This window comes from Pseudomonas sp. Z2-11 (genome assembly GCF_054161305.1).
The window spans coordinates 5,488,264-5,545,934 of sequence record NZ_CP096395.1; the positions used below are offsets into that span (position 1 = coordinate 5,488,264).

57 protein-coding genes (2 of these 57 only partly in view) are annotated in these 57,671 nt (G+C 58.8%); 10 read left to right on the forward strand and 47 right to left on the reverse strand.

Features of this window, described 5'->3' with window-relative positions; genetic code table 11:
- Positions 1–350: the 3' portion of an OmpW/AlkL family protein gene (locus tag M1E16_RS24420; protein WP_458128596.1), read on the forward strand. The gene continues 349 nt to the left of window position 1, outside the view; only the last 350 of its 699 coding nucleotides appear in the window; its start codon lies beyond the left edge, outside the window; its stop codon occupies positions 348–350.
- Positions 351–485: 135 nt separating this feature from the next.
- Here M1E16_RS24420 and M1E16_RS24425 read toward each other — a convergent pair whose 3' ends face one another.
- Together M1E16_RS24425 and M1E16_RS24430 are read right to left on the reverse strand one after the other, a co-directional pair.
- Positions 486–1,415 carry an NAD-dependent epimerase/dehydratase family protein gene (locus M1E16_RS24425; RefSeq protein WP_458128597.1) on the reverse strand — a complete coding sequence of 310 codons (930 nt, stop codon included), beginning with the start codon at positions 1,413–1,415 and terminating at the stop codon, positions 486–488.
- Positions 1,408–2,292, reverse strand: a complete 885-nt coding sequence (locus tag M1E16_RS24430; RefSeq protein WP_434571510.1) for a sugar nucleotide-binding protein — start codon at positions 2,290–2,292, stop codon at positions 1,408–1,410. The genes M1E16_RS24425 and M1E16_RS24430 overlap by 8 nt, the downstream gene beginning before the upstream one ends.
- Positions 2,293–2,586: 294 nt before the next feature.
- Between M1E16_RS24430 and M1E16_RS24435 the strand changes: the two genes are divergently transcribed.
- Positions 2,587–6,900, forward strand: a complete 4,314-nt coding sequence (locus M1E16_RS24435) for a DEAD/DEAH box helicase (RefSeq protein WP_458128598.1) — start codon at positions 2,587–2,589, stop codon at positions 6,898–6,900.
- A 130-nt stretch (positions 6,901–7,030) separates the two neighbouring features.
- Here M1E16_RS24435 and M1E16_RS24440 read toward each other — a convergent pair whose 3' ends face one another.
- Positions 7,031–9,142 carry a mechanosensitive ion channel family protein gene (locus tag M1E16_RS24440; protein WP_458128599.1) on the reverse strand — a complete coding sequence of 704 codons (2,112 nt, stop codon included), beginning with the start codon at positions 9,140–9,142 and terminating at the stop codon, positions 7,031–7,033.
- A 287-nt stretch (positions 9,143–9,429) separates the two neighbouring features.
- Between M1E16_RS24440 and M1E16_RS24445 the strand changes: the two genes are divergently transcribed.
- From M1E16_RS24445 to M1E16_RS24460, 4 genes are read left to right on the forward strand one after another with little or no spacing between them, the layout of a single operon-like run.
- Positions 9,430–10,356, forward strand: a complete 927-nt coding sequence (locus M1E16_RS24445; protein ID WP_434627811.1) for a DUF72 domain-containing protein — start codon at positions 9,430–9,432, stop codon at positions 10,354–10,356.
- Entirely contained in the window at positions 10,353–11,165 is an 813-nt protein-coding gene (locus tag M1E16_RS24450) for an endonuclease/exonuclease/phosphatase family protein (protein ID WP_305498461.1), read from the forward strand. Before M1E16_RS24445 ends, M1E16_RS24450 begins: the two co-directional genes overlap by 4 nt.
- On the forward strand, positions 11,162–12,460 hold the full coding sequence (clsB, locus tag M1E16_RS24455; RefSeq protein ID WP_434627806.1) for a cardiolipin synthase ClsB: 1,299 nt from the start codon (positions 11,162–11,164) through the stop codon (positions 12,458–12,460). The genes M1E16_RS24450 and clsB overlap by 4 nt, the downstream gene beginning before the upstream one ends.
- Entirely contained in the window at positions 12,447–13,448 is a 1,002-nt protein-coding gene (locus M1E16_RS24460; RefSeq protein ID WP_434655281.1) for a lysylphosphatidylglycerol synthase domain-containing protein, read from the forward strand. The genes clsB and M1E16_RS24460 overlap by 14 nt, the downstream gene beginning before the upstream one ends.
- A gap of 149 nt (positions 13,449–13,597) precedes the next feature.
- On the opposite strand, the gene M1E16_RS24465 is transcribed toward M1E16_RS24460, so the two are convergent.
- The 3 genes from M1E16_RS24465 to M1E16_RS24475 all read right to left on the reverse strand — a co-directional run bounded on the left by M1E16_RS24465 (position 13,598) and on the right by M1E16_RS24475 (position 16,770).
- Complete coding sequence (locus M1E16_RS24465; RefSeq protein WP_434571500.1) at positions 13,598–14,356, reverse strand: alpha/beta hydrolase family protein; 759 nt, start codon at positions 14,354–14,356, stop codon at positions 13,598–13,600.
- Complete coding sequence (locus M1E16_RS24470; RefSeq protein WP_458128600.1) at positions 14,346–15,455, reverse strand: DUF3182 family protein; 1,110 nt, start codon at positions 15,453–15,455, stop codon at positions 14,346–14,348. The genes M1E16_RS24465 and M1E16_RS24470 overlap by 11 nt, the downstream gene beginning before the upstream one ends.
- Positions 15,456–15,777: 322 nt before the next feature.
- A complete protein-coding gene (locus tag M1E16_RS24475; RefSeq protein ID WP_458128601.1) occupies positions 15,778–16,770 on the reverse strand; it encodes a GlxA family transcriptional regulator in 993 nt (330 codons plus the stop codon).
- Between the two features lie 98 nt (positions 16,771–16,868).
- On the opposite strand from M1E16_RS24475, the gene M1E16_RS24480 reads away from it, so the two are divergent.
- Together M1E16_RS24480 and M1E16_RS24485 are read left to right on the forward strand one after the other, a co-directional pair.
- A complete protein-coding gene (locus M1E16_RS24480; protein ID WP_458128602.1) occupies positions 16,869–17,426 on the forward strand; it encodes a cysteine hydrolase family protein in 558 nt (185 codons plus the stop codon).
- A 213-nt stretch (positions 17,427–17,639) separates the two neighbouring features.
- Entirely contained in the window at positions 17,640–18,134 is a 495-nt protein-coding gene (locus M1E16_RS24485; protein ID WP_458128603.1) for a hypothetical protein, read from the forward strand.
- A 49-nt stretch (positions 18,135–18,183) separates the two neighbouring features.
- On the opposite strand, the gene M1E16_RS24490 is transcribed toward M1E16_RS24485, so the two are convergent.
- Both M1E16_RS24490 and M1E16_RS24495 read right to left on the reverse strand, forming a co-directional pair.
- Entirely contained in the window at positions 18,184–20,571 is a 2,388-nt protein-coding gene (locus M1E16_RS24490) for a glycoside hydrolase family 31 protein (RefSeq protein ID WP_434698987.1), read from the reverse strand.
- Positions 20,568–21,884 (reverse strand): MFS transporter, encoded by a 1,317-nt coding sequence (locus tag M1E16_RS24495; protein ID WP_434601986.1) that lies wholly within the window; start codon positions 21,882–21,884, stop codon positions 20,568–20,570. Before M1E16_RS24495 ends, M1E16_RS24490 begins: the two co-directional genes overlap by 4 nt.
- Before the next feature lie 212 nt (positions 21,885–22,096).
- Between M1E16_RS24495 and M1E16_RS24500 the strand changes: the two genes are divergently transcribed.
- On the forward strand, positions 22,097–23,164 hold the full coding sequence (locus M1E16_RS24500) for a LacI family DNA-binding transcriptional regulator (RefSeq protein WP_434655269.1): 1,068 nt from the start codon (positions 22,097–22,099) through the stop codon (positions 23,162–23,164).
- A gap of 171 nt (positions 23,165–23,335) precedes the next feature.
- On the opposite strand, the gene M1E16_RS24505 is transcribed toward M1E16_RS24500, so the two are convergent.
- Complete coding sequence (locus M1E16_RS24505) at positions 23,336–23,851, reverse strand: single-stranded DNA-binding protein (protein ID WP_024778338.1); 516 nt, start codon at positions 23,849–23,851, stop codon at positions 23,336–23,338.
- A gap of 9 nt (positions 23,852–23,860) precedes the next feature.
- Entirely contained in the window at positions 23,861–25,258 is a 1,398-nt protein-coding gene (locus tag M1E16_RS24510; protein WP_305498449.1) for an MFS transporter, read from the reverse strand.
- Between the two features lie 168 nt (positions 25,259–25,426).
- On the opposite strand from M1E16_RS24510, the gene uvrA reads away from it, so the two are divergent.
- Positions 25,427–28,261, forward strand: coding sequence for an excinuclease ABC subunit UvrA (gene uvrA, locus M1E16_RS24515; RefSeq protein ID WP_458128604.1), 2,835 nt, complete (start codon positions 25,427–25,429; stop codon positions 28,259–28,261).
- Between the two features lie 116 nt (positions 28,262–28,377).
- Here the strand turns inward: uvrA and bfr are convergent, their stop codons facing one another.
- The 37 genes from bfr to rplL all read right to left on the reverse strand — a co-directional run.
- On the reverse strand, positions 28,378–28,842 hold the full coding sequence (gene bfr / locus M1E16_RS24520) for a bacterioferritin (protein WP_024778335.1): 465 nt from the start codon (positions 28,840–28,842) through the stop codon (positions 28,378–28,380).
- Between the two features lie 158 nt (positions 28,843–29,000).
- Complete coding sequence (locus M1E16_RS24525) at positions 29,001–30,449, reverse strand: catalase (RefSeq protein ID WP_458128605.1); 1,449 nt, start codon at positions 30,447–30,449, stop codon at positions 29,001–29,003.
- Between the two features lie 224 nt (positions 30,450–30,673).
- Positions 30,674–31,060 carry a 50S ribosomal protein L17 gene (gene rplQ / locus M1E16_RS24530; protein ID WP_003176402.1) on the reverse strand — a complete coding sequence of 129 codons (387 nt, stop codon included), beginning with the start codon at positions 31,058–31,060 and terminating at the stop codon, positions 30,674–30,676.
- 42 nt (positions 31,061–31,102) lie between these two features.
- Positions 31,103–32,104 carry a DNA-directed RNA polymerase subunit alpha gene (locus M1E16_RS24535; RefSeq protein WP_003176403.1) on the reverse strand — a complete coding sequence of 334 codons (1,002 nt, stop codon included), beginning with the start codon at positions 32,102–32,104 and terminating at the stop codon, positions 31,103–31,105.
- 22 nt (positions 32,105–32,126) lie between these two features.
- A complete protein-coding gene (gene rpsD / locus M1E16_RS24540) occupies positions 32,127–32,747 on the reverse strand; it encodes a 30S ribosomal protein S4 (protein ID WP_003176404.1) in 621 nt (206 codons plus the stop codon).
- An 18-nt stretch (positions 32,748–32,765) separates the two neighbouring features.
- Positions 32,766–33,155, reverse strand: a complete 390-nt coding sequence (gene rpsK / locus M1E16_RS24545) for a 30S ribosomal protein S11 (RefSeq protein ID WP_002555466.1) — start codon at positions 33,153–33,155, stop codon at positions 32,766–32,768.
- A gap of 30 nt (positions 33,156–33,185) precedes the next feature.
- Positions 33,186–33,542 carry a 30S ribosomal protein S13 gene (gene rpsM / locus M1E16_RS24550; protein ID WP_009045849.1) on the reverse strand — a complete coding sequence of 119 codons (357 nt, stop codon included), beginning with the start codon at positions 33,540–33,542 and terminating at the stop codon, positions 33,186–33,188.
- Between the two features lie 130 nt (positions 33,543–33,672).
- Positions 33,673–33,789, reverse strand: a complete 117-nt coding sequence (rpmJ, locus tag M1E16_RS24555) for a 50S ribosomal protein L36 (protein ID WP_002555468.1) — start codon at positions 33,787–33,789, stop codon at positions 33,673–33,675.
- A 30-nt stretch (positions 33,790–33,819) separates the two neighbouring features.
- Positions 33,820–35,148, reverse strand: a complete 1,329-nt coding sequence (gene secY / locus M1E16_RS24560; RefSeq protein WP_018612224.1) for a preprotein translocase subunit SecY — start codon at positions 35,146–35,148, stop codon at positions 33,820–33,822.
- On the reverse strand, positions 35,149–35,586 hold the full coding sequence (rplO, locus tag M1E16_RS24565) for a 50S ribosomal protein L15 (RefSeq protein ID WP_003186032.1): 438 nt from the start codon (positions 35,584–35,586) through the stop codon (positions 35,149–35,151).
- Between the two features lie 3 nt (positions 35,587–35,589).
- Positions 35,590–35,766, reverse strand: coding sequence for a 50S ribosomal protein L30 (gene rpmD / locus M1E16_RS24570; RefSeq protein ID WP_003176408.1), 177 nt, complete (start codon positions 35,764–35,766; stop codon positions 35,590–35,592).
- Between the two features lie 2 nt (positions 35,767–35,768).
- On the reverse strand, positions 35,769–36,269 hold the full coding sequence (rpsE, locus tag M1E16_RS24575) for a 30S ribosomal protein S5 (protein WP_003186035.1): 501 nt from the start codon (positions 36,267–36,269) through the stop codon (positions 35,769–35,771).
- Positions 36,270–36,272: 3 nt separating this feature from the next.
- Positions 36,273–36,623 carry a 50S ribosomal protein L18 gene (gene rplR, locus M1E16_RS24580; RefSeq protein ID WP_003186037.1) on the reverse strand — a complete coding sequence of 117 codons (351 nt, stop codon included), beginning with the start codon at positions 36,621–36,623 and terminating at the stop codon, positions 36,273–36,275.
- Positions 36,624–36,633: 10 nt separating this feature from the next.
- The gene (gene rplF, locus M1E16_RS24585; protein WP_003186039.1) at positions 36,634–37,167 is read right to left on the reverse strand and encodes a 50S ribosomal protein L6; all 534 of its coding nucleotides are present in this window, start codon (positions 37,165–37,167) and stop codon (positions 36,634–36,636) included.
- A gap of 12 nt (positions 37,168–37,179) precedes the next feature.
- Complete coding sequence (gene rpsH / locus M1E16_RS24590) at positions 37,180–37,572, reverse strand: 30S ribosomal protein S8 (RefSeq protein ID WP_003186040.1); 393 nt, start codon at positions 37,570–37,572, stop codon at positions 37,180–37,182.
- Between the two features lie 210 nt (positions 37,573–37,782).
- On the reverse strand, positions 37,783–38,088 hold the full coding sequence (gene rpsN, locus M1E16_RS24595; protein WP_003186042.1) for a 30S ribosomal protein S14: 306 nt from the start codon (positions 38,086–38,088) through the stop codon (positions 37,783–37,785).
- A 13-nt stretch (positions 38,089–38,101) separates the two neighbouring features.
- On the reverse strand, positions 38,102–38,641 hold the full coding sequence (rplE, locus tag M1E16_RS24600) for a 50S ribosomal protein L5 (protein ID WP_030140492.1): 540 nt from the start codon (positions 38,639–38,641) through the stop codon (positions 38,102–38,104).
- A gap of 22 nt (positions 38,642–38,663) precedes the next feature.
- On the reverse strand, positions 38,664–38,978 hold the full coding sequence (rplX, locus tag M1E16_RS24605; protein ID WP_003176416.1) for a 50S ribosomal protein L24: 315 nt from the start codon (positions 38,976–38,978) through the stop codon (positions 38,664–38,666).
- Between the two features lie 11 nt (positions 38,979–38,989).
- Positions 38,990–39,358 (reverse strand): 50S ribosomal protein L14, encoded by a 369-nt coding sequence (rplN, locus tag M1E16_RS24610; RefSeq protein ID WP_002555479.1) that lies wholly within the window; start codon positions 39,356–39,358, stop codon positions 38,990–38,992.
- A gap of 23 nt (positions 39,359–39,381) precedes the next feature.
- The gene (gene rpsQ, locus M1E16_RS24615) at positions 39,382–39,648 is read right to left on the reverse strand and encodes a 30S ribosomal protein S17 (protein WP_003194644.1); all 267 of its coding nucleotides are present in this window, start codon (positions 39,646–39,648) and stop codon (positions 39,382–39,384) included.
- Between the two features lie 2 nt (positions 39,649–39,650).
- Positions 39,651–39,842, reverse strand: a complete 192-nt coding sequence (gene rpmC, locus M1E16_RS24620) for a 50S ribosomal protein L29 (RefSeq protein ID WP_002555481.1) — start codon at positions 39,840–39,842, stop codon at positions 39,651–39,653.
- On the reverse strand, positions 39,842–40,255 hold the full coding sequence (rplP, locus tag M1E16_RS24625) for a 50S ribosomal protein L16 (RefSeq protein ID WP_003186052.1): 414 nt from the start codon (positions 40,253–40,255) through the stop codon (positions 39,842–39,844). Before rplP ends, rpmC begins: the two co-directional genes overlap by 1 nt.
- Before the next feature lie 12 nt (positions 40,256–40,267).
- Positions 40,268–40,954: a 30S ribosomal protein S3 gene (rpsC, locus tag M1E16_RS24630; protein WP_003176422.1), complete on the reverse strand. Its 687-nt coding sequence runs from the start codon at positions 40,952–40,954 to the stop codon at positions 40,268–40,270.
- Between the two features lie 13 nt (positions 40,955–40,967).
- On the reverse strand, positions 40,968–41,300 hold the full coding sequence (gene rplV, locus M1E16_RS24635) for a 50S ribosomal protein L22 (protein ID WP_003103908.1): 333 nt from the start codon (positions 41,298–41,300) through the stop codon (positions 40,968–40,970).
- An 11-nt stretch (positions 41,301–41,311) separates the two neighbouring features.
- The gene (gene rpsS, locus M1E16_RS24640) at positions 41,312–41,587 is read right to left on the reverse strand and encodes a 30S ribosomal protein S19 (RefSeq protein ID WP_002555486.1); all 276 of its coding nucleotides are present in this window, start codon (positions 41,585–41,587) and stop codon (positions 41,312–41,314) included.
- Between the two features lie 16 nt (positions 41,588–41,603).
- The gene (rplB, locus tag M1E16_RS24645; protein WP_003186055.1) at positions 41,604–42,428 is read right to left on the reverse strand and encodes a 50S ribosomal protein L2; all 825 of its coding nucleotides are present in this window, start codon (positions 42,426–42,428) and stop codon (positions 41,604–41,606) included.
- 14 nt (positions 42,429–42,442) lie between these two features.
- Positions 42,443–42,742, reverse strand: coding sequence for a 50S ribosomal protein L23 (gene rplW, locus M1E16_RS24650; RefSeq protein WP_002555488.1), 300 nt, complete (start codon positions 42,740–42,742; stop codon positions 42,443–42,445).
- Positions 42,739–43,341 (reverse strand): 50S ribosomal protein L4, encoded by a 603-nt coding sequence (rplD, locus tag M1E16_RS24655; RefSeq protein ID WP_003186057.1) that lies wholly within the window; start codon positions 43,339–43,341, stop codon positions 42,739–42,741. Before rplD ends, rplW begins: the two co-directional genes overlap by 4 nt.
- A gap of 12 nt (positions 43,342–43,353) precedes the next feature.
- On the reverse strand, positions 43,354–43,989 hold the full coding sequence (gene rplC / locus M1E16_RS24660; protein WP_003186059.1) for a 50S ribosomal protein L3: 636 nt from the start codon (positions 43,987–43,989) through the stop codon (positions 43,354–43,356).
- A gap of 80 nt (positions 43,990–44,069) precedes the next feature.
- Entirely contained in the window at positions 44,070–44,381 is a 312-nt protein-coding gene (rpsJ, locus tag M1E16_RS24665) for a 30S ribosomal protein S10 (protein WP_003186070.1), read from the reverse strand.
- A gap of 157 nt (positions 44,382–44,538) precedes the next feature.
- A complete protein-coding gene (tuf, locus tag M1E16_RS24670) occupies positions 44,539–45,732 on the reverse strand; it encodes an elongation factor Tu (protein ID WP_003186071.1) in 1,194 nt (397 codons plus the stop codon).
- 30 nt (positions 45,733–45,762) lie between these two features.
- On the reverse strand, positions 45,763–47,868 hold the full coding sequence (gene fusA, locus M1E16_RS24675; protein WP_053125865.1) for an elongation factor G: 2,106 nt from the start codon (positions 47,866–47,868) through the stop codon (positions 45,763–45,765).
- A 30-nt stretch (positions 47,869–47,898) separates the two neighbouring features.
- Positions 47,899–48,369 (reverse strand): 30S ribosomal protein S7, encoded by a 471-nt coding sequence (gene rpsG, locus M1E16_RS24680; protein WP_003186074.1) that lies wholly within the window; start codon positions 48,367–48,369, stop codon positions 47,899–47,901.
- 102 nt (positions 48,370–48,471) lie between these two features.
- Positions 48,472–48,843, reverse strand: a complete 372-nt coding sequence (gene rpsL / locus M1E16_RS24685; RefSeq protein ID WP_003186084.1) for a 30S ribosomal protein S12 — start codon at positions 48,841–48,843, stop codon at positions 48,472–48,474.
- A 216-nt stretch (positions 48,844–49,059) separates the two neighbouring features.
- The gene (rpoC, locus tag M1E16_RS24690; protein ID WP_434627776.1) at positions 49,060–53,259 is read right to left on the reverse strand and encodes a DNA-directed RNA polymerase subunit beta'; all 4,200 of its coding nucleotides are present in this window, start codon (positions 53,257–53,259) and stop codon (positions 49,060–49,062) included.
- 64 nt (positions 53,260–53,323) lie between these two features.
- Positions 53,324–57,397, reverse strand: a complete 4,074-nt coding sequence (rpoB, locus tag M1E16_RS24695) for a DNA-directed RNA polymerase subunit beta (protein ID WP_434571472.1) — start codon at positions 57,395–57,397, stop codon at positions 53,324–53,326.
- A gap of 220 nt (positions 57,398–57,617) precedes the next feature.
- Positions 57,618–57,671 carry the final stretch of a 50S ribosomal protein L7/L12 gene (rplL, locus tag M1E16_RS24700; protein WP_053125869.1) on the reverse strand. Its footprint extends 312 nt past the window's final position, so the window shows 54 of its 366 coding nt (coding positions 313–366); the start codon falls outside the window, past its right edge; its stop codon occupies positions 57,618–57,620.

The following is a 57,671-nucleotide window of genomic DNA, read 5'->3' on the forward strand; positions in this document are numbered from 1 at the left end:
CGCCGACCCTGAGCCTGGTCTACTACCCGCTCGACGCCAAGTCGGCCTTCCAGCCTTACGTCGGCGCCGGCATCAACTACACCTGGATCTATGACGAACACGTCGGCAGCGACGCCAGCGCCAACGGTTTCAGCAACTTCCGGGCGAGCAACAGCTGGGGCATGGCGTGGCAAGTCGGCGCCGACTACATGCTGACGGACAACATCATGATCAACGGCCAGGTCCGCTACATCGACATCGACACCACCGCCTATGTCGACAACAACGCGGTGGCCGGCGGAACGCGGGCCAAGGTTGACGTGGACGTGGATCCGTTCGTCTACATGGTGGGGTTGGGTTACAAGTTCTGAGCCGAACCTGAAGGAACGAAAGCCCCTGTGGGAGCGAGCTCGCTCGCGATGACGGTGGATCAGTCGGCAATAATGTTGACTGACCCACCGCTATCGCGAGCAAGCTCGCTCCCACAGTTTTTTGGCTGGTGAAACTCAGCGCCCGAGCAACCGCGCCAGGCCCACGCTCATCGGCGTTTGCGCCGGCAAGTCGAAACGCTCCAACAACCGTCGGTTATCAGCCCGCGAATGGCGAATGTCGCCGGAGCGCGCCGGGCCGTAGCTGATCGCGGGCAAATCCCCGACCACGTCGGCCAGGGCCTGGAGCATCTGCTTGAGCGTGGTGGCCTGGTTCCAGCCGACATTCACCGCGCCCGCTTGCACTTCAGGTTTCTCGATGGCCTGCACCAGCACCTGTACCAGGTCTTCCACGTAGACGAAATCCCGGGTCTGCTCGCCGTCGCCGAACACGCTGATCGGCAAGCCTTTCTGGGCCCGCTCGCTGAAAATGCTGATGACCCCCGAGTATGGCGAGGACGGATCCTGGCGTGGACCGTAGATGTTGAAGAAGCGGAACACCACCGGCTCGAGATCGTGCTGGCGCCGGTAGAAGTCGAGGTAGAACTCGCTCGCCAGCTTGTCCGAAGCGTAGGGCGTAAGCGGAGCCTTGGAGGTGTCTTCGTCGATGGACTGGCCTTCGCCATTGTTGCCATAGACTGCGGCGCTGGAGGCGAACAGCACCCGTTTCACGCCCGCCTGGCGCATGGCCTCGCAGACATTCAGGGTGCCGATGAAATTGCTCTGGTGGGTGCGTACCGGGTCGTCAACCGAGGCTTGCACCGAGGCCACCGCCGCCAGGTGCGCCACCGCGCTGCACCCGGCCATGGCCCGGGCGACCAGCGCCGCATCGGCGACGTCGCCTTCGATCAGTTCGACTGCCGGGTTGTCCAGCGGCAGGTTGCTGCGCTTGCCGGTGGACAAGTCATCAAGAATGCGCACCGAATGGCCGTTGGCGAGCAACGCGTCGGTCAAGTGCGAACCGATGAAACCGGCGCCGCCGGTGATTAAAACAGGGCCTTTAGCCATGGCGATAAAACCTATCCAGTAAGCCCGGGAGTGCGGCGCGCCAGGCGCGTGGCTTGATCCCGAAAGTGTGCAGAATTTTCTTGCAGGCCAGCACCGCGTGCTGCGGTTCTTCGGCGGCGTCCGGCCGCGCGGCGTGGGCCTGGGGCGTGGGTGACTCGATGGCCAGCGGGTGCAGGGCGCGGGCTTCGGTAAGAATTGCCTGGCCCAGCGCCAGCGGCGTCGTCGCCTCGTGTCCGGCGTAATGGTACGTGCCCCACAGCGGCGCCGCGCAATCGAGTTGCTTGAGCACCGAAATGATCACCCGCGCCGCATCGTCAACCGGTGTCGGATTACCCCGGCGGTCGTCGGCCAGCAGCAGCTCTTCGGGCTGCTCGGCCCGGGCCAGGAACCGTCCGAGGATGCCATCGGCGCTGTCGTCCAGCAGCCAGCCAAAACGCAGCAGCACATGCTGCGGACAGGTGGCGCGCACGCTTTGCTCGATGCGCCACAGTGCCTGGCCACGCAAGCCCAGGGGCACCGGCTCGTCTTTTTCGCTGTAGGCGGTGGCGCGCGAGCCGTCGAATACACGGTAACTCGAGGGTTGCACCAGGACGATGTTGTGATGCTGGCACAGTTCGGCCAGGCGCTCGACCGCCCGCTCCTGGCTCGCCAGGCGCTGCTCGCTGACGGTCTCGGCCTGGAACCAGTCGAAGTAGTACGCCAGGTTGATCAAGGCGTCCGGCCGGGTGTCGTCGAGCAACTGCGTCAGGCTCGCGGCATCCCAGCCATCTTCGGGCGGGCGGGGGGCAAGAAAACCGATGTCTTCTTCTGCACCGAGGCGAATCAGCGCCTGCCCAAGGGCATTTCCGCCGCCCAGTAACATAAGGCGCATTCGCATAAAGTCAGCAGGCCCAGTCTGTTGGCACAAGAATTTTGGTCGACAACGCCCGTGGGCGTGGTCGGAATCGTTGCATTTTGCGGGTTTAGTGCGCAACCGTCATCCGTAATGTGCAGATAGTGGGTCTGGTGGACTTCAAGGGCCCTTCGCGAGCAGGCTCGCTCCCACAGGGGATCTCAAGTGCGCACGCAATCCTTGTGGGAGCGAGCCTGCTCGCGAAGGGGCCTGAACAGGCAATAGAGATCCCGGACGGTACTTGCATCCTACCCACCCCACCCGCCTAAACTGCCCCTCATGAATCTGCCCCTTCCAGCCGACCACGCCATGGCAGGCTTTCACCCCGCCGTTCGCGCCTGGTTCAGCCAGACATTCCCGGCGGTCACCGCCGCCCAAGCCCGGGCGTGGCCGTTGATCAGCCAACGGCGTTCGGTGCTGGTCGCGGCGCCCACCGGCTCGGGCAAGACCCTGACGGCGTTTCTCGCGGTGCTCGATGACCTGGTGCATCGCGGCCTGGAGCAAGGCGGTCTACCGGACCAGACCCTGGTGGTCTACGTCTCGCCGCTCAAGGCGTTGAGCAACGATATCCGCATCAATCTGCAAAATCCCCTGGCCGGCATCACCGAGCAGTTGCAACGAATGGGCTTGCCGACGTTGCCCATCACCACGGCGGTGCGCACCGGCGACACACCGCAAAAAGATCGCACGGCGATGCGCAAGACCGCGCCGCACATCCTGGTGACCACGCCCGAATCTCTCTACGTGCTGCTCGGTTCCGATTCCGGCCGGCAGATGCTCGCCAGCACGCGCACGGTGATCATTGATGAAATCCACGCCATCGCCGCGAGCAAACGCGGCAGCCACCTGGCCTTGAGCCTGGAGCGACTGCAAGCGCTGTGCGCCGAACCGCTGGTGCGCATCGGACTGTCCGCCACGCAAAAACCCATCGAAGCGGTGTCGCGCTTTCTCGTCGGCCAGGGACGCACCTGTGAAATCGTCGACATCGGCCACGCCCGCCCACGGGACCTGGACATCGAAGTACCGCCCGTGCCGCTTTCGGCGGTGATGGCCAACGATGTCTGGGAACTGGTCTACAACCGGCTCGCCGAACTGGCCCGGCAACATCGGACCACGCTGGTGTTCGTCAATACCCGGCGCCTGGCCGAGCGCCTGAGCCGGCATTTGAGCGAGCGCCTGGGCAAGGAGGCGGTGGCGGCCCATCACGGCAGCCTGGCCAAGGAGTTTCGCCTCGACGCCGAACAACGCCTCAAGCGCGGCGAACTGCAGGTATTGATCGCCACCGCGTCCCTGGAGCTGGGCATCGATATCGGCGATGTCGATCTGGTCTGCCAGATCGCCTCGCCCCGTTCGATTTCGGCGTTCCTGCAAAGGGTCGGACGCTCCGGCCACCAGGTCGGCGGCACGCCAAAGGGGCGTCTGTTCGCCACCACTCGCGACGACCTGATCGAGTGCGTCGCCCTGCTCGACTGCGTGCGCCGTGGCGAGCTGGACATCCTGCACATCCCCGAGGCGCCGCTGGATGTGCTGGCGCAGCAGATCGTCGCCGAGGTCAGTTGCCAGGAATGGCACGAACAGGCATTGCTGGAGATGTTCCGCCGTGCCTCGCCCTACGCCGAACTCGACGAAGGCCATTACCAGGCGCTGTTGCAGATGCTCGCCGAGGGCGTCAATGGCCGCCAGGGTGTGCGCAGCGCGTACCTGCATCGCGACGCGGTCAGCCGGACCTTGCGCGGGCGCCGAGGCAGCAAGCTCACCGCCGTGACCAGCGGCGGCACGATTCCGGACAATGCCGACTACAGCGTGCTGCTCGAACCCCAGGGCCTGAATATCGGCAGCGTCAACGAAGACTTCGCGGTCGAGAGCATTGCCGGCGACGTGTTCCAGCTGGGCAATACCTCGTACCGGATCATCCGCGTCGAAAGTGGCCGCGTGCGGGTCGAGGACGCCCAGGGCCAACCGCCGACCATCCCGTTCTGGCTCGGCGAAGCCCCGGGGCGCAGCGCCGAGTTGTCCCAGGCCGTGGCCCGCCTGCAAGCCCGCCTGGATGAATTGCTCGGCGCCACACCGGGCAATCTGCAACCGGCCCTCGACTGGCTGACCGGGACCCTGCAACTGAACCTCGCCAGCGCCGAGCAACTGCTCGATTACCTCGCCCCGGCGCGCCTGGCCTTCGGCGCCCTGCCGTCCCAGGACACGCTGCTGATGGAGCGCTTTTTCGACGAATCCGGCGGTACGCAACTGATCATCCACACGCCGTTCGGCAGCCGCATCAACCGCGCCTGGGGCCTGGCCCTGCGCAAGCGTTTCTGCCGCACGTTCAATTTCGAATTGCAGGCCGCCGCCAGCGAAGACGCCATCGTGCTCTCGTTATCCACCAGCCACAGCTTCGAGCTGGACGAGGTCTGGCGTTACCTCAACAGCCACAGCGCCGAACAGATCCTGATCCAGGCGGTGCTGGATGCGCCGTTGTTCGGGGTGCGCTGGCGCTGGAACGCCGGCGTGGCCCTGGCGTTGCCGCGTTACGCCGGTGGGCGCAAGGTCGCGCCGCAGATCCAGCGCATGAAGAGCGAGGACTTGATCGCCAGCGTATTCCCCGATCAGATCGCCTGTCTGGAGAACCTCGCCGGCGAGCGAGAGATTCCCGACCACCCGCTGGTGGAACAGACTCTCGACGATTGCCTGCACGAAGCCATGGACAGCGAAGGCTGGCTGGCCCTGTTGCGACGCATGGAAGCGGGCGAGATCCGCCTGGTCAGCCGCGACCTGCCGGCGCCCTCGCCCCTGGCGGCGGAAATTCTCAGTGCCCGGCCCTACACCTTTCTCGACGACGCGCCCCTGGAAGAACGCCGCACCCAAGCGGTGATCAATCGCCGCTGGAGCGATCCGCAATCCACCGATGACCTCGGCGCGCTGGACGCCGAAGCGATTCAGGCGGTGCGGGAAGAGGCCTGGCCAACGCCGAGCAATATCGATGAAATCCATGAAGCGCTGATGAGCCTGGCGTGCATCGCCGACAGCGAAGCCGACGCCGAGCCGTCGTGGCTGGAGGGCTTGCGGACCCTGGCCGAGCGCGGTCGCGCCAGCCATGTGCGGATCAGCGAGGAGCGTGGTTTGTGGGTACCGCTGGAACGGCTGACGTGCCTGCAAGCAATTTATCCACAGGCCCGATGGCAGCCGCCGCTGACGCCACTTTCGGGGTTTGATGAGCAGTGGGACAGCGACGACGCCGTGGTCGAGGTGCTGCGGGCGCGACTCAGCGCCTTCGGCCCGCAGCCGCTGACGGCGATCGCCTATCCGCTGGGGTTGTCACCCGCGCAAGCGACCCAGGCCCTGGCCCAACTGGAGCAGCAGGGGTATGTGCTGCGCGGTCGGTTTACGCCGGGCACCGGGCAGGAAGAATGGTGCGAGCGGCACCTGCTGGCGCGGATCCACCGCTACACGGTCAAGCGCCTGCGCCGGGAAATCGAGCCGGTGACGCTGCAGGATTTCATGCGATTCCTCTTCGACTGGCAGCACCTGTCGCCGTCCACCCAAGGCCGGGGCAGCGCCGTGCTGCCGTCGATCGTCAGCCAGTTCGAAGGTTACCCGGCCGCCGCCTCGGCCTGGGACAGCGACCTGCTGCCGGCGCGGATCAAGGATTATTCAGCGAGCTGGCTCGACGAACTGTGTCGCAGCGGCAAGTTTGTCTGGACGCGCCTGAGCGCCCGCCAGAAGCTGTCCGCCAGCGCCTTGCGCAGCACGCCGATCGTCTTGCTGCCGCGCCGCCAGGTCGGGCTTTGGAGCAGCCTGGCCGAGCAGACGCCGCTCGACGAGTTGTCGCCGAGGACGCAAAAAGTCCACCAGGCCCTCAGCGAGCACGGCGCATTGTTTTTCGATGAGTTGCTGCACGAAGCCCATCTGCTGCGCAGCGAACTGGAAAGCGCCTTGCAGGAACTGGTGGGCGCCGGGCTGGTGAACGCCGACAGCTTCGCCGGGCTGCGAGCCTTGATCACTCCCGCCAGCAAGCGCCAGGCCCGCAGCAGCCGGCGCGGGCGTGGAGCGTTTGTCGGCGGCATGGACGACGCCGGGCGCTGGGCCTTGTTGCGCCGCAGTTCGCCTGCTGCGCAACCGGGTAAGCGGCCAGCGCCGACTGCACCCGAGACCTTGGAACACATCGCCATGACCCTGCTGCGCCGTTACGGCGTGGTGTTCTGGCGGCTGCTGGAGCGCGAGGCCGATTGGCTGCCGAGCTGGCGCGAGTTGCTGCGCACCTTCCATCGCCTGGAGGCACGCGGCGAGATTCGCGGCGGGCGGTTTGTCAGCGGGCTGGCCGGCGAGCAATTTGCCTTGCCCGAAGCCATTCCCCTGCTGCGCGAAACGCGGCGCCGCCCCAGCGATGGCAGCCTGATCGCGGTGTGTGGGGTGGATCCGCTGAACCTCGCCGGGACCTTGCTGCCGGGGGCGAAAATGCCGGCGCTGGCGAGTAATCGACTGGTGTATCGCGATGGGTTGCCGGTGGCGGCGCTGATTGCCGGCAAGCCGCAGTTCTGGGTGGAGGTGGATGCTCAAGGGATGGCTGAGATTCGCACCCAGTTGATTCAACGCCGTTAGCCAGACACACAAGGCCCGTGGCGAGGGAGCTTGCTCCCGCTGGGCTGTGCAACAGCCCCCGGCTCATCGATCGTCTGAAAAAGCGACGACTGCTGCGCAGCCGAGCGGGAGCAAGCTCCCTCGCCACGGGTTATTGCGCAGGCTGGTCGGACGGCTTCGATGGAGGCTGCGACGATGGCTCTGAATGCTCCGCTGGTGCATCCAACCGCTTCGGCATCACCACCTGCTGTGGATAAGTCTGCGCAAAATGCACCGACGGTTCGTTATCCACAAGCTTCTTGAGCCGCTGGTTGAACGCCCGGCTCACCGCATATTGACCACCCGACACAGTGCGGAACTGGGCAGTGAGCACCAGCCCGTTGAGGTCCATCTTGTCCACGCCGAACACATCTAGCGGCCCTTGCAGGTTGAACTTGAGGAACGGGTCTTCGGAAATCGAATCGCCGGCCTCGCGGATCAGTTCGATGGCACGGTCCACATCGGTGTCGTAGGTAAACTGCACCGAGAAAAACGCAAAGGCGAATTGCCGGGACTGGTTGGTCACGGCCTTGATCTGCCCGAACGGCACCGAATGCACGAACCCCTTGCCGTCGCGCAGGCGCAGGGTGCGGATGGTCAGGCCTTCGACGGTGCCGGCGTGGCCGGAGCTGAGTACCACCCAGTCACCGATGGACAGCGTGTCTTCGATGATGATGAACAACCCGGTGATCACGTCCTGTACCAGTTGCTGCGAACCAAAACCGATCGCCAGCCCCACCACCCCGGCGCCGGCCAGCAACGGTGCGACGTTGATGCCCAGGTTGGCCATGGTGGTGATCGCGCAGATCACCACCAGGATGATCTTGGCGGCGTTGCGCAGCAGCGGCAGGATGGTCTTGACTCGCGTGCTGGGTTGGCGGGCGCCGCGCTTGTTGAGCGGCGGCTTGAGAGCCTCCTGGATCGCCGTGTCGAGCACCACCCAGGTCAGCCAGGTCATCAGGAAGATCAGGCCGATGCGGCTCAAGGAATCACTGATCGCCCGACCCACGGCGTTGCGCGAAGCGAATTCGAACAGGGAAATCCCCCAGATCCGCCCGAGGATTTCAATGAATGCCACCGCCATGACGATGCGCAACAACGCATGCAACAGACTCAACAATCGTCCCTTGTAGGCGCTGTTGCGCTGGATGGCTTCGGCCTTGGGCGACTTGAAGACGTGTTGGAATATGGTGCTGAGGAACACCATCGCGATCAACAGGATGGTGGTGAACAGGGCGCAACGCAGGGCTTTCTGGTTGTCTTCGCCGACGCCGATCAGGCTCACCGCCGACACCAGCACCATCAGCAGGATCGGCCAGTACCAGAGACCGGAAAAAATCCGCAAGGACTCCTGCAACGCCGGCTGTTTCAAGCGCTGGGCCAACGGTCGGTTGCGGATCAGGTGGGCCACCGGCCGGCGCATATGGATCACCAGCCAGCCAAAGATCATCGACGCCGACAGCCCGGTGAACACCGCAACGCTGCTGGTGATATTGCCGCCCAGTTGCCGGGCGATCTGCGGGCTGGTCAGTGCATCGCTGAGGGCGGCCAGGAAGCCGATCAGGAACAACGGCCGCGGGGTGAAACGACGAAGCATCGCCACCGCTCGCCGTTTGTGCCCGGCGTTGAACATCACGATCACGCAAAGCAGCACCGACGTGGAAAAAATACCGCTGCTGGTGGCGTAGGCGAAACACAGCGCCAGGGCGCGACCGACCGAGACTTGCAGGAAGTGGCTGACGTAGAGGGTCAGCGGCAGGCAGGCCACGGCAGGCAAGGTGTAGGGCAGCACATAGCCGAGCACGTCCAGCACCCGCTGGCGGGTGCGTAGCCAGCGACGCCGGCGCAAGCGGCGCACCAGCAATCGCGCACCGGTCCATATCAGCGCAAACGTCCCCAGCCATACGCCCGAGAGCAGCAGGAAATCCCCCGCCACGCGCCATGTGGAACGGGACGTCTGGTCCACCAGGCGATCGACCTCGTCCGCCGCCCGGTCCGCCCGCAGGCGCCAGGCATCCACCAGGCTCTGGTTGAGATCGAGCTTGTCCTGGACGTCGTCGATGCTCGAACTGATCGCGCCCAGCAAACCGCCCTGCACCAGCGGTTCGGGTTCGGCGGGGGCTTCACTGGGATTCGAGACGCCAGGGACAGCAGCGGTCCCGTAGGCGCTGGTGCCGGTCAGCGTCAGCAGGACCAACAGCAATACGGTGCTCAATCGAGACAAAACGCGGGGCTCCTTTGCACGGGACAAGTAAGGAACTGATCAAGAATCAGCCGGCAAGTTCGCCAGAAAGGTCAATGCATGCCCTTGTGGTGAGGGGATTTATCCCCGCTGGGTTGCGCAGCAGTGCCCAAAAAAAACAGGGCCGCTGCGCGCCCCAGCGGGAGCAAGCTCCCTCGCCACGGGTCCACTTCTTCCCCGCCGCCGGGCACTCCACCGAAACTTTCCAGCCCGCGCGGCGGTCATCAAAAGACACAGGCGGTACGAGGTCATTGGCACGGGAGGGATACATGACGGCGATCCACATTGGCATTTCCGGTTGGCGCTACACGCCTTGGCGGGGGGATTTCTACCCCAAGGGGCTGGCTCAGAAGCGGGAACTGCAATTCGCCTCTCGCGCGGTCAACAGCATCGAAATCAATGGATCGTTCTACGCCCTGCAACGTCCCGAACGGTATGCCCAGTGGTACGCCGAGACGCCGGACGACTTTGTCTTCAGCGTCAAGGCGCCAAGGTTCATCACCCACATCAAGCGCCTGCGGGACATCCACAAGCCGCTGGCGAACTTCTTCGCTTCCGGGGTGCTGGAGCTCAAGGAAAAACTCGGGGCCATCCTCTGGCAGTTTCCTCCGAGCTTCAAATTCGACCCCGAGCTGTTCGAAGACTTCCTCAAGCAACTGCCCCACGACACCGAAGCCGCCGCCGCGCTGGCGCGGGAGCACGAACCGCGCCTGGACGGCCACGCCAGCACAACGACCGACAAGAAGCGTGCGCTGCGCCATGCCGTCGAAATCCGTCATGAGAGCTTTATCGATCCACGCTTCGTCGCCCTGCTCAAACGTTACGACGTCGCCCTGGTGGTGGCGGATACCGCTGGAAAATGGCCGTATCGCGAGGACGTCACCAGCGATTTCGTCTATCTGCGCCTGCACGGCGCCGAAGAGTTGTACGCCAGCGGCTATACCGACGAGGCGCTGAAGCGCTGGGGCGACCGGATCGAAGCCTGGAGCCACGGCACTCAGCCGAGTGACGCCCACCTGATCGATCCGAAAAAGAAACCCCGGGCGCGCAAGAGCCGGGAAGTGTTCTGCTATTTCGACAACGACATCAAAGTCCGCGCGCCGTATGACGCGCGCCACCTGCTGGAGCGCTTCGACCTGGACAAGCATCTCGCCACCGCTCCCGGCGTGCGCCCGGCCGAAGGGGTATTGCCATGACTACGCCAGAATCCAGCGAAGCCACCCGTGACCCGACCCAGCAATCGTTGCGGGATTTCGAACGGGTCAGCCGCTTCACCGTCCTGACGGTCAATACACACAAGGGGTTCACCGCCCTGAACCGGCGTTTCATCCTGCCGGAACTGCGCGAAGCCGTGCGCAGCGTTTCCGCCGACGTAGTGTTCCTGCAAGAAGTGCATGGCACCCACGAGCACCACCCCCAGCGCTACAGCAACTGGCCAAGCATCCCGCAATACGAGTTCCTCGCCGATACCCTCTGGCCGCAGTTCGCCTACGGGCGCAACGCGGTGTACCCGGCGGGGGACCATGGCAACGCGTTGCTGTCGAAATTCCAGATCATTCGCCACGAGAACCTCGACGTCTCCATCAGCGGCCATGAAAGCCGCGGCATGCTCCACAGCGTGCTGCGTCTGCCGGGTGGCGAAGGCCAGGACGTGCATGCGATCTGTGTGCACCTGGGGTTGCGCGAAGGTCATCGCGTCGAGCAACTGAAACTGCTTTGCCAGCGCCTGAGCGAGCTGCCGCCTGAAGCGCCCGTGATTGTTGCCGGTGACTTCAACGATTGGCGCGGCAAGGCCAATGACCTGCTCGCCCCCTGCGGCCTGCGGGAGGTATTCGCCGAACAATGGGGCAAGCCGGCCCGCAGCTTTCCGGCACGCCTGCCGATCCTGCGCCTGGACCGCATCTACGTGCGCAACCTCAAGGCCCATCACGCCAAAGTATTGAATGTACGTCCCTGGTCGCACCTTTCCGACCACGCACCGCTGTCGGTGGAGATCGAATTATGAGCGCGACGATGAACAAGGCAACGGTGGAAAAGATCGAGGTCCCGCCGACCGAGAGCAACCCGGCGCTGAACGATATCGAATACGGCTGGCACGGCAACAACCGTGTCACGCTACTGGAAAATGGCGAGGAATATTTCCCACGGGTTTTCGAGGCAATTCGCCGTGCCCAGGAAGAAATTCTCTTGGAGACTTTCATTCTGTTCGAGGACAAGGTCGGCTTTGAACTGCGCGACCTGCTGGTGGATGCGGCCAAGCGTGGAGTGCGTATTACCGTCAATCTCGACGGTTTCGGTTGTGGCGAACTGACCACCGGGTTTCTCGCGTCGTTGAGCGAGGCCGGGGTGCGCCTGCAGATGTTCGACCCGGCTCCGAGGCACCTGGGCATCCGCACCAACTGGTTCCGCCGCCTGCACCGCAAGATCGTGGTGGTGGACGGTGTGATCGCGTTTATAGGCGGGATCAATTTCTCCGCCGACCATCTGGGCGACTTCGGTCCCGAGGCCAAGCAGGATTACTCCGTGGAGATCAAGGGCCCGGCGGTGGTGGATATCCATCATTTTGCGCTGCTCCAGACCGGCCGGCCGGGCCGGGCCAAATACTGGTGGCAACGCCGCCGCAGTCGTCGCACCGAATTGGCGTTCAATGATCATGACGGCCAGGTGCGCCTGGTCTATCGCGACAACCATGAGCACCAGACCGACATCGAGGAGGTCTACCTGCAAGTGCTGCGCAGCGCCCAGCGGCGGGTAGTGATCGCCAATGCCTATTTCTTCCCCGGCTACCGGTTGCTGCGCGAAATCCGCAACGCCGCCCGGCGTGGCGTGGAGGTGCGGCTGATCCTGCAGGGGCAACCGGACATGATGATCGCCAAGCTTGCCGCGCGGATGCTCTACGACTATCTGCTCAAGGCCGGCGTGACGATCTATGAATATTGCGAGCGGCCGCTGCACGGCAAGGTCGCCCTGGTGGATGAGGACTGGAGTACCGTCGGCTCGAGCAACCTCGACCCGTTGAGCCTGTCCCTGAACCTGGAAGCCAACGTGCTGATCCGCGACCGTGCATTCAACCGCGAGCTGTTCGAGCGCCTCGATCACTTGAGCCGCACCCATTGCACCATCATGCCCGAGAACCACGCCCCGCGCGGGCTGCTCTGGCGCATGACCATCGGTTTCATGGTGTTCCACTTCCTGCGTCACTTCCCGGCCTGGGCCGGATGGCTGCCGGCCCATAAACCGCGTCTGAAACCTTTTTCACCGCCGACGGCGGTCCGGAGCGAACCCCATGAACCACTCTGAAGCGCACACCGCGCCGAGAGACGCCCAGGCGCCGGAACAGGCCAAGCCGAAGTCGCGCTGGAGCCGCTGGAAACGCCCGCTGACGCTGGCTTTTTTCCTGCTGCTGATTGTGCTGTTCACCGCGTTGGCGCGCCGCATCGACTGGTCCGAAGTATTCGCCACCCTGGCGGATTTCAAGCTGCGCACGCTGCTGATCGCCGCCGCGCTGACGATCACCAGTTTCATCACCTACGCCTGCTTCGACTTGATCGGTCGCACCTACATCCGGCAGAAGCTCGGCTGGCGGCAGATTCTGCCGGTGGGGGTGATCAGTTATGCCTTCAACCTGAATCTCAGTGCCTGGGTCGGCGGCATCGCCATGCGCTATCGGCTGTATTCGCGGCTCGGCGTCAGCACTGGCAACATCGCCAAGATTCTCGGCCTGAGCCTGGCCACCAACTGGTTCGGCTACATGACCCTGGCCGGCGTAGTGTTCAGCAGCGGCCTGGTGACCATGCCACCGGGCTGGAAGCTGAGCAGTAATGCGCTGCAAGGCGTCGGCGTGCTGCTGTTGCTGGCCAGTGCCGGTTACCTGGCGGCCTGCCGTTTCTCCAGGCGCCGTGCCTGGACGATTCGCGGCATGGAAATCAATCTGCCGTCCCTGCGCATGGCCGTCCTGCAATTGGCACTGGGCGCGCTGAACTGGTCGCTGATGGCGGCGGTGATCTTTACCTTGCTGCCGAGCAAACTGGACTATCCCGTGGTGCTGGGGGTGTTGTTGATCAGCAGCATCGCCGGGGTGATTACCCATATCCCCGCCGGGCTCGGAGTGCTGGAAGCGGTGTTCGTCGCGCTGCTGCAGCATGAAGTGTCGCGAGGCAGCCTGATCGCGGGACTGATTGCCTACCGGGCGATCTACTTCATCCTGCCATTGCTGATTACCGTGGTGATGTATCTGGTGATCGAGGCGAAGGCCAAGGCGTTGCGGGTCAAGCCTGGGCTCAAGTGATGCGGCGCCTGGCATGGCGCCTTCGTCGGAACGCCGCCCGGAGCAGGCTCGCTCCCACAAGAGACCTGTGTGAACCCGGGCTCAGACTTTCTGCGAGTCCTTGTGGGAGCGAGCCTGCTCGCGAAGAGGCCCGCCAGGACACCAGCTGTCTACCGCTCCTGAATGATGCTCAACCGCTCGCCCACCACCATCTCCGTGATCCAGCTCACCAGGATCGAGGTGTAGGCCTGCTGTGACACGGGGTCACTCAGGGAATGGTCGGCGCCATCGATGATCCGATGAGTCAACGAGTGAGTCTGCTGGCAGGCGGCCCGGTAGCTCATGATCGTGGCGTGGGGCACATGATCGTCCGTCTCCGACTCCACCAGCAGCACATCCCCGGTGAATTGCGCGCAGGCGTGCAAGGCCCGGTTGGTATCGGCGTGCACCAGGGTGCTGCGGTAATCGAGCAGGTCAGCCTTGTCGAGGTCGCGCTTGGGCGTGTGCCATTGCTCGTCGCGGTACAGCGCCGGCACCCGCAGGGCCAGCCAGCGCACCGGTCGCAATGAGGTAAGGATCGAGGCCAGGTAACCACCGTAGCTGGTACCGACCACCGCGATCGCCGAGGTGTCCAGGGCCGGATGGGCGAGCAACCGGTCGTAGGCCGCCAGCAAGTCCCGCAGGTTGTCCTCGCGCGTGACCCGCGACAGCGGAATCCCGGCCCCACCGGTGTGGCCGCGCAAGTCAAAGGTCAGGCACACGCAGCCCAGGCCGGCGATGCCTTTGGCCCGCTCTAGATCTCGCTCCTGGCTGCCGCCCCAACCGTGTACGAACAACACACCGGGAACCTTCGACTTGGGGCTGAGGAAGGTTCCATTCATGTGTTCATCATCAATCGCAATCTGGATGGTTTCGCTTCTAGCCGTCATAGGATTGAACCGTTACGTATTTGAGTAGGAAATCACCATTTTCCGCAGCGCCGCGATAAACCTCCGTGGCGCCGGGCGGCAGCGGTTGGTCGGTGTAGGTTTCGACTGAGGACACCCGAACCGCGCGGATCGATGGGTCCTCGATGAACACCTGCAAGGCAGCCAGTTCCGCGCTGCTGGCGCCGCCCATTCGCCAGGATTGCTCCAGCACGCCACCGCGAGGCTGGCCCCCGGTATCCGTCCCTTGGGCAATGTCGTAGTTGCGCCGCGAAGCAAAGAACGTGGGGAAAGCCTGGTTGGCGGCGTCATCGAATACCTGCGCCAGCCGGACCGCTTCGCGCACATCGTCCGGCAATTCCAGGCCGAGAAGCTCGATGTAGCCCCCTTGCGCCACCAGCAGGTCGGAGCCGCCGTAGACCTCTTCCCCTTCGTTGTCGTGGGTCAGGTGCTGCACGCCGCAGTAGCTCAAGACCTTGCCGTTGATGAAGCTTTGGCCGACGCTCTGGGTCTTGACCTCACTGAGATTCTGTTCCAGCACGATTCCCTCGCTGAACAATGCCTGGGCGTCTGGAGCCGCGACGATTTCATCGAATTGCCCGATGCTCCGGATGACTCGCTGGCCACGTCCGGCGCAAGCATGGATTGGCTTGAAGCGAATCGGCCCGGCGTAGAGCAAGTGCTCGGCAGCCTGGCGCGCATCCTTGAGCGAAAACACGCTGATGCCGTCGAGCACAACGCCCCGGGTCAGCTTGGCGAACAGCGGTGACCAGCCCTTCGGCGCGACCGCATCCTTATTCAACAGACCATGGGCAATCGCCTTGGTGCAGATGAAATCGTGGTCGACGTAACCGCCCCAAAGATCGTCCGGTCCCTTGACGCCCAGGCGCAACGCAGCCTCGGGACCGATCAGGGTTTGCGTAGGCAACAGGTACAGATCCCGCCCGGCGTGTTGCTGGCTGTCGTAACTGCCGCCGAACTCCAGGCCAAGGATATTCGCCAGCCAGCGCGCCAGCGCCCGATTGGTCTCGACTTCATGCAGGGGTGCCTGGGGATTGACCGAGTGGGCCACTACACATTTGTCACGATGAATCTGGGTCATGCGTTGTCCTTTCAACTGCGCTAAATAGCCGTAGCTATAAGGATTGCAGAGATCAGGCCAACGGCACGGCGGGGGACGAACGGTCAAGGAATCGGGGGGATGAACGGATAATGTGGCACCGGGCCTGTTTCATTCTGCACGACGGGAAGCGGATGTCCGGCAATTTGCATGACAACTCAAGCCAGCATTTTCCCGTGGCGAGGGAGCTTGCTCCCGCTGGGCTGCGCAGCAGCCCCAACTTTAAACTGACAAACCGCGGTGCACATTATTCGGGGGCTTCACCCCCAGCGGGAGCAAGCTCCCTCGCCACAGAGGCTCCGTGTCAGCCTTTGGCAGCACTCGGGTTCACCCCGAACCTTGCCCGGTAATCACTCGGCGCCAGCCCGGTGATTTTCTTGAACGTCGCTCGAAAGGCGCCCGGATCCTGATAACCGACGGTCCAGGCAATGTGGTCGATGGTACCGTTGGTGTACTCCAGCATTTCCCGGGCCTTGCCGACCCGCAGATGCTGACAGTATTCGGTGGGTTTGAGGCCGGTAGCCGCGCGAAACCGGCGCAGGAACGTGCGTTCCTCCAGCCCGGCCTGTTCGGCCATCGCGCCAAGGGAAACATCCACCGCGCCGCTGCGTTGCAACCAGTGCTGGACCTTCAGGATCGCTGCGTCGCCGTGACCCAGGATCGGCGCGAAATTGCTGCCGCACTGGCTCGCGCTGTCGCTGTGCTCGATCACCAGAAACTGCGCGGTGCGTGTGGCGATGCCGGGGCCGAGCAAGCGGTCCACCAGCCGCAGCCCGAGCTCCGACCAGGCCATGAGCCCGGCGGTGGTGATCAGGTCGCCGTCGTCGACAATGGGTTTATCGGCGTTGAGCTTGATCTTCGGATAACGTGCCGCAAAGGTCTTGGCCGAGGTCCAGTGGGTCGTGGCACTACGCCCATCCAGCAAACCGCTTTCGGCCAGCAGGATCGAGCCGACGCAAACCCCGCCCAGTACCGTGCCGCTAGCGTGTTGCGCCCGGAGCCAATCCATCAGCGTCTGTGTTGCGACAGCTTCATTGAAGCCGGCAATGGACGGTGGGATCAACAAGGCGACCAGTGGCGCGTGCGGACCGGTATCACTGGCAAACACCCGCGACGGCATTTCTCCGCCCGCCGTTTGCCAGTGGCTCACGCGTAGCCGCGGCAGCTGCACACTGGCATGCTCCGCCGCAATGCCATCCGCCACGGCAAACAGATCGGTCAAACCATGCACCGCGGCCATTTGCGCGCCGGGGTAGATCAGCACGCCGAGTTCGACGAATGCCTGTTCCTGCGCCATTGTCAGTTTTCCCTCGCCTATTGTCGTTACGGCCAATTCCCGCATCACCGTTCAGGACCAATACTGACTTTCCCCCTGTTGATAACCGAGGAAGTACCATGTCCAAGCAAGCGCTCATCGTAGTTGATATCCAGAACGACTACTTCCCCGAAGGCAAATGGCCTTTGGTCGGCGCCGAAGCCGCTGCCGACAATGCCGTCAGATTGATCGAGGCGTTTCGCCAGGCCGGAAACCAGGTGGTGCACATCCGTCACGAATTCACCTCCGACGAAGCGCCATTTTTTACGCCCGGCTCTGAAGGTGCGCAGTTGCATCCCAAGGTACTCAACCGCGCCGATGAACCGGTCGTGCTCAAGCACTTCGTCAATTCGTTTCGCGAAACCGAACTGCAAGCGATCCTCGAACAGCACGGCATCGAACGGTTGGTCGTGGTCGGCAGCATGAGCCACATGTGCATCGACGGCATTACCCGCGCTGCCGCTGACATGGGCTATGAGGTCACGGTGGTGCATGATGCCTGTGCCAGCCGCTACCTGGAATTCAACGGCCTCGTCGTCCCTGCGGCCCATGTCCACGCTGCGTTCATGTCGGCGCTGGGGTTTGCCTATGCGAATGTGGTGAGTACCGAGCAATTCCTGAGCGGCGGCCAGGCCTAGGCGTAGCCAAAAACAGCAAGCGGAAATGACTAGGCGTGTGTGGGCGGTTACGACGAGAATGGCCGGATATCTTTCCGAAGAGCCAGCCGCATGAAACGCAGACGCCCGCCGCGCCTGGTCGAATCGCCCTTCCCGACCGCTACATCAGCGCCACGGCACCCGCCCACGTGGGATTGCGCAAGCGACGTATCCAGGCCGGGATTCCTCGGAACCATGATCTACGTCGCGGCAATCTTGCTGGCCCTGCCTGCCTACTGGCTGGCAGTGTTCACCCTGATGTTGTTCAAGGTCGAAGGCCTGTCGCCGATTCACCAGCAGATCATTATGGAACCGCTGATTATCGCGCTCATGTTCATCAGTGCGTTCGCGGCCGTCTGTACGATCAACTGGCTCGTCTCCGGGCCCAAGGTGCTTGGCTTCTGTTTTGACGAACGCCAGCAACGCCTCACCTTCACCCAGCGCCGTCCTGCCCGGGAAACCACCGAGAAATGCGTGCCCTATAGCGACATCCATTACATCAAGCCCTACACCTTGAGCACTTTCGCCAATGTGAACCACTTTGATGTCGGCTACACCGGAGCCGATGGCAAGCCGATTTCGCTTCGGTTTCGGGTGGACATCACGGTGGCGGAAATGGAGTTCCATGCCACATGGTTGACGCAGTCGATTGGGGAGAGGATGCAGGAGTTATTGAATCTGGACTTGTGAGCCGGTGGACTTGCCCTCCTGGACCGGGAGGGCAAGACCTGCCAGCGAATCAATGAAGTTGTCCATGCTCCGGAATATCCGCCAACTTCAAAGCGCACCCACTACGGCCATTGATTCTCAAGGCTCGCGCATCCGTAATCTTCAAGGACACCTCAAGCTGCTCCCACGCCGGACAAAAGTCCCCTGTTTTAGCGATCGTCAAATCAATGAAGTCCAGGCCATATTCAAGGGTCCATTTGATGACAACGCAGTTGCCGTTTTTCCAGTCATGACTGATGCCGTCATCTTCAAACAGCACGCCGCTGGAGGCACCTGAAGGCGCAGGAAAAATCACCAGCTCGCGACGCCGATCAAGAGAGGGATCGTTAAGCTTGTGGCATTCACCGATCGGTATCGCAGCGCCCCCTCGCACCAACAAGGGCAAACGTTCCAAAGGCGCATCCAGAACAACGGATTGACCGCCTTCGTACCAGTCACCGGTATGCCAGTCGCACCATCCCGTCGCATTCAGGGGTAACCACACCTCGCGCTCGCGGGCGCCTTCCTCTACCACGCTGGCGACGAGGACATCTCGGCCAAGAAGGAACTCGTCGTTTTCCTCGAACGTTTCAAGGTCATGCTCGTGGTCAAGAAACGTAGGTCGCAAGATGGGCTCATCTTCGTTACTGGCTTGCCACAGCAAGGTATAGAAGTAAGGCATCAATCTGTATCGGAGCCCGATGGCGTCACGGACCGCATCGGTGACCGTTGGGTGCATCCATGGCTCATTGACGGTGCCATCGTCGTTCCAGGAGTGAATGGTGAAGCGCGGATGCATCACGCCATTCTGGACCCAACGGACAAACAACTCCGGATCCGGCTTGTTACCCGAGAACCCACCTACATCGTGCCCGACGTTGTACAACCCCGACAGGCTCATGCCCAGGCCCATGCGGGTGTTGTAGCGGAGGGTTTTCCAGTTGGTTCGGTTATCACCGCTCCAAGTCTGAACGTAGCGCTGCATGCCGGCGCAACCTGAGCGTGAGATGAGATAGGGCCGTTCCGATGGCGAAAACCGCTGTTGTGCCTCTAAAGACGCTCTCATCATCAGCAATGCCATGACAGGCCGGATATGTTTGATTGCTATTTCGCGCCCGAAGCCGTGGCAGCGTGCCTCACCGTCCCACACCTCGAACTCATTGTTATCGTTCCACGTGCATTCAATACCCAGCTCCAACAGCTGTGTTGTGACATTCGACTGCCACCAGCTGACAGCGTCCGGGTTGGTGAAGTCCAGATGAGAGCCCTCATCGTCCCAGAAGACAGAGCGCTCTGGCATGTCGTGTTCAGAGTCGCCGATGAACATCTTTCGCCTGGCTACCTCGGCGTAGCGCGGATGGTCCTGCAAGAGACAAGGCTTGATGTTGGCAACCAGCCTGACGCCGGCATCACGGTAGGCCTGGGCAAGCGCCTTGGGGTCTGGGACCTTTTCACGGTTCCAGTTGAAAACATAACGTTTTTCGCCAATGGACGTGTACCCGGATGACAGTTGAAAAGAGTCACAAGGGATATCGTGCCGACGGCACAGATCAAGAAAATCCAGCAATTGTTCCTGGGCATTTTCGGCATCGGTGTAGTGCATCGTCGAGCCGCTGTAGCCCAGGCTCCATTTAGGCAGAAACAGAGTGCGTCCGGTCAGACGAACAAAAGCCTTCGTCACATCCAGTATGCGCGGGCCTGCAAGTACCCAGTAATCGAGGTCACCGGCATCCGCTTTGTACCGACGGTAGGGCCGGTGATAATTATCCAGCTCGTTCCCCAGATCAAAGAGGCTGGTGTTCAGGTTGTCATAGAACATCCCGAAGCTGGCGTGCTCCTGGTGCGTGATGACAAAGGGGATATGTTTGTACAGCGGGTCAGTGCTCGCAGCGTCATATCCCATTGCATCCAGGTTACGCATTTCAAAGCGTTTGCCGGCGCGATTCAAATCGCCGGTCTTTTCGCCGAGCCCGTAATAGCGATGTTCCGGCGCGCGAAGCTGGTAATGCTCCAGGCCTTCACCATGAGCATCAAGCGAATAGGCACCGGTGGGCCGATCCGAAACCAACGGCCTCCAGTCCTGGCCATCGTGGTATTCCCATTGCAACCACAGCGGACGATTTACCGTGATGCGGAGTTTTCTGGTCGTGAGTACCAACCGGTCCTGAAATTCTTCGACCCGGTACGCGGGCAAAGAAAAATCCGCCAACGACTCGCGGGCCCGGCCCTCCCAGGCGACATCCTCCCGGGGCGCGATGCTCCAGGTCCGATCCAGTGCCAACGCGCCTGCACGCATGAGCAGGACACGCGCCAAACCGTCTTCGAGGATATGAATCCTGAAGAGATGTCGGCCCTCGACCAGAAGCTCGATGTAGCCTTTTTCCTGGGCCTGTAATTCCCAGACTTTAAGTGACTTCATTGGGCACGCACCGCTTCAGGTTTGGACGCTCTGTCGGCGATAAACAAAATCATGAAAAACGCACCTATAAAATCAAAGAGCCCCATCGCAATGAACAATGGGTTGAATCCTATCTTGTCCACGCTGACACCGATGATCAGCGAAAAAATGAAGCTGGCAATCCAGGCACATGAGCCTCGCATTCCGTTCACAGTCGCCAGCTCATCCCGATCAAACGTTTCGACGACCAGTGCACTTAACATGCAGGAGATAATCTGGTGGCCAAAACCGCCGACTGAAATAAGCGCAATCGCTACATAGGGGTCTTCCACCTGGGTCATCACGGCTAACGAAAACATCAGGAACGCGCCAGTGATTGAACTGGCGACAATCGAGTTCACACGGGTGCATTTGAAAAATCGATGGTAAGCGCGTGACAGGTAACCGCTGGCGACACTGCCCAGATCCGCCGCCAGAAACGGAACCCAGGCAAACAGTACGATTTGCTTGAGGTCCATTCCTCTTTCGTTGGCCAGATACAGCGGCACCCAGAAACTCATGACTGCCCATGCCGGCTCTGCCATGAAGGCGGGAAGCGCGATACCGTAAAATCGCTTGTCCCGACCAATCTTTTTCAACGCTTTGAAAAAAGGCATTTGCTGGCCGATTTTTTCGCCGTCTTGTTGGATATGCTTCAACTCATCGGGCGATAAGCGCGGATGAATAGTGGGAGCGTGGTAGAGCCATCCCCAGACGGCGGCCCATATCAGGCCGATCCCGCCGGAAATCAGGAATGCGCCCTGCCAGCCCAGGCTTACATGAGCCAGATAGATGATGGGAGGGGCGAGCATCGCCCCCAGAGAAAAACCAACCCCCGCCCATCCCGCAGCGATAGGGCGTTCTTTTTTGGGAAACCAGTCCCCTATCGCCTTGGCATTGGCGGGTGTAGCCGCTGCCTCCGAAGCGCCCATGAAAAAACGCAGAATCGCCAGATGTACCCAACTCGCTGCCCCGGCATGAAGAAGGCACATCACTGACCATACGACAGCGCATATGACGAAGCCGAGCTTGAGCCCGATCGCATCGATCAGCCAGCCGCAGACGGGTTGGAAAACTGTGTAGGCAAGTTGAAACGAGGCGACGACCCACGAGTACTGTTCCGTCGACATGCTGAACGTGGTTTTCAGTTCCGGCGCCAAGATACCCAGTGAATTGCGGGTTATATAGTTGACGGTGACGCCGAGCAAAAACAGGGAAAGCATCCACCATCGCAGATGCGGGATGAATTTTAGCTTGGCCGAAAGTCGAGCATTGCGTTCGATATCGATAGTCATCAATTCTTCGCCTGTCGCCGTATTTTCCGGCGTTTTGTTTTTATTTGAGGCTTGAACGCTATGGCAACTGCTCATGATCCGTACAGAAGCAGGCGTGTATAGATTTACATCCACCGCCGACGCAACTCGACAGAAACCCAAGCACGCTAGGATTGATGGCCCTTTTCTGCTATGAAAGCTTTTACATAAATTGTCTCAATGGATAAGCCACGGTGGGAAAGTTACGCATTGCTGAAATTGCGGCACAGACGGGCCTGTCCATCGCGACGGTGTCGCGGGTGCTTGCTGGCAAATCCAACACCCGCCCCGCCACGAGAGAAAAAGTGCTGGCGGCGGCTCGTCAGCAGGGCGTGATGGAAGGCCTCGCCAATGGTCGCTTCCTGCTCAACGGGCTTACCATCTTCGCGCCCTCGCGGGCCTTCAACGTACGCTCGGATATCTTCTACTACAAAGTTATCCAGGGCATCACACAGGCGGTCGCGCAACATGATGTTCGAGTTCGCTACTGCGAGCTTGAAGAGGTTGATAGCGACGCATTGCTGTTTTTACAGAAGATGAATCAGAAGGACACCGGTGCGGCGATCCTGATTGGTATTGATGATCCGCACATACACCAACTCGCGGCGGACCTCAGCAAGCCGACGGTACTGATCAACTGCATTGATCGCAGCATGCGCTTGCCCTCGATATCGCCCGACCACTTCTTGATCGGTCATTATTCGATAAATTATCTGTTTCAGATGGGGCACCGAAATGTACTGACCCTCCAGTGTCTCAGGCGGTACACGATGGATCTGCGGATACGTGGAATTCGTGATGCATGGAAGGAGCAAAATCTCGAATTCATCGAAACAAAACACCTGATGGTTGCCGAGGGTTTCGGCAGTGCTGAATCTGAAGCGCGGGTAGCGGCCTTCCTGGAAAACTGCGCACCCGACGACCGACCGACTGCCATCCTGGCCGGGGGCGACTTCATGGCAGCCGGCGCGGTTAAAGCGCTGCAGAATGCCGGCTTGAGGGTTCCTCAGGATGTTTCAGTGATGAGCATGGACGGGTTCAACCTGGCGGACATCAACGATATACCGCTCACCACGCTTCACGTGCCCCGCGATGAACTGGGCGCGGAAGCGATAAGGGTCTTGAGACAGCAGCTTTTCGAACCGCGATCGCCTTGTGGCAATCTTCTTCTCGGTGGACACCTGATAACCGGCAGTTCGGTGCGGCGCATCAAGCACAGCGCCAAGCAAACGCCGGTCTATCAAAAGATTATTTATGACTGATCCATTCGCGGCATAACCCGTCAATCCGTGCTCATCTCACTTGATTGATCCTTGGGACACCTTGGCTTACGCAAAGCGAAAAAAACCCTCCAGGCTTTGCAGCGAAGAGGGCTTTATCGAGCTTTCAGGTTTCATTCGATGAGGAGACTCATCGAATGAAACCACTGCGGATCAGAACGGAATATCGTCATCAAAGCTGTCGAAATCCGGAGCCGGTTGCGGTGCGGCCTGTTGCGGAGCTGGGCGCTCGCGCTGTGGCTGTGGCGCCGATTGCGGACGAGGGGCTTGCTGGCGTGGAGCCGACTGCTGGTAGTTGTTGCCGCCCTGCTGCTGGTCGCCTTGCGGACGGCCACCGAGCAACTGCATGGTGCCTTGCATGTCGACCACGATTTCGGTGGTGTAACGCTTGATGCCGTCTTTTTCCCACTCGCGGGTCTGCAGCTTGCCTTCGATGTAGACCTGCGAACCCTTGCGCAGGTATTCGCCGGCAATCTCAGCCACTTTGCCGAACATCGACACGCGGTGCCATTCGGTCTTCTCGACCTTCTGGCCGGTCTGCTTGTCGGTCCATTGTTCGCTGGTCGCCAGGCTCAGGTTGGTCACGGCGTTGCCGTTAGGCAGGTAACGAACTTCTGGATCCTGGCCGCAAGTACCGACCAATATGACTTTGTTAACCCCACGGGCCATAACGTTCTCCTAGGCTTCGCACGCTGCCGGGGCCGGGTTGTTCACCAGGCGCTCAAGCGTCGCACGATCCAATAATTCGGTGTCCAGTTTGATATAAACGGCCGCCTCGTCGGCGACCACCACTGCATCGGTTACTCCAACGACGGCCCTGAGGCGCTCGGCCAGGCCTGCTTCGCGGATGGCTTCGGGCGACAACGGCAAGCGCAGGCTCGTCACATACGGAGGTTCGCGCATGGTAACAGCAAAAACCAGCCAAAGTGCAGCCAGCGCGGCACATCCCAGGAACACAACCGACAAACCGCCATGCTGGAACAGCCAGCCGCCGAGGATCCCGCCCAATGCCGAACCGAGGAACTGGCTGGTGGAATAAACCCCCATCGCCGTGCCCTTGCCGCCCGCCGGTGACACCTTGCTGATCAGCGACGGCAACGATGCTTCCAGCAGATTGAACGCGGTGAAGAACACCACCGTGCCAATCACCAGGGCGCGCAGGCTGTCGCCGAACTGCCAGAAGAATAGCTCAGTGAGCATGAGCGTCACGACGGCGCCGAGCAAAACTCGTTTCATTTTGCGTCGCTTCTCGCCATAGATAATGAACGGAATCATGGCGAAGAACGAAATGACCAGTGCCGTCAGATAGACCCACCAGTGCTGCTCCTTGGGCAGGCCGGCCTTTTCCACCAGCGCCAGCGGCAAGGCCACGAAGCTGGACATCAACATGGCATGCAGCACGAAGATGCCCAGGTCCAGGCGCAGCAGGTCAGGATGCTTGAGCGTCGGCACCAGCGCCTGGCGGGCCACCCCGGATTCACGGTGCTGCAACGGCCCGGTGGAGCGCGGCACGATCAACGCGACGATGAGGATGCCCACCAGTGCCATGGCACCGGTCGCCAGGAACAACCCCGACAACCCAAAGGCACGGGTCAACAACGGTCCTACAACCATGGCAACGGCGAACGACAGACCAATCGTCATGCCGATCATCGCCATGGCTTTCGTGCGATGTTGCTCGCGGGTCAGGTCCGACAGCAACGCCATGACGGCAGCGGAAATGGCGCCCGCTCCTTGTAGGATCCGTCCGGCGATCACGCCCCAGATCGAATCGGCATTCGCCGCCAGCACGCTGCCGAGGGCGAACACGATGAGCCCCAGGTAAATCACCGGGCGCCGGCCGATCCGGTCGGAAATGATCCCGAAGGGAATCTGGAAAATCGCCTGGGTCAGGCCGTAGGCGCCGATTGCGAGCCCGATGAGGGCCGGGGTCGCGCCCGCCAGGTCCATGCCATAGGTCGCCAGTACCGGCAACACCATGAACATGCCGAGCATGCGGAAGGCGAACACCAGGGCCAGACCGCCTGCCGCGCGGGTCTCGCCGCTACTCATGCGTTCGCTGTGGGGATCTTGCATGGAAAAACCTCGTGTGAACCGGCGGGGATTCTACCAGTCCCATCGATTGAGGGGGTATATGGCGACCGTTTGCCGCGCAGTCTTCATGTATGGCTTGCAATAGTGTGCATCCATCCAGTATTTGCCCGTATACTCCTACGTTTTCGACGCCCGCCGAGCGAGGCCACTTTGGACAAGATCCTGATTCGTGGGGCCCGTACCCACAACCTGAAGAACATCGACCTGACCCTGCCTCGGGACAAGCTGATCGTCATCACCGGCCTGTCCGGATCCGGCAAATCATCCCTGGCCTTCGACACCTTGTACGCCGAAGGCCAGCGCCGCTATGTCGAATCGCTGTCGGCCTACGCCCGGCAGTTCCTGTCGATGATGGAAAAACCCGACGTCGATACCATCGAAGGCCTGTCGCCAGCGATCTCCATCGAACAGAAGTCGACGTCCCATAACCCGCGGTCGACGGTCGGCACCATTACCGAGATCTACGACTACCTGCGCTTGCTGTATGCGCGAGTCGGTATCCCCCGCTGCCCTGATCACGACACCCCGTTGGAAGCCCAGACCGTCAGCCAGATGGTCGACCTGGTGCTCGCCCAGCCGGAAGGCAGCAAGCTGATGCTGCTCGCACCGGTGATTCGCGAGCGCAAGGGCGAACACTTGATGGTCTTCGAAGAATTGCGCGCCCAGGGCTTCGTACGCGCCCGGGTCAACGGCAAGCTTTGCGAGCTCGACGAGCTGCCGAAGCTGGATAAACAGAAGAAGCACTCGATCGATGTGGTGGTAGACCGCTTCAAGGTCCGCGCCGACCTGCAGCAGCGCCTGGCCGAATCCTTCGAGACCGCGCTGAAGCTGGCCGACGGCATCGCCCTGGTGGCGCCGATGGACAACGAACCCGGTGAAGAGATTATCTTCTCGGCACGCTTCGCCTGCCCGATCTGCGGCCACGCCATCAGCGAACTGGAACCCAAGCTGTTTTCCTTCAACAACCCGGCCGGCGCCTGCCCGACCTGCGACGGCCTGGGGGTCAAGCAGTTCTTCGACACCAAGCGGCTGGTCAACGGCGAGCTGACCCTGGCCGAAGGCGCGATTCGTGGCTGGGACAGGCGCAACGTCTATTACTTCCAGATGCTCGGGTCGCTGGCGGCCCATTACAAGTTCAGCCTGGACAAACCATTCAACGAGCTGCCCGCGGACCAGCAGAAATTCATCCTGCACGGCAGCGGCACGCAGAACGTCGATTTCAAATACCTGAACGACCGTGGTGATATCGTCAAGCGCTCCCACCCGTTCGAAGGCATCGTGCCCAACCTGGAACGGCGCTACCGCGAGACCGAATCGGCCAGCGTGCGCGAAGAACTCGCCAAGTTCCTCAGCACCCAGCCCTGCCCGGACTGCCGCGGCACCCGTTTGCGCCGGGAGGCGCGGCACGTGTGGGTGGGTGAGAAAACCCTGCCGGCGGTGACCAGCCTGCCGATCGGCGATGCCACTGACTATTTCGGCGGCTTGAAGCTCACCGGCCGTCGTGGCGAAATCGCCGACAAGATCCTCAAGGAGATCCGCGAACGCTTGCAGTTCCTAGTGAACGTCGGCCTGGACTACCTGACTCTCGACCGCAGCGCGGATACCCTGTCCGGCGGTGAGGCCCAGCGTATCCGTCTGGCCAGCCAGATCGGTGCCGGGCTCGTGGGTGTCATGTACATCCTCGACGAACCGTCCATTGGCTTGCACCAGCGGGACAACGACCGGTTGCTCGGCACGCTGAAACACCTGCGCGACATCGGCAATACGGTGATCGTGGTCGAACACGATGAAGACGCGATTCGCCTCGCCGATTACGTCGTGGATATCGGCCCGGGCGCGGGGGTGCACGGCGGACACATCGTCGCCCAGGGCACCGCCGCCGAAGTCATGGCGCACCCCGACTCGCTGACCGGCAAATACCTGTCGGGCCGGGTGAAGATCAAGGTGCCGGCCAAGCGTACCCCACGCAATAAAAAGCTGTCGTTGACCCTCAAGGGCGCACGCGGCAACAACCTGCGCAACGTCGATCTGGAAATCCCGATCGGCCTGCTGACCTGCGTTACCGGTGTTTCCGGCTCCGGCAAGTCGACGCTGATCAACAACACGCTGTTTCCCCTCAGTGCCACCGCGCTGAACGGTGCCACCACCCTGGAAGCCGCCGCGCACGACAGCATCAAGGGCCTGGAGCATCTGGATAAAGTTGTCGACATCGACCAGAGCCCGATCGGCCGGACGCCGCGCTCCAACCCGGCGACCTATACCGGGTTGTTCACGCCAATCCGCGAACTGTTCGCCGGCGTACCGGAATCACGCTCGCGGGGCTACGGCCCGGGCCGCTTCTCGTTCAACGTCAAGGGCGGGCGCTGCGAGGCCTGCCAGGGCGATGGTCTGATCAAGGTGGAGATGCATTTCCTGCCCGACATCTATGTGCCGTGCGATGTGTGCAAGAGCAAGCGCTATAACCGTGAAACGCTGGAGATCAAGTACAAGGGCAAGAACATCCACGAAACCCTCGAAATGACAATCGAGGAGGCCCGAGCGTTCTTCGACGCAGTACCGGCATTGGCGCGCAAGCTCCAGACATTGATGGATGTAGGGCTTTCGTACATCAAGCTCGGGCAGTCGGCGACGACCTTGTCCGGCGGCGAGGCGCAGCGGGTCAAGCTGTCCCGTGAATTGTCCAAGCGCGATACCGGCAAGACCCTGTATATCCTCGACGAGCCGACCACAGGCCTGCACTTCGCCGATATCCAGCAATTGCTCGATGTATTGCATCGCCTTCGCGACCACGGCAACACCGTTGTGGTCATCGAGCACAACCTGGATGTGATCAAGACGGCTGACTGGCTGGTAGACCTCGGGCCGGAAGGCGGCTCCAAGGGCGGCCAGATCATCGCCGTAGGTACGCCGGAGCAAGTGGCGGAAATGAAGCAGTCTCACACCGGCTATTACCTCAAGCCGTTGCTGGAGCGTGACCGGGACTGAAACACCGGCCATGAAAAAGCCCCTGTCATCTCCTCGATGCAGGGGCTTTTTTTGATCGTTCCCACGCTCCGCGTGGGAATGCATCTTGGGACGCTCTGCGTTCCATTCCGCAGCAATCAGAACTGCGATTGCAGGTAATTCTCCAGCCCGATCAACTTGATCAGACCCAACTGCTTTTCAAGCCAGTAAGTGTGGTCTTCTTCAGTATCGTTGAGCTGCACCCGCAGGATCTCGCGAGTGACGTAGTCGTTGTGCTGTTCGCACAGCTCGATGCCTTTGCACAGCGCCGCGCGGACTTTGTATTCCAGACGCAGGTCGGCGGCGAGCATGTCAGGTACGGTAGTACCGATGTCAAGGTCGTCCGGGCGCATGCGTGGCGTGCCTTCGAGCATCAGGATGCGGCGCATCAACGCATCGGCGTGCTGCGCTTCTTCTTCCATCTCATGGTTGATACGTTCGTAGAGCTCGGTAAAACCCCAATCCTCGTACATCCGCGAGTGGATGAAATATTGATCACGGGCTGCCAGTTCGCCTGTCAGCAACGTGTTGAGGTAATCGATTACGTCTGGGTGACCTTGCATCGCCCTACATCTCCACAAGCTTTGAAAGGCCCTAGTTTGAACCAAGCTGACTGCAAGGTCACTCGCCTATCGCAATAAAAGTGAAGAAAATCCGAGAAAAGCAGGGTAAATAACGCAAAAACCGCCCAAATGAGGGCGGTTCTGCTTCTCGTTTAGACTTAGTTAAGCTGTACGCCCAAGGCTTTTGCGATACCTTCTCCATAAGCAGCGTCTGCCTTGAAGAAATGCTGCAGCTGGCGATCGACAACATCCGCCGAGACCCCCGCCATCGCACCGGCGATATTGCTGATCAACAGCGCTTTCTGCTCATCGTTCATCAAGCGGAACAGCGCACCGGCATGGCTGTAGTAGTCGGTATCTTCGCGATGATCATACCGATCCGCCGCACCGCTGAGGGCCAGCGCCGGCTCCGCATAACGCGGCGCCTGCTTCGGCGCCTCCACGAAGCTGTTGGGTTCATAGTTCGGAGCTGCGCCGCCATTGCTGCCGAACGCCATGGCGCCGTCGCGCTGGTAGGTATTGACCGGGCTGCGCGGCGCGTTCACCGGCAACTGCTGATGGTTGGTACCTACGCGGTAGCGGTGTGCATCGGCATAGGCAAACACACGACCCTGCAGCATGCGATCAGGCGAGAGACCCACACCCGGCACCATGTTGCTAGGCCCGAATGCCGCTTGCTCCACTTCGGCGAAGTAGTTCAGCGGGTTGCGGTTGAGCTCCAGCTCGCCGACTTCGATCAGCGGAAACTCTTTCTGCGACCAGGTCTTGGTCACATCGAACGGGTTTTCGTAATGGGCCGCGGCCTGTGCCTCGGTCATGATCTGGATGCAGACACTCCATTTCGGGAAGTCACCACGCTCGATCGCGTTGAACAGGTCGCGCTGGGCATAATCCGGATCGGTGCCCGCCAGGCGTGCAGCTTCGGCCGGCGCGAGGTTCTTGATGCCTTGCTTGGTCTTGTAGTGCCATTTCACCCAGTGACGCTCATCCAGGGCATTGATCAGGCTGTAGGTGTGGCTGCCGAAACCGTGCATGTGACGGTAGCCGTCAGGAATACCGCGGTCAGAGAACAGAATGGTGACCTGATGCAACGCTTCGGGCGAGTGCGACCAGAAGTCCCACATCATCTGGGCACTTTTGAGGTTGCTTTGTGGCAGGCGCTTCTGGGTGTGAATGAAGTCTGGAAACTTCAGTGGGTCGCGGATGAAAAACACCGGTGTGTTGTTGCCGACGATGTCCCAGTTACCTTCTTCGGTGTAGAACTTCAGGGCGAAACCGCGTGGATCGCGCTCGGTATCGGCGGAGCCGCGCTCGCCACCCACGGTAGAGAAGCGCAGGAAAGTCGGCGTCTGCTTGCCGACCGACTCGAACAACTTGGCGCTGGTGTATTGAGTGATGTCGCGAGTTACGGTGAAGGTGCCGTAGGCGCCCGAGCCCTTGGCGTGCACACGACGCTCTGGAATGTTTTCGCGATTGAAATGAGCAAGCTTCTCGATCAGGTGGAAATCGTCGAGCAGCAGCGGGCCACGTGGGCCGGCGGAGCGAGAGTTCTGGTTATCGGCGACAGGAGCGCCACTGGCGGTCGTAAGCGTTTTGGTCTGGCTCATGCTCAAATCTTCCTAGGTCGGTTCGGACTGCCGGCTAATCGGCTGGTGAGGAGTATTGATCATGTTAGTGACAGTATCCAAATTCATTAAATCATGGGCTTCGATAGTCATTATCTAATAAGCAAGATTGCCAATAGCCAGGCCAGGCGAAACGGCTAAAGCACTTTTCTATCGAGCACAAAAAACCGGGCACTAGGCCCGGTTCTTCGTTGCAGACTGTCGTCTTACTCGGCGCTTACAGCTTCGCCGGCAGTAGCACGATCAACCAACTCGACGTACGCCATAGGCGCGTTGTCGCCAGCGCGGAAACCGCACTTGAGGATGCGCAGGTAGCCACCCTCACGGGTAGCGTAACGCTTGCCCAGGTCGTTGAAGAGCTTACCAACGATAGCTTTCGAACGAGTACGGTCGAAAGCCAGACGGCGGTTAGCCAGGCTGTCTGTCTTGGCCAGAGTGATCAGCGGCTCGGCAACGCGGCGCAGTTCTTTGGCTTTCGGCAGTGTAGTTTTGATCAGCTCGTGCTCGAACAGCGACACCGCCATGTTTTGGAACATGGCCTTGCGGTGCGAGCTGGTGCGGCTCAGGTGACGACCACTTTTACGATGACGCATGGTTCATTCCTTACCAAACACAACGTTCGGTGATTACGACGATCAGGCAGTCGCCTTGTCGTCCTTCTTAAGACTTGCAGGCGGCCAGTTGTCGAGGCGCATGCCGAGGGACAGACCGCGGGAGGCCAGAACGTCCTTGATTTCAGTCAAGGATTTCTTGCCAAGGTTCGGAGTCTTCAACAGCTCTACTTCGGTACGCTGAATCAGGTCACCGATGTAGTAGATGTTTTCCGCCTTAAGGCAGTTAGCCGAACGTACAGTCAGTTCCAGATCGTCAACCGGGCGAAGCAGGATCGGATCGATCTCGTCTTCCTGCTCGATAACCACTGGCTCACTGTCACCCTTGAGGTCGACGAACGCAGCCAACTGCTGTTGCAGGATGGTTGCAGCGCGGCGGATAGCCTCTTCAGGATCCAGGGTACCGTTGGTTTCCAGATCAATAACCAGCTTGTCCAGGTTGGTACGCTGTTCGACACGGGCGTTTTCCACCACGTATGCGATACGGCGAACCGGGCTGAACGAAGAATCAAGCTGCAAGCGACCGATGCTGCGGCTTTCGTCTTCATCGCTCTGACGCGAGTCTGCCGGTTCATAACCACGACCACGAGCTACGGTGAGCTTCATGTTCAGGGCGCCGTTAGACGCCAGGTTAGCGATTACGTGATCGGGGTTAACGATCTCGACATCATGATCCAGCTGAATATCGGCAGCGGTAACCACCCCCGAACCCTTCTTCGACAAGGTCAGCGTAACTTCGTCACGACCGTGCAGCTTGATAGCCAGACCTTTAAGGTTCAACAGGATTTCAATTACGTCTTCCTGTACACCTTCGATGGCGCTGTACTCGTGGAGCACACCGTCAATCTCGGCCTCGACTACTGCACAGCCGGGCATTGAGGACAACAGGATGCGGCGCAGCGCGTTGCCCAGGGTGTGGCCGAAACCACGCTCGAGAGGCTCGAGTGTGATCTTGGCGCGGGTTGGACTGACAACCTGCACATCAATATGGCGGGGTGTCAGGAACTCATTTACCGAAATCTGCATGGATGCACCTATTTTCTAGCCCTTACTTGGAGTAGAGCTCGACAATCAGGCTTTCGTTGATGTCGGCGGACAGATCACTGCGAGCAGGAACGTTCTTGAAAACGCCCGACTTCTTCTCAGTGTCTACTTCTACCCATTCTACGCGGCCACGTTGGGCACACAGATCGAGAGCTTGGACAATGCGAAGTTGGTTTTTTGCTTTCTCGCGAACAGCAACCACGTCACCAGCACGAACCTGGTAGGACGGAACGTTCACGGTCTGGCCGTTAACGCTGATCGACTTGTGCGATACCAGCTGACGGGATTCGGCACGAGTAGAACCGAAACCCATACGGTATACAACGTTGTCCAGACGGCATTCGAGCAGCTGCAACAGGTTTTCGCCGGTTGCGCCTTTCTTGCCAGCAGCTTCTTTGTAGTAGCCGCTGAATTGACGCTCGAGAACGCCGTAGATACGACGGACCTTCTGCTTTTCACGCAGTTGGGTGCCGTAATCGGACTGGCGACCGCGGCGTTGGCCGTGGATACCAGGTGCTGCTTCAATGTTGCACTTCGATTCGATCGCGCGCACGCCGCTCTTCAGGAAGAGATCGGTGCCTTCGCGACGAGCGAGTTTGCATTTTGGACCAATGTAACGAGCCATTCTTTACAATCTCCTGGATTACACGCGGCGCTTCTTCGGCGGACGGCACCCGTTGTGCGGGATTGGCGTCACGTCGGTGATGCTGGCGATCTTGTAGCCACAGCCGTTCAAAGCGCGGACTGCGGATTCACGACCTGGACCTGGACCTTTGACGTTGACGTCGAGGTTTTTCAGGCCGTATTCCAGCGCAGCTTGACCAGCACGCTCAGCAGCTACTTGAGCAGCGAACGGGGTGGACTTGCGGGAACCGCGGAAACCCGAACCACCGGAGGTAGCCCAGGAAAGAGCGTTACCTTGACGGTCGGTAATGGTCACGATGGTGTTGTTAAAAGATGCATGGATGTGGGCGATGCCATCAACCACTGTCTTTTTAACTTTTTTACGAGGACGAGCAGCAGGTTTTGCCATGATTAAATTCCTGTCGATTCGCTGGGGCGATTACTTGCGGATCGGCTTACGCGGACCTTTACGGGTACGCGCGTTGGTCTTGGTACGCTGACCGCGTACTGGCAGACCACGACGATGACGCAGACCGCGATAGCAACCGAGGTCCATCAAGCGCTTGATTTTCATGTTGATTTCGCGACGCAGGTCACCTTCAGTGGTGAACTTCGCCACTTCGCCACGCAGCTGTTCAATTTGCTCGTCGCTCAGATCCTTGATCTTTGCTGCTGGGTTGACCCCAGTCTCTGCACAAATTTTCTGTGCAGTAGTGCGACCAACACCATAGATGTAGGTCAGCGAGATAACAGTATGCTTGTTATCTGGAATGTTGACGCCTGCAATACGGGCCATTCAGTGGGACTCCAATTGACAGCTACCTACGCCCCGGAAGCCAAGAAATAGGGCGCGAGATAATATCGCTGTAATAACAAATAATCAACCCGGCAGCGCACTAGCTGCCGGGCTTAAAGCACAATCACACTCAGCCTTGGCGCTGTTTGTGACGCGGTTCCGCGCTGCAAATTACCCGAACAACACCTTCGCGGCGAATAATCTTGCAGTTACGGCACAGCTTTTTCACCGATGCACGAACTTTCATCACCAACTCCTCGAACCTTATGGACGCTACTCAGCGCAACATGCCGCTGCCGTAGCCCTTCAGGTTGGCTTTCTTCATCAGGGATTCGTACTGGTGCGAAACGAGGTGCGATTGTACTTGGGACATGAAGTCCATCACAACCACGACCACGATCAGCAACGAGGTCCCGCCAAGGTAGAACGGAACGTTTGCCGCAACCACCAGGAACTGGGGAAGCAAGCACACGGCCGTCATGTAAAGAGCACCGAACAAGGTCAAACGCGTCAGAACGCCATCAATGTAGCGCGCCGACTGCTCGCCCGGACGGATACCCGGAATAAAGGCACCGGACTTCTTCAGGTTTTCCGCTACGTCTTTCGGATTGAACATCAACGCCGTATAGAAGAAGCAGAAGAAAATAATCCCTGCACTAAACAGCAGAATATTCAACGGCTGACCAGGAGCGATCGACTGCGAGATGTCCTGCAACCAGCCCATACCTTCAGACTGGCCGAACCAGGCACCCAACGAAGCCGGGAACAGCAAGATGCTGCTCGCGAAAATGGCCGGGATAACGCCGGCCATGTTCACCTTCAACGGCAAGTGGCTGGTCTGCGCAGCAAAAACCTTGCGGCCCTGCTGACGCTTGGCGTAGTGAACAGCGATACGACGCTGGCCACGCTCAATGAACACCACGAAACCGATAATCGCTACTGCCAGCAAACCGATGGCAACCAGGGCGAAGATGTTGATATCACCCTGACGCGCAGACTCGAAAGACTGCCCGATCGCTCTCGGAAGACCGGCGACGATACCTGCGAAGATCAACATCGAGATACCGTTGCCAACACCACGCTCAGTAATCTGCTCACCCAGCCACATCATGAACATCGCACCCGCCACAAAAGTGGTTACCGCGACGAAATGGAAGCCAAAGTCACCAGTGAACGCTACGCCCTGCCCCGCTAGACCGATGGACATGCCAACAGCCTGGACGAGAGCGAGGACGACAGTGAGGTAGCGGGTGTACTGGCTGATCTTGCGACGGCCAGCTTCACCTTCCTTCTTCAACTGCTCCAGCTGCGGGCTGACAGCGGACATCAGCTGCATGATGATCGATGCCGAAATATACGGCATGATCCCCAGTGCAAAGATGCTCATCCGCTCCAGCGCGCCGCCGGAAAACATGTTGAACAAGCTAAGAATGGTCCCCTCATTCTGTCGAAACAGGTCCGCGAGTCGGTCCGGGTTGATACCTGGAACCGGGATGTGTGCGCCTATTCGGTAGACGATAATCGCCAGGAACAGAAAACGCAGACGAGCCCAGAGTTCAGACATACCGCCTTTGCCGAGCGCAGAGAGAGCACCTTGCTTAGCCATTTATTCCTCGAACTTGCCGCCAGCTGCTTCGATAGCCGCACGCGCACCTTTGGTGGCGCCGATTCCCTTTCCGATGGTGACAGCACGAGCAACTTCGCCCGACAGCATGATTTTCACACGCTGTACGTTCTGGTTGATCACGTTGGCATCCTTCAGGGACTGCACGGTGACGATGTCGCCATCCACCTTGGCCAGCTCGGACAGACGCACTTCTGCGCGGTCCATGGCTTTCAGGGAAACGAAACCGAACTTCGGCAGGCGACGATGCAGCGGCTGTTGACCGCCTTCAAAGCCTGGAGCAATAGTGCCACCGGAGCGGGAGGTCTGACCCTTGTGGCCACGGCCACCGGTCTTGCCCAAACCACTACCGATACCACGGCCCGGACGATGCTTTTCGCGACGGGAACCCGGCGCTGGACTCAGATCATTGAGTTTCATCGATTAACCCTCGACACGCAGCATGTAGTAAGCCTTGTTGATCATCCCGCGATTCTCGGGAGTATCCTGGACTTCTACAGTGTGACCGATGCGACGCAGACCCAGACCCTTAACGCACAGTTTGTGGTTAGGGATGCGGCCGGTCATGCTTTTGATCAGCGTAACTTTTACGGTAGCCATGATCAGAAGATCTCCTTGACGCTTTTGCCACGCTTGGCGGCAATGGATTCAGGAGACTGCATTGCTTTCAAACCCTTGAAGGTGGCGTGAACCACGTTTACCGGGTTAGTCGAGCCGTAGCACTTGGCCAGAACGTTCTGAACGCCAGCAACTTCGAGGACAGCACGCATAGCGCCGCCAGCGATGATACCGGTACCTTCAGAAGCAGGCTGCATGTACACCTTCGAAGCGCCATGGGCAGACTTCATTGCGTACTGCAGGGTGGTGCCGTTCAGATCAACCTGGATCATGTTGCGGCGAGCAGCTTCCATTGCCTTCTGGATCGCAGCAGGCACTTCACGCGACTTGCCACGGCCGAAGCCAACACGCCCTTTACCATCACCTACCACGGTCAACGCGGTGAAAGTGAAGATACGGCCGCCTTTAACGGTTTTGGCTACGCGGTTAACTTGAACCAGCTTCTCGATGTAGCCTTCGTCGCGCTTTTGGTCGTTATTTGACATAACTTAGAACTCCAGCCCAGCTTCACGAGCAGCATCAGCCAGCGCCTTGACGCGGCCGTGGTACTTGAAGCCAGAGCGGTCGAAAGCCACCTGCGAGACGCCAGCGGCTTTAGCACGCGTAGCGACCAGCTGGCCAACCTTAGTGGCCGCGTCGATGTTGCCAGTGGCGCCATCACGCAGTTCTTTATCCAAAGTCGAGGCACTTGCCAGGACTTTGTTGCCGTCGGCCGAAATGACCTGGGCGTAGATGTGCTGCGACGAGCGGAACACGCAGAGACGCACGACTTCGAGTTCGTGCATTTTCAGGCGTGCTTTGCGAGCGCGACGCAGTCGAGTAACTTTTTTGTCGGTCATTTGCTATGCCCTACTTCTTCTTGGCTTCTTTACGACGGACGACTTCGTCCGCGTAGCGCACACCTTTGCCTTTGTACGGCTCTGGTGGACGGAAGTCGCGGATCTCGGCGGCCACTTGACCTACCAGCTGCTTGTCGATGCCCTTGATCAGGATATCGGTCTGGCTAGGAGTCTCAGCGGTGATGCCTTCCGGCAGTTCATAATCCACTGGGTGCGAGAAGCCAAGAGCCAGGTTCAGCACTGTGCCTTTTGCTTGCGCTTTGTAACCAACACCGACCAGCTGGAGCTTGCGCTCGAAGCCTTGGCTTACGCCTTGGACCATGTTGTTTACCAACGCACGAGTGGTACCAGCCATTGCGCGAGTCTGCTGATCGCCATTGCGAGCAGCGAAACGCAGCTCACCAGCTTCTTCAACGATCTCAACGGACGAATGGATGTTCAGTTGCAGAGTGCCCTTGGCACCCTTCACCGAAAGCTGTTGGCCTGCGAATTTGACTTCGACACCGGCTGGCAGCTTAACGGGGTTCTTAGCGACGCGTGACATGCTTATCCCCCCTTAGAACACAGTGCAAAGAACTTCGCCGCCGACACCGGCAGCGCGCGCAGCACGATCCGTCATCACACCTTTGTTGGTGGAGACGATAGACACACCGAGACCGCCACGAACTTTTGGCAGATCATCGACGGACTTGTACTGACGCAGGCCTGGACGGCTAACGCGCTTCACTTCCTCGATGACCGGACGGCCTTCGAAGTACTTAAGCTCGATGGACAGCAGAGGCTTGATTTCGCTGCTGATCTGATAACCCGCAATGTAACCTTCGTCCTTCAGGACTTTGGCAACAGCTACCTTCAACGTAGAAGATGGCATGCTTACGACGGACTTTTCAGCCATCTGGGCATTACGGATACGAGTTAGCATGTCCGCTAACGGGTCCTGCATACTCATGGGCTAGACGCTCCTAATACACAAAAAATTAGCCTTTCGGCTAGTACGTGTCGCCGAGCGCATCCGTGCAATAAAAACACGGGCTCAGGCGAGCCGGGTATTCTAGACACACCCCACAAATGAATCAAGCCCCAAAAGGGGCTTGATTCAAGTTCAAGGTCACCGGTGGTCAGGATCTTGCGATACCGACCGCCGCGACTTTGACAGTGCTTACCAGCTGGCCTTGACCAGACCTGGAACGTCACCACGCATTGCAGCTTGACGCAGCATGTTACGGCCGAGGCCGAACTTGCGGTACACGCCGTGCGGACGACCAGTCAGGCGGCAGCGGTTACGCATGCGCGAAGCGCTGGCGTCACGTGGCTGCTTCTGCAGTGCTACGGTAGCTTCCCAACGCGCTTCTGGACTTGCGTTCAGATCAACGATGATAGCTTTCAGCGCTGCACGCTTGGTGGCGTACTTGGCAACGGTGAGCTGACGCTTCAGCTCACGGTTCTTCATGCTCTTCTTGGCCATTGTCCTACTCCAATCAGTTGCGGAACGGGAATTTGAAAGCACGCAGCAGTGCGCGACCTTCTTCATCCGTCCGAGCAGTGGTGGTCAGGGTAATGTCCAGACCGCGGAGAGCGTCGATCTTGTCGTAATCGATTTCCGGGAAGATGATCTGCTCTTTCACGCCCATGCTGTAGTTGCCACGACCATCGAAGGACTTGGCATTCAGGCCGCGGAAGTCGCGAACCCGAGGCAGGGAGATCGACAGCAGACGATCCAGGAACTCGTACATACGCTCACGGCGCAGGGTCACTTTGACGCCGATCGGCCAACCTTCACGGACTTTGAAGCCAGCGATGGATTTCCGAGCGTAAGTCACAACGACTTTCTGACCGGTGATCTTTTCCAGGTCGGCTACAGCGTGCTCGATGACTTTTTTGTCGCCGATCGCTTCGCCCAGACCCATGTTCAGGGTGATTTTGGTAACGCGCGGAACTTCCATCACGTTCGAAAGCTTAAGTTCTTCCTTAAGCTTCGGTGCGATTTCCTTCCGGTAAATCTCTTTTAGTCGTGCCATGGTCTCATCTACCTAGCAGTGTTCAAGCATCAACCGCTTTTTGGGTCGACTTGAAGACACGAATTTTCTTGCCGTCTTCTACTTTGAAACCAACGCGGTCAGCCTTGTTGGTTTCGCCGTTGAAAATGGCGACGTTAGAAGCATCCAGTGGAGCTTCTTTTTCGACGATACCGCCCTGCACGCCCGACATCGGGTTAGGCTTGGTATGACGCTTGACCAGGTTCAGACCGCCAATAACCAAACGGTTGTTAGCGAGAACCTTAAGCACCTTACCGCGCTTACCTTTGTCTTTGCCGGCGATCACGATGATCTCGTCGTCACGACGAATCTTTTGCATGTCGGATCTCCTTACAGCACTTCTGGGGCGAGCGAGACGATCTTCATGAACTTCTCAGTACGAAGTTCACGGGTCACTGGCCCAAAGATACGGGTGCCGATTGGCTCTTGCTTGTTGTTCAGCAGAACAGCAGCGTTGCCATCAAAGCGGATGATGGAGCCGTCAGCACGACGAACACCATGGCGAGTGCGGACTACAACAGCAGTCATCACTTGACCTTTCTTCACCTTACCGCGAGGAATTGCTTCCTTGACGGTAACTTTGATGATGTCACCGATACCAGCGTAACGACGATGGGAGCCACCCAGCACCTTGATGCACATAACACGGCGAGCGCCGCTGTTATCGGCCACATCGAGCATGGATTGAGTCTGAATCATATAATTTCTCCGACCCCTAGCCCTTAGACTTCCACAGCGCGTTCGAGAACATCAACCAGCGCCCAAGACTTGGTCTTGGCCATCGGACGAGTTTCACGAATAGTGACTTTGTCGCCGATGTGGCACTGATTGGTTTCGTCGTGCGCGTGCAGCTTAGTCGAACGCTTAACGTATTTACCGTAGATCGGGTGCTTAACGCGACGCTCGATCAGAACGGTGATGGTTTTGTCCATCTTGTCGCTGACAACACGGCCAGTCAGCGTACGGACAGTTTTTTCGGCTTCAGCCATGATTACTTACCTGCCTGCTGGTTGAGCACAGTTTTCACGCGAGCGATGTCACGCTTAACTTGCGAGAGCAGATGAGACTGCCCCAACTGGCCAGTTGCTTTCTGCATACGCAGATTGAACTGGTCGCGCAGCAGGCCGAGCAGTTGCTCGTTCAGCTGCTGTGCTGATTTTTCACGAAGTTCATTCGCTTTCATCACATCACCGTCCGTTTAACAAAGGAGGTGGCGAGCGGCAGCTTTGCAGCAGCCAGGGCGAAAGCCTCACGCGCCAGCTCTTCAGAAACACCCTCGATTTCATACAGGACTTTGCCTGGCTGAATCTGGGCAACCCAGTACTCCACGTTACCCTTACCTTTACCCATCCGAACTTCGAGTGGCTTCTTGGTGACAGGCTTGTCCGGGAATACACGGATCCAGATCTTGCCGCCACGTTTTACGTGACGGGTCAGAGCACGACGCGCTGACTCGATCTGACGAGCGGTGAGACGACCACGAGCAACAGACTTCAGCGCGAACTCGCCGAAGCTGACTTTGCTACCGCGCAATGCCAGGCCACGGTTGTGACCGGTCATCTGCTTGCGGAACTTCGTACGCTTTGGTTGCAACATTTGGCGTACCCCTTACTTAGCAGCTTTTTTACGAGGCGCTGGTGCTTGTGGTTTCAGTTCTTCTTGGCGACCACCAATTACTTCGCCTTTGAAGATCCAAACCTTTACACCGATCACACCGTAGGTGGTGTGAGCTTCGTAGTTGGCATAGTCGATGTCGGCACGCAGGGTGTGCAGTGGCACACGACCTTCGCGATACCATTCAGTACGTGCGATTTCAGCACCGCCGAGACGACCGCTCACTTGGATTTTGATGCCTTTGGCACCAATGCGCATGGCGTTCTGTACAGCGCGCTTCATAGCGCGACGGAACATTACGCGACGCTCCAGCTGCTGAGCTACGCTCTGCGCAACCAGCATACCGTCGAGCTCCGGCTTGCGGATCTCTTCGATATTGATGTGCACAGGCACACCCATTTGCTTGGTCAGGTCCTGACGCAGTTTCTCAACATCTTCACCTTTCTTCCCGATAACGATACCTGGACGAGCGGTGTGGATGGTGATACGTGCAGTCTGAGCCGGACGATGGATATCGATACGGCTGACGGACGCGCTTTTTAGTTTGTCTTGGAGATACTCACGCACCTTCAGATCAGCGAACAAGTAGTCCGCATAAGTCCGACCGTCTGCGTACCAGACGGAGGTGTGCTCCTTGACGATTCCCAGGCGAATGCCAATGGGATGTACTTTCTGACCCATCTCTTCGACTCCGTTACTTGTCAGCAACCTTGACAGTGATATGGCAAGACCGCTTGACGATGCGATCAGCACGGCCTTTGGCACGTGGCATGATGCGCTTCAGCGAACGCCCTTCGTTGACGAAAACGGTGCTGACCTTCAGGTCATCAACGTCTGCGCCTTCGTTATGCTCGGCGTTGGCTACGGCCGACTCCAGCACTTTTTTCATGATCTCGGCGGCTTTCTTACTGCTGAAAGCCAACAGGTTGAGCGCTTCGCCCACCTTCTTCCCGCGGATCTGGTCGGCGACCAAGCGGGCTTTCTGGGCGGAGATTCGAGCGCCCGACAACTTAGCGGCTACTTCCATTTCCTTACCCCTTAACGCTTGGCTTTCTTGTCAGCCACGTGCCCACGATATGTGCGGGTACCGGCAAACTCGCCCAGTTTGTGGCCGACCATGTCTTCGTTCACGAGAACTGGGACGTGCTGGCGACCGTTGTGTACAGCGATGGTCAGACCGACCATCTGTGGCAGGATCATCGAACGACGCGACCAGGTCTTAACTGGTTTGCGATCGTTCTTTTCCGCCGCCACTTCGATCTTCTTCAGTAGGTGAAGATCAATAAAAGGACCTTTTTTCAGAGAACGTGGCACTGTCGTATCCCTCTATTTACTTGCGACGACGGACGATCATTTTGTCGGTACGCTTATTACCACGAGTCTTCGCGCCCTTAGTCGGGAAGCCCCATGGCGATACCGGATGACGACCACCAGAGGTACGACCTTCACCACCACCATGTGGGTGGTCAACCGGGTTCATGGCAACACCACGAACGGTTGGGCGAACGCCACGCCAGCGCTTGGCACCAGCTTTACCCAACGAACGCAGGCTGTGCTCGGAGTTCGAGACTTCGCCCAGGGTCGCACGGCATTCAGCCAGGACTTTACGCATCTCACCAGAACGCAGACGCAGGGTCACGTAGACACCTTCACGAGCGATCAGCTGAGCCGAAGCACCAGCGGAACGAGCGATTTGCGCGCCTTTACCTGGCTTCAATTCGATGCCGTGTACGGTGCTACCAACTGGAATGTTGCGCAGTTGCAGAGCGTTGCCCGGCTTGATCGGTGCCAGGGCACCTGCGATCAGCTGGTCGCCAGCGCTCACGCCTTTAGGGGCGATGATGTAGCGACGCTCGCCATCTGCGTACAGCAGCAGAGCGATGTGAGCAGTACGGTTTGGATCGTATTCGATACGCTCGACGGTGGCAGCGATGCCATCCTTGTCGTTGCGACGGAAGTCGACCAGACGATAATGCTGCTTATGACCACCACCAATGTGACGAGTGGTAATACGGCCATTGTTGTTACGACCACCAGACTTCGATTTTTTCTCGAGCAGCGGTGCGTGAGGAGCGCCTTTATGCAGCTCCTGGTTGACCACCTTGACCACAAAACGGCGGCCAGGGGAAGTCGGTTTGCATTTAACGATTGCCATGATGCACCCCTTCCTTACTCAGCACTGCTGCTGAAATCGAGATCTTGGCCTGGCTGAAGGGAGATAACTGCCTTCTTCCAGTCATTACGCTTGCCCAGACCGCGAGCAGTGCGCTTGCTCTTACCCAGAACGTTCAGGGTAGTAACGCGCTCTACTTTCACGCTGAACAGGCTTTCGACGGCCTTCTTGATTTCCAGCTTGGTTGCATCGGTTGCAACCTTGAAAACGAACTGGCCTTTCTTGTCTGCCAGAACCGTAGCCTTCTCGGAAACGTGCGGGCCAAGCAGAACTTTAAATACGCGTTCCTGGTTCATCCCAGCAGCTCCTCGAATTTCTTCACGGCCGACACGGTGATCAACACCTTGTCGTATGCGATCAGACTGACCGGATCGGAACCCTGCACGTCACGGACATCGACGTGTGGCAGGTTGCGAGCAGCCAGGTACAGGTTCTGATCAACAGCGTCAGACACGATCAGGACGTCAGTCAGGCCCATGCCATTCAGCTTGTTCAGCAGATCTTTGGTTTTCGGTGCTTCAACAGCGAAGTCCTGAACCACGACCAGACGATCAGTACGCACCAGCTCAGCAAGGATGGAACGCATTGCTGCGCGATACATCTTCTTGTTCAGCTTCTGGGAGTGATCCTGAGGACGAGCTGCGAAAGTGGTACCGCCGCCACGCCAGATTGGGCTACGGATAGTACCGGCACGAGCACGGCCAGTACCTTTCTGACGCCATGGGCGCTTACCGCCACCAGAAACGTCGGAACGGGTCTTTTGCTGCTTGCTACCTTGACGGCCGCCGGCCATGTAGGCCACGACTGCTTGGTGAACCAGCGTCTCGTTGAATTCGCCGCCAAATGTCAGTTCGGAAACTTCGATCGCTTGAGCGTCATTTACATTTAATTGCATGTCAGCTTCCCCTTAACCGCGAGCCTTGGCTGCTGGACGTACAACCAAGTTGCCGCCAGTAGCGCCAGGAACAGCGCCCTTGACCAACAACAGATTGCGTTCAGCGTCCACGCGCACTACTTCGAGGGACTGCACGGTCACGCGCTCGGCGCCCATATGACCGGACATTTTTTTGCCCTTGAATACACGACCAGGAGTCTGGCACTGGCCGATAGAGCCTGGAACGCGGTGGGATACGGAGTTACCGTGGGTGTTATCTTGCCCGCGGAAGTTCCAACGCTTGATCGTACCCTGGAAGCCTTTACCCTTGGACTGACCGGTTACATCAACCAGTTGACCAGCAGCGAAGATTTCAGCGTTGATCAGATCGCCGGCCTGGTACTCGCCTTCTTCAAGGCGGAATTCCATTACGGTACGACCAGCGGCAACGTTCGCCTTGGCGAAGTGGCCAGCTTGAGCAGCTGTTACACGCGAAGCACGACGCTCGCCGACAGTGACTTGCACTGCACGATAGCCATCGGTCTCTTCAGTTTTGAACTGGGTGACGCGATTCGGCTCGATCTCAATGACCGTGACCGGAATGGAGACACCTTCTTCGGTGAAAATACGGGTCATACCGCATTTACGACCGACTACACCAATAGTCATGTTGTAAACCTCATGAGTGTACGGGGCTTTCACCCGCTATGGCCGCCCATTTCAGAGCGTTACACGACTAAGACCGAGTCTTAGCCGAGGCTGATCTGCACTTCCACACCGGCCGCAAGATCGAGCTTCATAAGAGCATCAACGGTTTTATCCGTTGGCTGGACGATGTCCAGAACACGCTTATGAGTACGGATCTCGTACTGGTCACGCGCGTCTTTGTTGACGTGCGGGGAGACCAGAACGGTGAACCGCTCTTTACGGGTAGGCAGTGGAATTGGACCACGCACTTGAGCACCAGTACGTTTCGCGGTTTCCACGATTTCCTGGGTGGATTGGTCGATCAGGCGATGGTCGAAAGCCTTCAACCTGATACGGATTTGCTGATTTTGCATTGGATTTCAGACTCCGGCTGCTATTCCCACCGGGCGCAATACGCCCGTTAAAAGGAGGCGCAATTCTATAGACGCCCCCGATAGGTGTCAACCCAATAAAAAAGCCCCCGCTAAGCGGGGGCTTTTCAACTCACCGAGTCAACTCTACAAGAGAGTCTTACTCGATGATTTTGGCTACGACGCCAGCGCCGACGGTACGACCGCCTTCACGGATAGCGAAACGCAGACCGTCTTCCATTGCGATGGTCTTGATCAGGGTGACAACCATTTTGATGTTGTCGCCTGGCATTACCATTTCAACGCCTTCCGGCAGCTCGCAGTTACCGGTCACGTCAGTGGTCCGGAAGTAGAACTGTGGACGGTAGCCTTTGAAGAACGGAGTGTGACGACCGCCTTCTTCTTTGCTCAGAACGTACACTTCAGCTTCGAACTTGGTGTGCGGCTTGACCGAACCCGGCTTAACCAGAACCTGGCCACGCTCAACGTCGTCACGCTTGGTACCACGCAACAGAACGCCGCAGTTCTCGCCAGCACGACCTTCGTCGAGCAGCTTACGGAACATTTCAACACCGGTGCAGGTGGTGACGGTGGTGTCACGCAGACCTACGATTTCCAGCGGATCCTGAACCTTGACGATACCGCGCTCGATACGACCAGTCACAACAGTACCGCGACCGGAGATCGAGAATACGTCTTCGATAGGCATCAGGAACGGCTTGTCGATAACACGAACTGGCTCTGGGATGTAGCTGTCCAGAGTTTCTACCAGACGCTTCACAGCGGTGGTACCCATTTCGTTGTCGTCCTGGCCGTTCAGAGCCATCAGAGCCGAACCGATGATGATTGGGGTGTCATCACCTGGGAAGTCGTAAGTGCTCAGCAGATCGCGCACTTCCATCTCAACCAGCTCCAGCAGCTCAGCGTCGTCAACCATGTCAGCCTTGTTCAGGAAGACAACGATGTACGGAACGCCTACCTGACGGGACAGCAGGATGTGCTCACGGGTTTGTGGCATCGGACCATCGGCGGCCGAGCAAACCAGGATCGCGCCGTCCATCTGGGCAGCACCGGTGATCATGTTCTTCACATAGTCAGCGTGACCTGGGCAGTCAACGTGAGCGTAGTGACGAATCGAAGAGTTGTACTCAACGTGCGCGGTGTTGATGGTGATACCACGAGCCTTTTCTTCCGGAGCGCTGTCGATTTTGTCGAAAGCAACAACGGCCGAACCGAAAACTTCGGAGCAGACGCGAGTCAGAGCAGCGGTCAGAGTGGTTTTACCGTGGTCAACGTGACCAATGGTGCCAACGTTGACGTGCGGTAGGGAACGATCAAATTTTTCTTTAGCCACGACAATTAACTCCTTGCCTAAAGGGCTGAATCAGCCTTGCTTTTTAGTAACAGTCTCGACGATATGCGACGGAGCTGTATTGTATTTTTTGAATTCCATAGAGTAGCTTGCGCGACCCTGAGACATGGAACGAACGTCGGTCGCGTAACCGAACATTTCACCCAACGGAACCTCGGCGCGGATAACCTTGCCGGAAACCGTATCTTCCATACCCAGAATCATGCCACGACGACGGTTAAGGTCGCCCATGACATCACCCATGTAGTCTTCAGGCGTAACGACTTCTACTGCCATGATCGGCTCGAGCAACTCACCACCGCCCTTCTGGGCCAGTTGCTTGGTTGCCATGGAAGCAGCCACCTTGAACGCCATCTCGTTGGAGTCGACGTCGTGGTAAGAACCATCAAACACTGTTGCCTTCAGGCCGATCAGCGGATAGCCGGCAACAACGCCGTTCTTCATCTGCTCTTCGATACCCTTCTGGATCGCCGGGATGTATTCCTTAGGAACAACACCACCTACGACTTCGTTCACGAATTGCAGACCTTCCTGACCTTCGTCAGCCGGTGCAAAACGGATCCAGCAGTGACCGAACTGGCCACGACCGCCGGATTGGCGAACGAACTTGCCTTCGATTTCACAGTTCTTCGTGATGCGCTCACGATAGGAAACCTGAGGCTTGCCGATGTTGGCTTCGACGTTGAACTCACGGCGCATCCGGTCAACCAGGATGTCCAGGTGCAGCTCGCCCATGCCGGAGATGATCGTCTGACCAGTCTCTTCATCAGTCTTGACGCGGAAAGACGGGTCTTCCTGAGCAAGTTTGCCCAGAGCGATACCCATTTTTTCCTGGTCATCCTTGGTCTTGGGCTCAACGGCAACCGAAATAACCGGCTCCGGGAAGTCCATGCGAACCAGGATGATTGGCTTGTCAGCGTTGCACAAGGTTTCGCCAGTGGTGACGTCCTTCATGCCGATCAAGGCAGCGATGTCACCAGCGCGTACTTCCTTGATTTCTTCACGGGCGTTTGCGTGCATCTGCACCATACGACCCACACGCTCTTTCTTGCCTTTGACCGAGTTGATCACGCCGTCGCCGGAGGCCAACACGCCCGAGTAAACCCGAACAAAGGTCAAGGTACCCACGAATGGGTCGGTAGCGATCTTGAATGCCAAAGCCGCGAACGGCTCGTCGTCACTTGCATGACGCTCCATTTCCTCTTCCTCGTTATCCGGGTTGGAACCCTTGATAGCGGGAATGTCGGTTGGAGCAGGCAGGAAGTCGATAACGGCGTCGAGAACCAGGGGAACACCCTTGTTCTTGAAGGAAGAACCGCAAACAGCCAGAACGATCTCACCAGCGATAGTACGCTGACGCAGAGCGGCCTTGATTTCCTCGTTGGTGAGTTCTTCACCCTCAAGGTACTTGTTCATCAGCTCTTCGTTGGCTTCGGCCGCAGCCTCGACCATGTTGCCGCGCCACTTCTCGGCTTCTTCCAGCAATTCAGCAGGAATGTCCTTGCGAACAGGAACCATGCCCTTGTCGGAATCGTTCCAGTAGACAGCTTGCATGTTGATCAGATCGATCTGACCCTGGAAGTTGTCTTCGGAACCGATAGCCAACTGGATCGGCACCGGAGTGTGACCCAGACGCTGCTTGATCTGAGCGATCACGCGCAGGAAGTTGGCACCAGCACGGTCCATCTTGTTTACGTAAACAAGACGTGGAACGCCGTATTTGTTGGCCTGACGCCATACGGTTTCCGACTGAGGCTCAACACCCGAAGTACCGCAGAACACAACGACCGCGCCGTCGAGTACACGCAGGGAACGTTCAACTTCAATGGTGAAGTCTACGTGGCCCGGGGTATCGATTACGTTGAAGCGATGCTCGTGCGGGTACTGCTTCTCGGAACCTTTCCAGAAGGCGGTGATAGCAGCAGAAGTAATGGTAATACCACGCTCCTGCTCCTGCACCATCCAGTCTGTGGTCGCGGCGCCGTCATGCACCTCGCCCATTTTGTGACTTTTGCCGGTGTAAAAAAGGACGCGCTCGGTGGTGGTGGTCTTACCAGCATCCACGTGAGCAACGATACCGATGTTACGGTAGCGATTAATCGGTGTAGTACGAGCCATAAAGCCCTCGCAAATTGAGTGACGCTAAAATTAGAAGCGGTAGTGCGAGAAAGCCTTGTTGGCTTCAGCCATACGGTGCACGTCTTCACGCTTCTTAACTGCAGCACCTTTACCTTCAGCAGCGTCCAACAGTTCACCAGCCAAACGCAGAGCCATGGACTTCTCGCCGCGCTTGCGGGCGAAGTCTACCAGCCAGCGCATTGCCAGGGCGTTACGACGGGAAGGACGAACTTCGACCGGAACCTGGTAAGTAGCACCGCCTACACGGCGCGACTTCACTTCGACCAGCGGAGCGATGGCGTCGAGAGCTTTCTCGAAGATTTCCAGGGGATCGCTGTTCTTGCGTTCCTTAACTTTGTCCAGTGCGCCATAAACAATACGCTCGGCAACGGCTTTCTTGCCGCTCTCCATAACGTGGTTCATGAACTTGGCGAGGATCTGGCTTCCGTATTTCGGATCGTCCAGAATCTCACGTTTGGCTGCTACGCGACGTCTTGGCATGATAAGCCCTCAAGCGGTCTTCAGGTTAGCCCGGGACAGCTCACGCTTGCCCGACCTTACTCTTATCGACTCAATAAAAATGAAAAACTGCAAAACGACCGATTACTTCGGACGCTTGGTACCGTACTTCGAACGACCCTGGTTACGACCTTTGACGCCGGAAGTATCCAAAGAACCGCGGACGGTGTGGTAACGAACACCTGGCAAGTCTTTTACACGACCGCCGCGGATCAGTACCACGCTGTGCTCTTGCAGGTTGTGGCCTTCACCGCCGATGTACGAGGAAACCTCGAAACCGTTGGTCAGACGCACACGGCATACTTTACGCAGTGCCGAGTTAGGTTTTTTCGGCGTGGTGGTATACACACGGGTGCATACGCCACGACGTTGCGGGCAGTTCTGCAGCGCAGGCACGTCGGATTTCTCGACGATACGCTTACGCGGCTGACGTACCAGCTGGTTGATAGTTGCCATCTACTAGCTCCACTGTTGTCTTGCGACGCTATTGTCTTACAAGAAAAGCAAAATGGCAGGAACGAATTCCCGCCAAATTTAGGGGATCAAGAGTCTAAAGAGGATCTTGTCCCCAGTCAAGGCAAGGCCCCAACCTCCCCACCCGCCGGATCTCGACAATTTGTCTCGATCCGCCGAATGGAGCGACCAGGGCCAGGCACTCAATCAGCGCAGAACTCAGTTACCACTCGAGTTCAGTGCCTCGGTCAGTGCAGCTTCCACTTCACTGGCGCTTACGCGCAACGGCTTGTCTGCTTCACGGCGGCGCTTGCGCTCGCTGTGGTAGGCCAAACCGGTACCGGCCGGGATCAGACGACCCACGACCACGTTTTCTTTCAGGCCGCGCAGGTAGTCGCGCTTGCCGGTTACCGCCGCTTCGGTCAGTACGCGGGTGGTTTCCTGGAAGGAAGCCGCCGAGATGAACGATTCGGTGGACAACGACGCCTTGGTGATACCCAGCAGCACACGAGTGAACTTGGACACGAACTTGTCGTCCGCACCCAGGCGCTCGTTTTCCACCAGTACGTGAGTCAGTTCCATCTGGTCGCCCTTGATGAAACTGGAATCGCCGGATTCAGCGATTTCAACTTTACGCAGCATCTGACGCAGGATGGTCTCGATGTGCTTATCGTTGATCTTCACGCCTTGCAGGCGGTAAACGTCCTGGATCTCGTTCACGATGTACTTGGCCAGCGCACTCACACCCAGCAGACGCAGGATGTCGTGTGGATCGCTCGGGCCGTCGGAGATAACTTCGCCGCGGTTTACCTGTTCGCCTTCGAAGACGTTCAGGTGACGCCACTTCGGAATCAGCTCTTCGTACGGATCGGTACCGTCGTTCGGGGTAATGACCAGACGGCGCTTGCCCTTGGTTTCTTTACCGAACGCGATGGTGCCGCTGACTTCAGCCAGAATCGAGGCCTCTTTCGGACGACGAGCTTCGAACAAGTCGGCAACACGCGGCAGACCACCGGTGATGTCACGGGTCTTCGAAGTTTCTTGCGGGATACGCGCGATAACATCACCGATCGCGATCTTCGCACCATCCGCTACACCGACCAGGGCGTTGGCTGGCAGGAAGTACTGAGCGATTACGTCAGTGCCTGGCAGCAACAGATCCTTGCCGTTGTCATCGACCATCTTCACAGCAGGACGGATGTCCTTGCCGGCAGCTGGACGATCTTTCGCGTCGAGTACTTCAATGTTGGTCATACCGGTCAATTCGTCAGTCTGACGCTTGATCGTGATGCCTTCTTCCATGCCCACGTAGGTCACGGTACCTTTCATCTCGGTGACGATTGGGTGAGTGTGCGGATCCCACTTGGCCACGATGGCACCAGCGTCAACCTTGTCACCTTCCTTCACCGAAATCACAGCACCGTACGGCAGCTTGTAGCGCTCGCGCTCGCGACCGAAGTCGTCGGCAATCGCCAGCTCACCGGAACGGGACACAGCCACCAGGTGACCGTCGACACGCTCAACGTGCTTCAGGTTGTGCAGACGGACGGTACCGCCATTCTTCACCTGAACGCTGTCTGCCGCGGAGGTCCGGCTTGCCGCACCACCGATGTGGAACGTACGCATGGTCAGCTGGGTACCCGGCTCACCGATGGACTGGGCAGCGATAACGCCGACCGCTTCACCGATGTTCACCTGGTGACCACGAGCCAGATCGCGGCCGTAGCACTTGGCGCAGATGCCGTAGCGGGTTTCGCAGCTGATCGGCGAACGCACGATCACTTCGTCGATGCTGTTGAGCTCGATGAACTCGACCCACTTCTCGTCAACCAGGGTGCCAGCAGGAACGATGACGTCCTCGGTACCCGGCTTGAATACGTCACGGGCAATGACACGACCCAATACGCGCTCACCCAGCGGCTCGACAACGTCACCGCCTTCAATGTGCGGTGTCATGACCAGACCGTGTTCGGTGCCGCAATCGATCTCGGTCACAACCAGATCCTGCGCCACGTCTACCAGACGACGGGTCAGGTAACCGGAGTTCGCGGTTTTCAACGCGGTATCCGCAAGACCCTTACGAGCACCGTGAGTGGAGATGAAGTACTGAAGTACGCTCAAACCTTCACGGAAGTTCGCGGTAATCGGCGTCTCGATGATGGAGCCGTCCGGCTTGGCCATCAGGCCACGCATACCGGCGAGCTGACGGATCTGCGCAGCAGAACCCCGCGCACCCGAGTCGGCCATCATGTACATCGAGTTGAACGATTCCTGGTCGACTTCGTTGCCGTGGCGATCGATGACTTTCTCTTTCGAGAGGTTGGCCATCATTGCCTTGGATACTTCGTCGTTCGCCTTCGACCAGAGGTCGATCACCTTGTTGTACTTCTCGCCCTGGGTTACCAGGCCGGACGCGTACTGGCTCTCGATCTCTTTCACTTCCTCGGTGGCAGCACCGATGATGCGGGCTTTTTCATCAGGGATAACGAAGTCGTTAACACCGATGGAAACGCCGGAGATGGTCGAATAGGCAAAACCGGTGTACATCAGCTGGTCGGCGAAGATCACGGTCTCTTTCAAACCAACCACGCGGTAGCACTGGTTGATCAGCTTGGAGATCGCCTTTTTCTTCATCGGCAGGTTGACGACGTCAAACGACAAGCCAGGTGGAACAACCTGGAACAACAGCGCACGACCAACAGTGGTGTCGACGATGCGAGTGTTCTTGACGCTGCCACCATCACGATCGTTAACGGTTTCGTTGATCCGCACCTTGACCTTGGCGTGCAGTGCGGCTTCGCCGGCACGGAACACCCGGTCAACTTCCTGCAGGTCCGCGAACACACGACCTTCGCCCTTGGCGTTGATCGCTTCACGAGTCATGTAGTACAGACCCAATACAACGTCCTGCGACGGAACGATGATTGGCTCACCGTTGGCTGGCGACAGGATGTTGTTGGTCGACATCATCAACGCACGCGCTTCGAGCTGGGCTTCCAGCGTCAGCGGTACGTGTACGGCCATCTGGTCGCCGTCGAAGTCGGCGTTGTACGCAGCACAGACCAGAGGGTGCAGCTGGATAGCCTTGCCTTCGATCAGTACCGGTTCAAACGCCTGGATACCCAGACGGTGAAGGGTCGGTGCACGGTTGAGCAGCACCGGGTGTTCGCGAATCACTTCGGCAAGAACGTCCCAGACCTCTGGCAGCTCGCGCTCGACCATTTTCTTGGCAGCTTTGATGGTGGTAGCGAGACCACGCATTTCCAGCTTGCCGAAAATGAACGGCTTGAACAGTTCCAGTGCCATCTTCTTAGGCAGACCGCACTGGTGCAGACGCAGGGTCGGACCTACGGTAATTACCGAACGACCCGAGTAGTCAACACGCTTACCGAGCAAGTTCTGACGGAAACGACCTTGCTTACCCTTGATCATGTCAGCCAGGGATTTCAGAGGACGCTTGTTCGAACCAGTGATAGCGCGACCACGACGACCGTTGTCGAGCAGTGCGTCGACCGCTTCCTGCAACATACGCTTTTCGTTGCGCACGATGATGTCCGGAGCGGACAGATCGAGCAGGCGCTTCAAGCGGTTGTTACGGTTGATCACTCGACGATACAGATCGTTGAGGTCGGAAGTCGCGAAACGACCGCCATCCAGCGGGACCAGTGGACGCAGATCTGGCGGCAGAACCGGCAGAACGGTCAGCACCATCCACTCTGGCAGGTTGCCGGAACCCTGGAAGGCTTCCATCAACTTCAGACGCTTGGACAGCTTCTTGATCTTGGTTTCGGAGTTGGTTTGCGGAATCTCTTCGCGCAGGCGACCAATCTCGTGCTCCAGGTCGATAGCGTGCAGCAGCTCGCGGACAGCTTCGGCACCCATGCGGGCATCGAAATCGTCGCCAAACTCTTCCAGCGCTTCGAAGTATTGCTCGTCGTTGAGCAACTGACCTTTTTCAAGGGTGGTCATGCCTGGATCGATAACGACATAGCTCTCGAAGTAGAGAACGCGCTCGATATCACGCAGGGTCATGTCCATCAGCAAGCCGATACGGGACGGCAGCGATTTCAGGAACCAGATGTGGGCAACCGGCGAAGCCAGCTCGATGTGCGCCATGCGCTCACGACGAACTTTTGCCAGCGCAACTTCAACGCCGCACTTCTCGCAGATCACGCCGCGATGCTTCAAGCGCTTGTACTTACCGCACAGGCACTCGTAATCCTTTACCGGGCCAAAGATCTTGGCGCAGAACAGGCCGTCACGCTCGGGTTTGAACGTACGGTAGTTGATGGTTTCCGGCTTTTTAACTTCACCGAACGACCACGAACGGATCATCTCAGGCGAGGCCAATCCAATACGGATGGCGTCGAACTCTTCGACTTGACCCTGGTTTTTCAGCAAATTCAGTAGGTCTTTCAAGGCCTTTCCTCCTGGCGGAGCAGAGAGCGGGCAAGACAGCCCCGCTCTCGATTCGCGTCACGTGTTATTCGGTTTCCAGATCGATATCGATGCCGAGGGAACGAATTTCCTTGATCAACACGTTGAAGGACTCGGGCATGCCCGGCTCCATACGGTGATCGCCGTCCACGATGTTCTTGTACATCTTGGTCCGGCCGTTCACATCGTCCGACTTCACTGTGAGCATTTCTTGCAGAGTGTAAGCAGCACCGTACGCTTCCAGTGCCCAGACCTCCATCTCCCCGAAACGCTGACCACCGAACTGCGCCTTACCACCCAGCGGCTGCTGGGTAACCAGGCTGTAAGAACCGGTAGAACGAGCGTGCATCTTGTCGTCTACCAAGTGGTTCAGCTTCAGCATGTACATGTAGCCAACGGTAACCGGACGCTCGAACTTGTTGCCGGTACGGCCGTCGAAAAGCTGCATCTGGCCGCTTTCCGGCAGGTCTGCCAGTTTCAGCATGGCCTTGATTTCGCTTTCCTTGGCACCGTCGAACACCGGGGTAGCCATTGGAACGCCGCCGCGCAGGTTCTTCGCCAGGTCCAGGATTTCCTGGTCGGAGAAGGTATCCAGCTCTTCGTTGCGCCCGCCGATCTCGTTGTAGATCTCGTGCAGGAACTTACGCAGGTCGGCGACCTTGCGCTGCTCTTCGATCATGCGGTTGATCTTCTCGCCCAGACCTTTGGCCGCGAGGCCCAGATGGGTTTCGAGGATCTGACCAACGTTCATACGCGAAGGTACGCCCAGCGGGTTGAGGACCACATCGACCGGGGTGCCATTGGCATCGTGCGGCATGTCTTCAACCGGCATGATCACGGAGACCACACCTTTGTTACCGTGACGACCGGCCATCTTGTCGCCCGGCTGGATGCGACGACGGATTGCCAGGTAAACCTTGACGATCTTCAGCACGCCTGGAGCCAGGTCATCGCCCTGCTGCAGTTTGCGCTTCTTGTCTTCGAACTTGTCGTCCAGCAGACGGCGGCGATCAACGATGTAGGCCTGGGCCTTCTCGAGCTGCTCGTTCAGAGCGTCTTCAGCCATGCGCAGTTTGAACCACTGACCATGCTCAAGACCGTCGAGAACTTCGTCGGTGATTTCCTGACCTTTCTTCAGGCCTGCGCCGCCTTCGGCCTTGTGGCCTACCAGAGCGGAACGCAGACGTTCGAAAGTTGCGCCTTCAACGATACGGAACTCTTCGTTCAGATCCTTGCGGATCTCGTCGAGCTGAGTCTTCTCGATGGACAATGCACGAGCATCACGCTCGACACCGTCACGGGTGAAGACCTGTACGTCGATGACGGTACCCTTGGTGCCGGTAGGCACACGCAGGGAGGTGTCTTTCACGTCGCTGGCTTTTTCACCGAAGATGGCACGCAGCAGTTTCTCTTCCGGAGTCAGTTGGGTCTCGCCTTTCGGAGTGACCTTGCCGACCAGGATGTCGCCTGCGCCTACTTCGGCACCTACGTAAACGATACCGGCTTCGTCCAGCTTGTTCAGTGCAGCCTCACCCACGTTCGGGATGTCCGCAGTGATTTCTTCCGGGCCAAGCTTGGTGTCACGGGCCACACAGGTCAGTTCCTGAATGTGGATCGTGGTGAAGCGGTCTTCCTGAACCACACGCTCGGACAGGCAGATGGAGTCTTCGAAGTTGAAGCCGTTCCATGCCATGAACGCGATGCGCATGTTCTGACCCAGTGCCAGTTCACCCATGTCGGTGGACGGGCCGTCGGCCATGATGTCGCTGCGCTGAACCCGATCACCCTTGCTCACCAGCGGACGCTGGTTTATGCAGGTGTTCTGGTTGGAGCGGGTGTACTTGGTCAGGTTGTAGATGTCGACACCGGCTTCGCCAGTTTCAACTTCGTCATCGGCAACACGAACCACGATACGGCTGGCATCGACGGAGTCGATCACGCCACCACGACGAGCCACGACGCAAACGCCGGAGTCGCGGGCAACGTTACGCTCCATGCCGGTACCTACCAGCGGCTTGTCGGCACGCAGGGTCGGTACAGCTTGACGCTGCATGTTCGAACCCATCAACGCACGGTTGGCGTCGTCGTGCTCGAGGAACGGGATCAGCGACGCAGCAACCGAAACTACCTGCTTGGGCGATACGTCCATCAGGGTGACGTCTTCCGGCGCCTTGACGGTGAACTCGTTCAAGTGACGAACAGCTACCAGCTCGTCGGTCAGGACTTTCTTGTCGTTCATCGTGGCCGAAGCCTGGGCGATCACGTGATCAGCTTCTTCGATGGCGGACAGGAATACGATCTCGTCGGTAACCAGGGCGTCTTTCACCACACGGTACGGGCTCTCAAGGAAACCGTACTGGTTGGTGCGCGCATAGGCAGCCAGGGAGTTGATCAGACCGATGTTCGGACCTTCCGGCGTTTCGATCGGGCATACGCGACCGTAGTGAGTCGGGTGTACGTCACGAACCTCGAAGCCCGCACGCTCACGAGTCAGACCGCCTGGGCCGAGTGCGGAGACACGACGCTTGTGGGTGATCTCGGACAGCGGGTTGTTCTGGTCCATGAACTGCGACAGCTGGCTCGAACCGAAGAACTCCTTCACCGCCGCAGCCACTGGCTTGGCGTTGATCAGGTCTTGCGGCATCAGGCCTTCGCTTTCAGCCATCGACAGACGTTCCTTGACCGCGCGCTCGACACGCACCAGGCCAACACGGAACTGGTTCTCGGCCATCTCGCCTACGCAGCGGACACGACGGTTACCCAGGTGGTCGATGTCATCGACTATGCCTTTGCCGTTACGGATGTCGACCAGGGTCTTGAGCACCGCAACGATGTCGTCCTTGTTCAGCACGCCCGAACCTTCGATCTCGGTACGACCGATACGACGGTTGAACTTCATCCGGCCGACCGCAGACAGGTCATAGCGCTCAGGGCTGAAGAACAGGTTGTTGAACAGGGTCTCGGCGGCATCCTTGGTTGGCGGCTCGCCAGGACGCATCATGCGATAGATCTCGACCAGGGCTTCCAGTTGGTTGCCGGTGGAGTCGATCTTCAGCGTATCGGAGATGAACGGACCGCAGTCGATATCGTTGGTGTACAGAGTCTCGATGCGAACAACCTGAGCCTTGGCGATTTTCGCCAGGATCTCGGTGGTCAGCTCGGTGTTGCACTCGGCAATGATCTCGCCAGTGGCCGGATGCACGATGACCTTGGCGGTGGTGCGACCCAGGACGTAGTCCATCGGCACCTGCAGCTCTTTGATCCCGGCTTTTTCCAGCTGGTTGATGTGGCGAGCGGTGATACGACGACCTTGCTCGACAATAACCTTGCCCTTGTCATCCTGGATATCCAGGACGGCGATTTCACCGCGCAGGCGCTGAGGCACCAACTCCAGGCTCAGGTTTTCACCCTGCACATGGAAGACATTGGTTGTGTAGAACGCGTCCAGCACTTCCTCGGTGGTATAGCCGAGCGCGCGCAGCAATACCGATGCAGGCAGCTTGCGACGACGGTCGATACGCACGAATACGCAGTCTTTCGGGTCGAACTCGAAGTCCAGCCACGAACCGCGGTAAGGAATGATGCGCGCGGAGTAGAGCAGTTTGCCGGAGCTGTGCGTCTTGCCACGGTCGTGGTCGAAGAACACGCCCGGAGAACGGTGCAGCTGGGAAACAATTACACGCTCGGTACCGTTGATTACGAAGGTACCGTTTTCAGTCATCAGGGGGATTTCACCCATGTAGACTTCTTGCTCTTTGATGTCCTTGATCGCTTTGTTCGACGATTCTTTGTCGAAAATGATCAGGCGCACTTTTACCCGCAAAGGTACGGCGTAAGTCACACCGCGCAATACGCATTCTTTGACATCAAATGCCGGTTCGCCCAGGCGATAACCGACGTACTCCAGCGCAGCATTGCCGGAGTAGCTGATGATCGGGAAAACGGATTTGAAGGCCGCATGCAGGCCCACGTCGCGGAACTGATCTTTAGTCGCTCCCGCTTGCAAGAATTCACGATACGAATCCAGCTGGATGGCCAGGAGGTACGGCACATCCATGACGTCCGGCAACTTGCTAAAGTCCTTGCGGATACGTTTTTTCTCAGTATATGAGTAAGCCATCAGCGTTCCCCAGCTTGGTCACCTGCTTGTTTGGCCCCTCCCGACGGGAGCAGCCAGAAAATCGTGCAAACCCCTTGGTTTGCGCCACCACATCGGGTGGTTACAGCGCGTGATCAGCACCGACCCAGTCGGCTGCCAATAACGGAAAAAGGCCGGTGGCAAGAGCCACCAGCCATCAGCCTGTCGCTTAACGCTCGGGCTGGAGACGCAAAGTCGATGCTTACTTCAGCTCGACTTTAGCGCCTGCTTCTTCCAGTACTGCTTTGGCTTTGTC

Coding starts and splice junctions, on each gene's coding strand:
- fusA (WP_053125865.1), bottom strand. CDS start 47,868: ATGGCTCGTACTACACCGATTAATCGCTACCGTAACATCGGTATCGTT.
- rpoB (WP_434571472.1), bottom strand. CDS start 57,397: ATGGCTTACTCATATACTGAGAAAAAACGTATCCGCAAGGACTTTAGC.
- M1E16_RS24465 (WP_434571500.1), bottom strand. CDS start 14,356: ATGACGGCTAGAAGCGAAACCATCCAGATTGCGATTGATGATGAACAC.
- M1E16_RS24430 (WP_434571510.1), bottom strand. CDS start 2,292: ATGCGAATGCGCCTTATGTTACTGGGCGGCGGAAATGCCCTTGGGCAG.
- M1E16_RS24460 (WP_434655281.1), top strand. CDS start 12,447: ATGAACCACTCTGAAGCGCACACCGCGCCGAGAGACGCCCAGGCGCCG.
- rpsQ (WP_003194644.1), bottom strand. CDS start 39,648: ATGGCTGAAGCCGAAAAAACTGTCCGTACGCTGACTGGCCGTGTTGTC.
- M1E16_RS24485 (WP_458128603.1), top strand. CDS start 17,640: ATGATCTACGTCGCGGCAATCTTGCTGGCCCTGCCTGCCTACTGGCTG.
- rplB (WP_003186055.1), bottom strand. CDS start 42,428: ATGGCAATCGTTAAATGCAAACCGACTTCCCCTGGCCGCCGTTTTGTG.
- M1E16_RS24425 (WP_458128597.1), bottom strand. CDS start 1,415: ATGGCTAAAGGCCCTGTTTTAATCACCGGCGGCGCCGGTTTCATCGGT.
- rplO (WP_003186032.1), bottom strand. CDS start 35,586: ATGAAACTCAATGATCTGAGTCCAGCGCCGGGTTCCCGTCGCGAAAAG.
- M1E16_RS24450 (WP_305498461.1), top strand. CDS start 10,353: ATGACTACGCCAGAATCCAGCGAAGCCACCCGTGACCCGACCCAGCAA.
- M1E16_RS24505 (WP_024778338.1), bottom strand. CDS start 23,851: ATGGCCCGTGGGGTTAACAAAGTCATATTGGTCGGTACTTGCGGCCAG.
- M1E16_RS24475 (WP_458128601.1), bottom strand. CDS start 16,770: ATGGCGCAGGAACAGGCATTCGTCGAACTCGGCGTGCTGATCTACCCC.
- M1E16_RS24525 (WP_458128605.1), bottom strand. CDS start 30,449: ATGAGCCAGACCAAAACGCTTACGACCGCCAGTGGCGCTCCTGTCGCC.
- rpmJ (WP_002555468.1), bottom strand. CDS start 33,789: ATGAAAGTTCGTGCATCGGTGAAAAAGCTGTGCCGTAACTGCAAGATT.
- M1E16_RS24490 (WP_434698987.1), bottom strand. CDS start 20,571: ATGAAGTCACTTAAAGTCTGGGAATTACAGGCCCAGGAAAAAGGCTAC.
- rpsJ (WP_003186070.1), bottom strand. CDS start 44,381: ATGCAAAATCAGCAAATCCGTATCAGGTTGAAGGCTTTCGACCATCGC.
- M1E16_RS24445 (WP_434627811.1), top strand. CDS start 9,430: ATGACGGCGATCCACATTGGCATTTCCGGTTGGCGCTACACGCCTTGG.
- rplR (WP_003186037.1), bottom strand. CDS start 36,623: ATGACCGACAAAAAAGTTACTCGACTGCGTCGCGCTCGCAAAGCACGC.
- rplW (WP_002555488.1), bottom strand. CDS start 42,742: ATGAACCAGGAACGCGTATTTAAAGTTCTGCTTGGCCCGCACGTTTCC.
- rplF (WP_003186039.1), bottom strand. CDS start 37,167: ATGTCACGCGTCGCTAAGAACCCCGTTAAGCTGCCAGCCGGTGTCGAA.
- M1E16_RS24480 (WP_458128602.1), top strand. CDS start 16,869: ATGTCCAAGCAAGCGCTCATCGTAGTTGATATCCAGAACGACTACTTC.
- rpsK (WP_002555466.1), bottom strand. CDS start 33,155: ATGGCAAAACCTGCTGCTCGTCCTCGTAAAAAAGTTAAAAAGACAGTG.
- rplX (WP_003176416.1), bottom strand. CDS start 38,978: ATGCAAAAGATTCGTCGTGACGACGAGATCATCGTGATCGCCGGCAAA.
- rplV (WP_003103908.1), bottom strand. CDS start 41,300: ATGGAAGTAGCCGCTAAGTTGTCGGGCGCTCGAATCTCCGCCCAGAAA.
- rplP (WP_003186052.1), bottom strand. CDS start 40,255: ATGTTGCAACCAAAGCGTACGAAGTTCCGCAAGCAGATGACCGGTCAC.
- rplE (WP_030140492.1), bottom strand. CDS start 38,641: ATGGCACGACTAAAAGAGATTTACCGGAAGGAAATCGCACCGAAGCTT.
- secY (WP_018612224.1), bottom strand. CDS start 35,148: ATGGCTAAGCAAGGTGCTCTCTCTGCGCTCGGCAAAGGCGGTATGTCT.
- rplD (WP_003186057.1), bottom strand. CDS start 43,341: ATGCAATTAAATGTAAATGACGCTCAAGCGATCGAAGTTTCCGAACTG.
- rplN (WP_002555479.1), bottom strand. CDS start 39,358: ATGATTCAGACTCAATCCATGCTCGATGTGGCCGATAACAGCGGCGCT.
- rpmC (WP_002555481.1), bottom strand. CDS start 39,842: ATGAAAGCGAATGAACTTCGTGAAAAATCAGCACAGCAGCTGAACGAG.
- rpsG (WP_003186074.1), bottom strand. CDS start 48,369: ATGCCAAGACGTCGCGTAGCAGCCAAACGTGAGATTCTGGACGATCCG.
- rplQ (WP_003176402.1), bottom strand. CDS start 31,060: ATGCGTCATCGTAAAAGTGGTCGTCACCTGAGCCGCACCAGCTCGCAC.
- rpsE (WP_003186035.1), bottom strand. CDS start 36,269: ATGTCAAATAACGACCAAAAGCGCGACGAAGGCTACATCGAGAAGCTG.
- rpsL (WP_003186084.1), bottom strand. CDS start 48,843: ATGGCAACTATCAACCAGCTGGTACGTCAGCCGCGTAAGCGTATCGTC.
- M1E16_RS24535 (WP_003176403.1), bottom strand. CDS start 32,104: ATGCAGATTTCGGTAAATGAGTTCCTGACACCCCGCCATATTGATGTG.
- rpmD (WP_003176408.1), bottom strand. CDS start 35,766: ATGGCTACCGTAAAAGTTACGCTGATCAAAAGCATGACCGGCCGCATC.
- M1E16_RS24470 (WP_458128600.1), bottom strand. CDS start 15,455: ATGACCCAGATTCATCGTGACAAATGTGTAGTGGCCCACTCGGTCAAT.
- rpsH (WP_003186040.1), bottom strand. CDS start 37,572: ATGAGTATGCAGGACCCGTTAGCGGACATGCTAACTCGTATCCGTAAT.
- M1E16_RS24495 (WP_434601986.1), bottom strand. CDS start 21,884: ATGACTATCGATATCGAACGCAATGCTCGACTTTCGGCCAAGCTAAAA.
- bfr (WP_024778335.1), bottom strand. CDS start 28,842: ATGCAAGGTCACCCAGACGTAATCGATTACCTCAACACGTTGCTGACA.
- rplC (WP_003186059.1), bottom strand. CDS start 43,989: ATGACTATTGGTGTAGTCGGTCGTAAATGCGGTATGACCCGTATTTTC.
- rpsD (WP_003176404.1), bottom strand. CDS start 32,747: ATGGCTCGTTACATTGGTCCAAAATGCAAACTCGCTCGTCGCGAAGGC.
- rpsC (WP_003176422.1), bottom strand. CDS start 40,954: ATGGGTCAGAAAGTACATCCCATTGGCATTCGCCTGGGAATCGTCAAG.
- rpsM (WP_009045849.1), bottom strand. CDS start 33,542: ATGGCCCGTATTGCAGGCGTCAACATTCCAGATAACAAGCATACTGTT.
- M1E16_RS24435 (WP_458128598.1), top strand. CDS start 2,587: ATGAATCTGCCCCTTCCAGCCGACCACGCCATGGCAGGCTTTCACCCC.
- M1E16_RS24510 (WP_305498449.1), bottom strand. CDS start 25,258: ATGCAAGATCCCCACAGCGAACGCATGAGTAGCGGCGAGACCCGCGCG.
- clsB (WP_434627806.1), top strand. CDS start 11,162: ATGAGCGCGACGATGAACAAGGCAACGGTGGAAAAGATCGAGGTCCCG.
- rpsN (WP_003186042.1), bottom strand. CDS start 38,088: ATGGCCAAGAAGAGCATGAAGAACCGTGAGCTGAAGCGTCAGCTCACC.